This window comes from Methanohalophilus euhalobius, assembly GCF_900215215.1.
Taxonomy (GTDB): domain Archaea; phylum Halobacteriota; class Methanosarcinia; order Methanosarcinales; family Methanosarcinaceae; genus Methanohalophilus; species Methanohalophilus euhalobius.
Genome location: NZ_OBDR01000005.1, coordinates 1 through 56737, shown reverse-complemented (window position 1 = coordinate 56737; position 56737 = coordinate 1). Strand labels below are relative to the sequence as shown.

The 56737-nt window shown below is 44.5% G+C and carries 62 protein-coding genes and 1 tRNA gene (1 of these 63 cut by a window edge); 23 read left to right on the top strand and 40 right to left on the bottom strand.

Annotation, left to right across the window (positions count from 1 at the left end; translation table 11 throughout):
- The 3 genes from CP947_RS06080 to CP947_RS06070 form a co-directional block, all read left to right on the top strand.
- Positions 1-1172, top strand: the 3' portion of a protein-coding gene (locus tag CP947_RS06080; protein ID WP_096712343.1) for a cofactor-independent phosphoglycerate mutase. It extends 13 nt beyond the left edge of the window; only the last 1172 of its 1185 coding nucleotides appear in the window; its start codon lies off the left edge, out of view; the stop codon is at positions 1170-1172.
- Between the two features lie 80 nt (positions 1173-1252).
- Positions 1253-1717 carry an Hsp20/alpha crystallin family protein gene (locus CP947_RS06075; RefSeq protein ID WP_096712342.1) on the top strand — a complete coding sequence of 155 codons (465 nt, stop codon included), beginning with the start codon at positions 1253-1255 and terminating at the stop codon, positions 1715-1717.
- Positions 1718-2332: 615 nt separating this feature from the next.
- Positions 2333-3094 carry a coenzyme F420-0:L-glutamate ligase gene (locus CP947_RS06070; RefSeq protein ID WP_164909036.1) on the top strand — a complete coding sequence of 254 codons (762 nt, stop codon included), beginning with the start codon at positions 2333-2335 and terminating at the stop codon, positions 3092-3094.
- Here CP947_RS06070 and CP947_RS06065 read toward each other — a convergent pair.
- Complete coding sequence (locus tag CP947_RS06065; RefSeq protein WP_096712340.1) at positions 3071-3541, bottom strand: deoxycytidylate deaminase; 471 nt, start codon at positions 3539-3541, stop codon at positions 3071-3073. The two genes, CP947_RS06070 and CP947_RS06065, sit on opposite strands and share 24 nt — an antisense overlap.
- 175 nt (positions 3542-3716) lie before the next feature.
- On the opposite strand from CP947_RS06065, the gene CP947_RS06060 reads away from it, so the two are divergent.
- From CP947_RS06060 to CP947_RS06035, 6 genes are all read left to right on the top strand, one after another.
- Entirely contained in the window at positions 3717-4613 is an 897-nt protein-coding gene (locus CP947_RS06060; RefSeq protein WP_096712339.1) for a protein translocase subunit SecF, read from the top strand.
- The gene (locus tag CP947_RS06055; RefSeq protein ID WP_096712338.1) at positions 4610-6301 is read left to right on the top strand and encodes a preprotein translocase subunit SecD; all 1692 of its coding nucleotides are present in this window, start codon (positions 4610-4612) and stop codon (positions 6299-6301) included. Before CP947_RS06060 ends, CP947_RS06055 begins: the two co-directional genes overlap by 4 nt.
- Positions 6298-7329, top strand: coding sequence for an AAA family ATPase (locus CP947_RS06050; protein ID WP_096712337.1), 1032 nt, complete (start codon positions 6298-6300; stop codon positions 7327-7329). The genes CP947_RS06055 and CP947_RS06050 overlap by 4 nt, the downstream gene beginning before the upstream one ends.
- Positions 7322-8953: a tRNA uridine(34) 5-carboxymethylaminomethyl modification radical SAM/GNAT enzyme Elp3 gene (locus CP947_RS06045; RefSeq protein WP_096712336.1), complete on the top strand. Its 1632-nt coding sequence runs from the start codon at positions 7322-7324 to the stop codon at positions 8951-8953. Before CP947_RS06050 ends, CP947_RS06045 begins: the two co-directional genes overlap by 8 nt.
- Positions 8954-9061: 108 nt before the next feature.
- A complete protein-coding gene (locus tag CP947_RS06040) occupies positions 9062-9397 on the top strand; it encodes a transcriptional regulator (protein WP_096712335.1) in 336 nt (111 codons plus the stop codon).
- A 212-nt stretch (positions 9398-9609) separates the two neighbouring features.
- Positions 9610-10353 carry a ParA family protein gene (locus CP947_RS06035; RefSeq protein ID WP_096712334.1) on the top strand — a complete coding sequence of 248 codons (744 nt, stop codon included), beginning with the start codon at positions 9610-9612 and terminating at the stop codon, positions 10351-10353.
- A 1-nt stretch (position 10354) separates the two neighbouring features.
- Here the strand turns inward: CP947_RS06035 and CP947_RS06030 are convergent, their stop codons facing one another.
- Complete coding sequence (locus CP947_RS06030) at positions 10355-11038, bottom strand: hypothetical protein (RefSeq protein WP_132130910.1); 684 nt, start codon at positions 11036-11038, stop codon at positions 10355-10357.
- Positions 11039-11268: 230 nt separating this feature from the next.
- On the opposite strand from CP947_RS06030, the gene CP947_RS06025 reads away from it, so the two are divergent.
- Entirely contained in the window at positions 11269-12447 is a 1179-nt protein-coding gene (locus tag CP947_RS06025) for a bifunctional 5,6,7,8-tetrahydromethanopterin hydro-lyase/3-hexulose-6-phosphate synthase (RefSeq protein ID WP_096712332.1), read from the top strand.
- Between the two features lie 10 nt (positions 12448-12457).
- Positions 12458-13126 carry a triose-phosphate isomerase gene (tpiA, locus tag CP947_RS06020; protein WP_096712331.1) on the top strand — a complete coding sequence of 223 codons (669 nt, stop codon included), beginning with the start codon at positions 12458-12460 and terminating at the stop codon, positions 13124-13126.
- Here the strand turns inward: tpiA and CP947_RS06015 are convergent.
- From CP947_RS06015 to CP947_RS05990, 6 genes are read right to left on the bottom strand one after another with little or no spacing between them, the layout of a single operon-like run.
- Positions 13123-13446: a hypothetical protein gene (locus CP947_RS06015; protein ID WP_096712330.1), complete on the bottom strand. Its 324-nt coding sequence runs from the start codon at positions 13444-13446 to the stop codon at positions 13123-13125. The genes tpiA and CP947_RS06015 overlap by 4 nt on opposite strands.
- Positions 13447-13503: 57 nt before the next feature.
- Positions 13504-14811 (bottom strand): prephenate dehydrogenase, encoded by a 1308-nt coding sequence (locus CP947_RS06010; protein WP_096712329.1) that lies wholly within the window; start codon positions 14809-14811, stop codon positions 13504-13506.
- Entirely contained in the window at positions 14808-15614 is an 807-nt protein-coding gene (locus CP947_RS06005) for a shikimate dehydrogenase (protein WP_096712328.1), read from the bottom strand. Before CP947_RS06005 ends, CP947_RS06010 begins: the two co-directional genes overlap by 4 nt.
- The gene (aroD, locus tag CP947_RS06000; RefSeq protein WP_165868971.1) at positions 15611-16306 is read right to left on the bottom strand and encodes a type I 3-dehydroquinate dehydratase; all 696 of its coding nucleotides are present in this window, start codon (positions 16304-16306) and stop codon (positions 15611-15613) included. Before aroD ends, CP947_RS06005 begins: the two co-directional genes overlap by 4 nt.
- A gap of 2 nt (positions 16307-16308) precedes the next feature.
- Positions 16309-17451 carry a 3-dehydroquinate synthase II gene (locus CP947_RS05995; RefSeq protein WP_096712326.1) on the bottom strand — a complete coding sequence of 381 codons (1143 nt, stop codon included), beginning with the start codon at positions 17449-17451 and terminating at the stop codon, positions 16309-16311.
- A 9-nt stretch (positions 17452-17460) separates the two neighbouring features.
- The gene (locus tag CP947_RS05990; RefSeq protein WP_096712325.1) at positions 17461-18258 is read right to left on the bottom strand and encodes a 2-amino-3,7-dideoxy-D-threo-hept-6-ulosonate synthase; all 798 of its coding nucleotides are present in this window, start codon (positions 18256-18258) and stop codon (positions 17461-17463) included.
- Between the two features lie 157 nt (positions 18259-18415).
- Between CP947_RS05990 and CP947_RS05985 the strand changes: the two genes are divergently transcribed.
- The gene (locus tag CP947_RS05985) at positions 18416-18991 is read left to right on the top strand and encodes a GMP synthase subunit A (RefSeq protein WP_096712324.1); all 576 of its coding nucleotides are present in this window, start codon (positions 18416-18418) and stop codon (positions 18989-18991) included.
- Between the two features lie 16 nt (positions 18992-19007).
- On the opposite strand, the gene CP947_RS05980 is transcribed toward CP947_RS05985, so the two are convergent.
- Genes CP947_RS05980 through CP947_RS05970 form a run of 3 tightly spaced genes read right to left on the bottom strand, consistent with a single transcriptional unit; the run spans position 19008 to position 20658 of the window.
- Positions 19008-19835 carry a TIM barrel protein gene (locus CP947_RS05980; RefSeq protein ID WP_096712323.1) on the bottom strand — a complete coding sequence of 276 codons (828 nt, stop codon included), beginning with the start codon at positions 19833-19835 and terminating at the stop codon, positions 19008-19010.
- Between the two features lies 1 nt (position 19836).
- Positions 19837-20166, bottom strand: coding sequence for a hypothetical protein (locus CP947_RS05975; protein WP_096712322.1), 330 nt, complete (start codon positions 20164-20166; stop codon positions 19837-19839).
- A 24-nt stretch (positions 20167-20190) separates the two neighbouring features.
- Positions 20191-20658: a phosphopantetheine adenylyltransferase gene (locus CP947_RS05970; protein WP_096712321.1), complete on the bottom strand. Its 468-nt coding sequence runs from the start codon at positions 20656-20658 to the stop codon at positions 20191-20193.
- 92 nt (positions 20659-20750) lie between these two features.
- On the opposite strand from CP947_RS05970, the gene CP947_RS05965 reads away from it, so the two are divergent.
- From CP947_RS05965 to CP947_RS05950, 4 genes are all read left to right on the top strand, one after another.
- Positions 20751-21191 carry a MarR family winged helix-turn-helix transcriptional regulator gene (locus CP947_RS05965; protein WP_096712320.1) on the top strand — a complete coding sequence of 147 codons (441 nt, stop codon included), beginning with the start codon at positions 20751-20753 and terminating at the stop codon, positions 21189-21191.
- A complete protein-coding gene (locus CP947_RS05960; RefSeq protein WP_096712319.1) occupies positions 21188-22546 on the top strand; it encodes an MATE family efflux transporter in 1359 nt (452 codons plus the stop codon). The genes CP947_RS05965 and CP947_RS05960 overlap by 4 nt, the downstream gene beginning before the upstream one ends.
- 104 nt (positions 22547-22650) lie before the next feature.
- Entirely contained in the window at positions 22651-23628 is a 978-nt protein-coding gene (radA, locus tag CP947_RS05955) for a DNA repair and recombination protein RadA (RefSeq protein ID WP_096712318.1), read from the top strand.
- 36 nt (positions 23629-23664) lie between these two features.
- Entirely contained in the window at positions 23665-24345 is a 681-nt protein-coding gene (locus tag CP947_RS05950) for a phosphoglycolate phosphatase (RefSeq protein WP_096712317.1), read from the top strand.
- A 68-nt stretch (positions 24346-24413) separates the two neighbouring features.
- Here the strand turns inward: CP947_RS05950 and CP947_RS05945 are convergent, their stop codons facing one another.
- Complete coding sequence (locus tag CP947_RS05945) at positions 24414-24671, bottom strand: PRC-barrel domain-containing protein (protein ID WP_096712316.1); 258 nt, start codon at positions 24669-24671, stop codon at positions 24414-24416.
- A gap of 16 nt (positions 24672-24687) precedes the next feature.
- Positions 24688-26919, bottom strand: a complete 2232-nt coding sequence (locus CP947_RS05940) for a CDC48 family AAA ATPase (RefSeq protein WP_096712315.1) — start codon at positions 26917-26919, stop codon at positions 24688-24690.
- Between the two features lie 176 nt (positions 26920-27095).
- Between CP947_RS05940 and CP947_RS05935 the strand changes: the two genes are divergently transcribed.
- A complete protein-coding gene (locus tag CP947_RS05935) occupies positions 27096-27299 on the top strand; it encodes a TRAM domain-containing protein (protein ID WP_233564679.1) in 204 nt (67 codons plus the stop codon).
- Positions 27300-27455: 156 nt separating this feature from the next.
- Here CP947_RS05935 and CP947_RS05930 read toward each other — a convergent pair whose 3' ends face one another.
- Positions 27456-27635 carry an MM0924 family protein gene (locus CP947_RS05930; RefSeq protein WP_096712313.1) on the bottom strand — a complete coding sequence of 60 codons (180 nt, stop codon included), beginning with the start codon at positions 27633-27635 and terminating at the stop codon, positions 27456-27458.
- Between the two features lie 254 nt (positions 27636-27889).
- Between CP947_RS05930 and CP947_RS05925 the strand changes: the two genes are divergently transcribed.
- Positions 27890-28861, top strand: a complete 972-nt coding sequence (locus tag CP947_RS05925; RefSeq protein ID WP_172425457.1) for a phosphatase PAP2 family protein — start codon at positions 27890-27892, stop codon at positions 28859-28861.
- Between the two features lie 5 nt (positions 28862-28866).
- Here the strand turns inward: CP947_RS05925 and CP947_RS05920 are convergent, their stop codons facing one another.
- From CP947_RS05920 to nikR, 3 genes are all read right to left on the bottom strand, one after another.
- Positions 28867-29928, bottom strand: a complete 1062-nt coding sequence (locus CP947_RS05920; RefSeq protein ID WP_243641488.1) for a lysylphosphatidylglycerol synthase transmembrane domain-containing protein — start codon at positions 29926-29928, stop codon at positions 28867-28869.
- A gap of 61 nt (positions 29929-29989) precedes the next feature.
- Entirely contained in the window at positions 29990-31126 is a 1137-nt protein-coding gene (locus CP947_RS05915) for a UDP-N-acetylglucosamine--N-acetylmuramyl-(pentapeptide) pyrophosphoryl-undecaprenol N-acetylglucosamine transferase (RefSeq protein ID WP_096712310.1), read from the bottom strand.
- Between the two features lie 50 nt (positions 31127-31176).
- Positions 31177-31599: a nickel-responsive transcriptional regulator NikR gene (nikR, locus tag CP947_RS05910; RefSeq protein WP_096712309.1), complete on the bottom strand. Its 423-nt coding sequence runs from the start codon at positions 31597-31599 to the stop codon at positions 31177-31179.
- Positions 31600-31735: 136 nt separating this feature from the next.
- Between nikR and purC the strand changes: the two genes are divergently transcribed.
- A complete protein-coding gene (purC, locus tag CP947_RS05905; protein ID WP_096712308.1) occupies positions 31736-32467 on the top strand; it encodes a phosphoribosylaminoimidazolesuccinocarboxamide synthase in 732 nt (243 codons plus the stop codon).
- Positions 32468-32624: 157 nt separating this feature from the next.
- On the opposite strand, the gene CP947_RS05900 is transcribed toward purC, so the two are convergent.
- From CP947_RS05900 to yciH, 3 genes are all read right to left on the bottom strand, one after another.
- Positions 32625-33842, bottom strand: a complete 1218-nt coding sequence (locus CP947_RS05900) for an Nre family DNA repair protein (RefSeq protein WP_096712307.1) — start codon at positions 33840-33842, stop codon at positions 32625-32627.
- The gene (locus CP947_RS05895; RefSeq protein WP_072358759.1) at positions 33839-34198 is read right to left on the bottom strand and encodes a transcriptional regulator; all 360 of its coding nucleotides are present in this window, start codon (positions 34196-34198) and stop codon (positions 33839-33841) included. Before CP947_RS05895 ends, CP947_RS05900 begins: the two co-directional genes overlap by 4 nt.
- A 179-nt stretch (positions 34199-34377) precedes the next feature.
- Complete coding sequence (gene yciH / locus CP947_RS05890) at positions 34378-34686, bottom strand: stress response translation initiation inhibitor YciH (RefSeq protein WP_013036737.1); 309 nt, start codon at positions 34684-34686, stop codon at positions 34378-34380.
- Between the two features lie 77 nt (positions 34687-34763).
- Between yciH and CP947_RS05885 the strand changes: the two genes are divergently transcribed.
- Together CP947_RS05885 and purL are read left to right on the top strand one after the other, a co-directional pair.
- Positions 34764-35096: a DUF192 domain-containing protein gene (locus tag CP947_RS05885; protein ID WP_096712306.1), complete on the top strand. Its 333-nt coding sequence runs from the start codon at positions 34764-34766 to the stop codon at positions 35094-35096.
- Positions 35097-35183: 87 nt separating this feature from the next.
- Positions 35184-37328: a phosphoribosylformylglycinamidine synthase subunit PurL gene (gene purL / locus CP947_RS05880; protein ID WP_096712305.1), complete on the top strand. Its 2145-nt coding sequence runs from the start codon at positions 35184-35186 to the stop codon at positions 37326-37328.
- A gap of 2 nt (positions 37329-37330) precedes the next feature.
- On the opposite strand, the gene CP947_RS05875 is transcribed toward purL, so the two are convergent.
- Together CP947_RS05875 and CP947_RS10525 are read right to left on the bottom strand one after the other, a co-directional pair.
- The gene (locus CP947_RS05875) at positions 37331-38509 is read right to left on the bottom strand and encodes an aminotransferase class V-fold PLP-dependent enzyme (RefSeq protein ID WP_096712304.1); all 1179 of its coding nucleotides are present in this window, start codon (positions 38507-38509) and stop codon (positions 37331-37333) included.
- 41 nt (positions 38510-38550) lie between these two features.
- Complete coding sequence (locus tag CP947_RS10525; protein ID WP_164909048.1) at positions 38551-38703, bottom strand: hypothetical protein; 153 nt, start codon at positions 38701-38703, stop codon at positions 38551-38553.
- Positions 38704-38987: 284 nt separating this feature from the next.
- Here CP947_RS10525 and CP947_RS05870 point away from each other — a divergent pair, with 284 nt between their 5' ends.
- Together CP947_RS05870 and CP947_RS05865 are read left to right on the top strand one after the other, a co-directional pair.
- Positions 38988-40268, top strand: a complete 1281-nt coding sequence (locus CP947_RS05870) for a YcaO-related McrA-glycine thioamidation protein (protein WP_096712303.1) — start codon at positions 38988-38990, stop codon at positions 40266-40268.
- Positions 40265-40912, top strand: a complete 648-nt coding sequence (locus CP947_RS05865; RefSeq protein ID WP_096712302.1) for a TfuA-related McrA-glycine thioamidation protein — start codon at positions 40265-40267, stop codon at positions 40910-40912. Before CP947_RS05870 ends, CP947_RS05865 begins: the two co-directional genes overlap by 4 nt.
- A gap of 3 nt (positions 40913-40915) precedes the next feature.
- Here CP947_RS05865 and CP947_RS05860 read toward each other — a convergent pair whose 3' ends face one another.
- The 18 genes from CP947_RS05860 to CP947_RS05775 form a co-directional block, all read right to left on the bottom strand.
- Positions 40916-41335, bottom strand: coding sequence for a metal-dependent transcriptional regulator (locus tag CP947_RS05860; protein WP_096712301.1), 420 nt, complete (start codon positions 41333-41335; stop codon positions 40916-40918).
- Between the two features lie 46 nt (positions 41336-41381).
- Positions 41382-42677: an MgtC/SapB family protein gene (locus CP947_RS05855; protein WP_096712300.1), complete on the bottom strand. Its 1296-nt coding sequence runs from the start codon at positions 42675-42677 to the stop codon at positions 41382-41384.
- Between the two features lie 37 nt (positions 42678-42714).
- Positions 42715-42999: a ferritin family protein gene (locus tag CP947_RS05850; RefSeq protein WP_096712299.1), complete on the bottom strand. Its 285-nt coding sequence runs from the start codon at positions 42997-42999 to the stop codon at positions 42715-42717.
- A 56-nt stretch (positions 43000-43055) separates the two neighbouring features.
- A complete protein-coding gene (locus CP947_RS05845; RefSeq protein WP_341539139.1) occupies positions 43056-43718 on the bottom strand; it encodes an MBL fold metallo-hydrolase in 663 nt (220 codons plus the stop codon).
- Positions 43715-44287 (bottom strand): DUF1847 domain-containing protein, encoded by a 573-nt coding sequence (locus CP947_RS05840; protein ID WP_096712298.1) that lies wholly within the window; start codon positions 44285-44287, stop codon positions 43715-43717. The genes CP947_RS05845 and CP947_RS05840 overlap by 4 nt, the downstream gene beginning before the upstream one ends.
- Positions 44284-45147 (bottom strand): ATP-binding protein, encoded by an 864-nt coding sequence (locus CP947_RS05835; protein WP_096712297.1) that lies wholly within the window; start codon positions 45145-45147, stop codon positions 44284-44286. Before CP947_RS05835 ends, CP947_RS05840 begins: the two co-directional genes overlap by 4 nt.
- Entirely contained in the window at positions 45144-45968 is an 825-nt protein-coding gene (locus CP947_RS05830; protein WP_096712401.1) for an ATP-binding protein, read from the bottom strand. The genes CP947_RS05835 and CP947_RS05830 overlap by 4 nt, the downstream gene beginning before the upstream one ends.
- 10 nt (positions 45969-45978) lie before the next feature.
- A complete protein-coding gene (locus CP947_RS05825) occupies positions 45979-46341 on the bottom strand; it encodes a NifB/NifX family molybdenum-iron cluster-binding protein (RefSeq protein WP_096712296.1) in 363 nt (120 codons plus the stop codon).
- Complete coding sequence (locus CP947_RS05820; protein WP_096712295.1) at positions 46338-46730, bottom strand: NifB/NifX family molybdenum-iron cluster-binding protein; 393 nt, start codon at positions 46728-46730, stop codon at positions 46338-46340. Before CP947_RS05820 ends, CP947_RS05825 begins: the two co-directional genes overlap by 4 nt.
- Positions 46731-46941: 211 nt before the next feature.
- Positions 46942-47970, bottom strand: coding sequence for a methylcobamide:CoM methyltransferase MtbA (gene mtbA / locus CP947_RS05815; RefSeq protein ID WP_096712294.1), 1029 nt, complete (start codon positions 47968-47970; stop codon positions 46942-46944).
- 140 nt (positions 47971-48110) lie between these two features.
- Positions 48111-48890 (bottom strand): 3-methylornithyl-N6-L-lysine dehydrogenase PylD, encoded by a 780-nt coding sequence (gene pylD / locus CP947_RS05810; RefSeq protein ID WP_096712293.1) that lies wholly within the window; start codon positions 48888-48890, stop codon positions 48111-48113.
- Positions 48891-48903: 13 nt separating this feature from the next.
- Entirely contained in the window at positions 48904-49986 is a 1083-nt protein-coding gene (gene pylC / locus CP947_RS05805; RefSeq protein ID WP_096712292.1) for a 3-methylornithine--L-lysine ligase PylC, read from the bottom strand.
- Position 49987: 1 nt separating this feature from the next.
- Positions 49988-51040 (bottom strand): methylornithine synthase PylB, encoded by a 1053-nt coding sequence (gene pylB, locus CP947_RS05800; RefSeq protein WP_394328813.1) that lies wholly within the window; start codon positions 51038-51040, stop codon positions 49988-49990.
- A 5-nt stretch (positions 51041-51045) separates the two neighbouring features.
- On the bottom strand, positions 51046-52260 hold the full coding sequence (gene pylSc / locus CP947_RS05795; RefSeq protein WP_096712291.1) for a pyrrolysine--tRNA(Pyl) ligase large subunit: 1215 nt from the start codon (positions 52258-52260) through the stop codon (positions 51046-51048).
- A gap of 292 nt (positions 52261-52552) precedes the next feature.
- Positions 52553-53752 (bottom strand): ABC transporter permease, encoded by a 1200-nt coding sequence (locus CP947_RS05790; RefSeq protein ID WP_096712290.1) that lies wholly within the window; start codon positions 53750-53752, stop codon positions 52553-52555.
- Positions 53749-55086 carry a COG1361 S-layer family protein gene (locus tag CP947_RS05785; RefSeq protein ID WP_132130908.1) on the bottom strand — a complete coding sequence of 446 codons (1338 nt, stop codon included), beginning with the start codon at positions 55084-55086 and terminating at the stop codon, positions 53749-53751. The genes CP947_RS05790 and CP947_RS05785 overlap by 4 nt, the downstream gene beginning before the upstream one ends.
- A gap of 18 nt (positions 55087-55104) precedes the next feature.
- Entirely contained in the window at positions 55105-55845 is a 741-nt protein-coding gene (locus tag CP947_RS05780; RefSeq protein ID WP_172425456.1) for an ABC transporter ATP-binding protein, read from the bottom strand.
- Between the two features lie 814 nt (positions 55846-56659).
- A tRNA-Ala gene (locus CP947_RS05775) sits at positions 56660-56733 on the bottom strand.
- Between the last annotated feature and the right edge of the window lie 4 nt (positions 56734-56737).

The window sequence follows — 56737 nt, the reverse complement described above, 5'->3', positions numbered from 1 at the left end:
TATTAATCGGTGACGGAATGGCAGATTATCCTATTAGGGAACTGGGAGACAAAACTGTATTAGAAGCTGCGGATATTCCCAACATGGACCGTATGGCACTGGAGGGAATAAACGGGCTGGCTACCAATGTTCCGGATGGGATGCCCGCAGGTAGTGATGTGGCTAATATGTCCATTCTGGGTTATGATCCTGCCAAACATTATTCGGGACGTGCTCCCTTGGAAGCAGCAAGTATGGGAATTGAGCTGGATAAAAATGATGTTGCTTTTCGTTGTAACCTGATAACAATTGAAAATGGTAATATACTGGATCACAGTGGCGGTCATATTTCCACCGAAGAAGCAAGTCAACTCATGCAGGCAATTGAGGATGAACTGGGTGGAGATGTCCATTTTTATCCGGGGATCAGCTATCGCCATCTTATGGTTGCCCAATTTGGTGTGGAGGCTATCTGTACTCCTCCTCATGATGTGATTGAGAACCCGGCCTCAAATCACATGCCAATGAGGGATTCAGCAGAAAAACTGGAAGAATTGATAAGGGCATCCTGGGATATTCTTTCCGAGCATCCTGTTAATAAAAAACGCATTGAAGAGGGAAAGAGACCTGCCAATTCCATATGGTTCTGGGGTCAGGGCTATGCTCCTTCGATGCCTTCTTTTGAAGAAATGTACGGACTAAAAGCAGCTGTAATATCTGCAGTGGATCTTATCAAGGGTCTGGGTATCTGTGGAGGAATGGACGTGATTGAAGTTCCCGGAGCTACCGGATATCTTGATACAAATTATGTAGGTAAGGCAGAATATGCTCTTGAATCCCTGAAAGATCATGACATTGTTTTTGTCCATGTGGAAGCTCCGGATGAAGCGGGACATATGGGTAGTCTGGAGGCCAAGATACAGGCAGTCGAGGATTTTGATTCCAAAGTTGTGGGTACCATCCTTGAAGGAATAGATAAAATGTCTGAAGAGTGTAACGTACTTGTCCTTCCTGACCACCCTACACCAATTGTAGTTAGGACTCATACGCCCGATCCTGTACCCTTTGTGATTTATCCATCTTTCAATAAGGATGCTGATATTGTCAAAACCTACTCAGAAGATGCAGCAGCAGATGGTATTCTTTCAACTGTCAGGGGTTGTGACTTGATACATACCATGCTATCCCTTTGAGCAACCGCAATCTTCTTATAGAAGTACATGCACATATTATGTCTGTTATTTCAAAACAGGAATAACAGGAGTGGTATAATATGAAAAGAGGATTAATACGCAGGGAAAATTCACCTTCAGTAAGCAGATGGGATCCATTCGATGAGATAAAACAGACGCAGGATTACCTAAACGACCTTTTCAGGGAATTCTTACCTTCGGTACAGTGGAAAGGGGGCGAAACTCTGGCTCCCCTTGTGGATGTCCAGGAAAAGGATGATTCAGTAGTTGTCACCACAGATCTTCCTGGAGTCGATAAGAAGGATGTGGACATCAGTGTATCCGAGGGCATGATTGAGATCAGTGCAACGTGCAAGAAGGAAGAAGAGAAGGAGGAAGAAGGTTATTTCCAGAAAGAGCGCAGTTATTCAAGTTTCTCCAGGGCTGTCTCTTTGCCGGCTTCTGTGACTGAGGAAGGCGCCACGGCCAAACTTGAGGAAGGGGTGCTGACAGTCACATTACCAAAAACCAAAGAAGCTGAAAAGCCGAAGATCCCAATCGAATAAATTAGCTAAATGTGATATTACCTCTCTGCAGGTTGCAGGGAGGTTTCATTTTTTGCGGCATCAGCTAAGTTCTGTCCTCATACTTTGCTCAGTGGGGGTAACTCTCATCATCGCCGCAGGTCAATATATAGGGCTAGTATTATTTGTCAACTACCCACGACTAAAGTAGAGGGCTTGCAGGTAAATCATCATGTTAACAAGTAACATTCATTTCGCATATGACTGGTTGACACTGCCCGGACAACGGGTTAGACTTTCTTACGAAAGTGGCAGCCTACTCAATCGAGACGCTTCAAATGTCGTTTCCACGGGGTTGTTACCAACCACCTTGCCCGAAAGAGCAATGTGTTCAAACTGTTACCCTGAACTTCAACCGTTTACTTCCTGTCGGATTGTGCCTTTCCCACAAGGGGTATCAGGACAGTTTGTTCCTCAACATAATATAGGGGCTGATAGTATTTATTTCATTTCATATTTAAAAACAATAAAAAGTATAAGAGGTGAAAAGGGCGGCGAGGGTACGTTTCCTCCCACGACTAAAGTCATGGGTTTCCACGACCCTCTGCACTCCCGACGTTCATGAGCTGCTGTATTTTTCTGTGGAGTTGAAAAAAGGTGAGGATGGAAGCCTTTACTGTTGATGATATACCCCTTGTAAAACCCGGTGACGACATTGCGGCTATGATATGTGAGCGTGCCGCTCTGGAAGATGGCGATGTGCTGGTTATTGCTTCTACCATCATTGCAAAAGCCGAAAATGAACTGTTTTCCCTTGACGACATTACGCCCTCTGATCGGGCAATCGGGATTGGCAAAAAGGACGATAAAGACCCACGGCTTGTAGAGGCGGTACTGGACAGGTGCAGTGAGTGTTTTGTCGAATCTCCTGTAATGCTTGTGCAATCCGACAGGGCACATGTATGTATCAATGCGGGAGTGGATGATTCCAATGTCGAGAACGATTTACTTGCCGATCTCCCCCGGGATGCGGATGCCAGTGCCAGAAGTATAGGAGAGAGAGTTGAAGAGATTACAGGTTGCAGGGTTGCTGTTGTGGTAACTGACACCAATGGCAGGGCTTTCAGACTGGGTCAGACAGGTGTTGCAATAGGGCTGTATCATGCTACACCCATTTATTACTGGAGAGGTACAAAGGACCTTTTCGGTTATGAAATGCAGATCAGTGAGGAGGCGGTTGCCGATGAAGTGGCAGCTGCTGCAAACCTGCTGATGGGAGAAGGGAGTGGAGGTAATCCGGTAGTTGTTGTACGGGGCATACCCCTGTTTACCGAGGAAAAAACATCTGCCCGCCAGCTTTACCGGCCGGACAACATGGATATTATAAAGAAGGCCTTACGCATCTTCCAGGAGTCTTGATACTGGCAGGTTTATTATCTCCACTCCTGCATCATTAAAGAAATCCAGGGCATCAGTATCCGGATATGATGTCAGGTAAACCACCCGTTTTATCCGGGCATTGATTATCATTTTGGTACACAGGATGCAGGGTTGGTGTGTACAGTAGAGGGTTGCCCCTTCGATTCCAGCTCCGTGCAGTGCTGCCTGGATTATGGCATTCTGTTCGGCATGCACTGCCCGGCATTTCTCATGACGTGTTCCTGATTCGATATTGTTTTTTTGCCGGATACATCCGATATCCAGGCAGTGTTCCATATTACTTGGGGCTCCGTTGTAACCTGTGGAAAGGATTTGTTTATCCCGCACGATAACCGCTCCCACCCGGTTGCGAAGGCATGTGGATCTTTTGGCTATTACGGTAGCGATCTCAAGAAAGTATTCGTCAACAGATGGTCTGTATGGCATGCCTGTAAAATGGGTTGTCGGCAGTATATATTAGTTATGTATAGCTCTTTTCCAGAAATCTGGCCTTGAGAAAATTCACCAAAAAGCAATAACACAAGAAAATAGTATATATTACTTCATAGTATGGAAAAGTGTAATTTGACTTCTGAGTCTATGTTATCGGAGCATACAATTTATGGCGCTGTTTATTGATAAACTTGAAAACTTCATTAAAAACCATAATGAGAGGCAACTTGTAACTATACCTCTTGCGGTGTTTGCAATAGCCTTACTGATTATGGTATTTGTGTATTCCACATCCGGGTCCCCTGTGAACCTGGGTATGGAATTTAAGGGCGGAACAATGATTTCCTTCCAGACAGACGACCCGATAGAAAAACTGGAGGTCGATTATTCAGGATATTCTCTGGCCGATGTACGTAAAACCGGACAAAGGGCAGTACTCCAGTTTGGGCCTATGGACAATGACGAACAGCTGGAACTTGAAAAGAAAATAACATCTGCGTATTCATCCGTAGAGATCCGGCAGGTAGGAGCTGTCTACGGCAAGGATTTGCAGGTACAGGCTCTCCAGGCTGTAGTTCTGTCCTTTATAGGCATGGCAATAGTAGTTTTCCTTATCTTCCGCAGCACCATACCCTCCGTAGCAGTGGTCCTTTCTGCACTTTCCGATATCAGCATAGCCGCTGCATTCATGAATATCACAGGAATTGAACTATCCCTTGGTACAGTTGCAGCTTTATTGATGCTTATTGGTTACTCTGTTGACAGTGATATCTTACTCACAACCCGTGTACTCAAACGGCGCGGATCTGCAAATGAAAAAATATCCCTAGCAATGCATACAGGTATTACGATGACCACCACGACCCTTGCAGCGCTAGTGGTTATGTATATTGTTTCCACATATTCTTATGTCCTGACTTCAACTGTCTCACAGATAAACCTCTTATCTGACATTTCCATTGTACTGATATTCGGTCTACTTGCTGACCTGATGAATACCTGGCTGTTGAATACGGGCATCCTCAGGTGGTATGTGAATAAGAATCCCAAGGGGGTGAAGACATGAGCGAAGAAAAACCAAAGGGGCTGTTGAGTGACTGGCGTGTACGTATATTCATAATAGCCATTCTGCTTTCTCTTGTTGCAATCCAGCCCTGGTATTCGGCAGATGAAGGTTTTGATACCAACCTCGATTATGGACTTGATCTTGAAGGGGGTTCCTGGTTACAGGTAAGCCTGCAGGGTGCTGTAATACAGGCCAATGTAGACTCTGGAATGACTGCAAGTGCTCTTGTCGAAAATATTGTTGGCTCTCCGGTTGAAGTCGTGAATGTCATACCACCCTCTGAAGGGCAATCCACAATCACCATCTCCCTAAAAACACAAGCTTCAGTGACCCAATCCCAGCTAAATCAACTGGGTCTGAGTGATTCTTCAGTAAGTAGAGAAGGCAATCTTTCAGAGATCACTCTTTACACAACAGAACAACAACTGATAGCCACATATCTCTCCGAGGAACTCAATGCCGAGGTAATTCCCTATGCAGTTCCCGGCGGTGTGGAATATGAAATCAGGACCAAAGCAGAACAGGAAACTGTTGAAAATTTATTGGCTGATGTTGGCGGTTCTCTGCTGACCGATGAAAACGGTGACAAACTCTATCGGAAGGGTGTGCGCACAGAGACACGGGACCTTACTAAAGAGATCCTCAGTGAAAAACTCAATGCCCTTGGTCTGAAGGATATACCGGTACGTACGGTGGGTGATGAATACATACTGATGGACTTTGCAGGTATCGATCTTACAACTGCCAAGGAGATTGCCCAAAAACCTGGTAAATTTGAAATACGGATACAAACCGAAGGCAACAATACCAAACATGTGCTCTACGGTGACGATATTTCCAGTGTCGGTGTCCCCTCACGTCATGATGGACAGTGGTACACTCCATTTAAGCTGACCCTTGATGGGGCAAACGCTCTCCAAGAAGCTGCAATAGAGACAGGTGCAGTAAACGATCCCAATTCTCACTGGCTTTACATGTATCTTGATGATAAGGAAGTATATGGTGCTCCGCTAAGCCCTTCAGCTGCATCCCGTATAAGGACGAACCCAATTTATTCCTGGGAAGCTTCCACAGGTGCAGATAATGAAAGTAAGGCACAGGCCGAGCAACTCCAGATACACCTGCGTGCAGGAGCCCTGCCGGTCAATGTGGAGCTCGTAGGTTCCGGACAGGTCGATGCTTCACTGGGAGACCAGTTCAAGAAACAGGCAGTGCTTGCAGGATTGCTTTCAATGCTTGCAGTTGCCGGTGTGGTCTACAGACGTTATGGTAAAAAACAGATTCTTGTGCCGATGGTGGCAACTTCTGTTAGTGAAGTACTCATGATCCTCGGGTTTGCTGCAGCTGTAGGGTGGCAACTTGACCTTCCAAGCATTGCCGGTATAATAGCAGTGATAGGTACGGGTATCGATCACCTTGTGATAATTACCGACGAGGTACTCTATGAGGGCAAATTACCACCGACAAAGGTTTACCTTTCGAGAATTGCCCGGGCTTTCAGCATAATCTTTGCAGCCGCTGCAACCACGATCATTGCAATGTCGCCCCTGGTTGTCATGGGCTTTGGGGCCCTGAAAGGTTTCGCCATAACTACCATTGTCGGTGTATTGATTGGTGTACTTATTGCCCGTCCGGTATACGGTAAGGTGATAAAGGAAGTGCTTCAGGAAAAAGGAGAGAAGCAATGAAAGGTCTCTGGATATTGAAATACAGGCCACAGTACCTGGGTGATTTTGTAGGCAATGAGAAGGCAATATCGATAATGCAACATCTGGTATCTTCCGGGAAATTGCCACACCTTGTAGTCCACGGTCCTGCAGGAAGTGGAAAAGCATCTGCTGTATTTGCTCTTGCAAGAGGCATTTATGGTGATAACTTTGAGCACAACTTCACCTATTTCAATGCCTCAGATTTTTTCGATCAGGGGAAACGTTATCTTGTAAGGGACAAACGTTTTGTGCGTTTTCTGGGTACGGATGATCCCAAAAAGATCAGGTCAAGTGTAATTTCAATATTTAAGGACCTGGTAAATGAATATGCAAGTATGGGCTCAATTGATGCAGATTATAAGATAATCTTTGTCGATAGTGCGGAATCCCTCAATGAAAGCGCCCAGCATGCTTTGCGCCGGATTATGGAACGCTACAGTCGCACCTGCAGGTTCATCTTTTCCACAACCCAACCCTCAAGACTGATCTCCCCTCTGCGCTCCCGTGGTCTGCAATTATTTTTCACCTACGTGTCGGATGAAGAACTTGTAGGTTTCCTTGGTGATGTTGCTGATAGGGAGGGTCTTGCTTATGAACCAGAAGCTCTCGTAAGTCTTGCGCGTCATTGTAAGGGCAACGTGGACTGTGCTCTGCGGCTTCTCCAGTCTGCAGCTCTTCAACATGCCGGCGAAAAACTATCTGCAGACATAATCTTTGAGGTAGTAATGGAAGATGTACCTGCGGGTGTTTCTTCCCTTCAGGAAGCCATCTCAGCTGCGGATTTTCCCCTGGCACGTAAAGCGATTGATAAAATGCTTATTGAAGACGGTATGTCAGGGGTGGAAATTGTCAGGCATTTATATCGGATTGTGAATGATACCGGTGAATCTCCCGCAATCCTTGCCCGGGTCCTGTTGAAGATTGCCGATGCTGACCTGAATGTCAGGAGTGCCGCTAACGACAGGATACATCTTGAACGACTGGTCACGGAGATGGCCAATGTCTGATGAGAGTGATTTTGCTAAAGCCTGCAGGAAACTTGTTGAGCTGGTTCTTGAAGATTTAACATTGGATAAAGTGCAATTCAACAGGGAAAAATTGAACATAAGCAGGCAATATGGGCTGTCAACTCTTCCTCGTAATTCCGATGTCATAGCCGCTGCTTCTGATAGTGAAAAGGAATATGTGCGCAGCCGGCTGCGGCGTAAACCTGTAAGGACAATATCCGGTGTGGCGGTTATTGCGGTTATGACATCTCCTGCACCCTGTCCTCACGGTGTATGTGTGCCCTGCCCCGGCGGGCCTGCATCTGCTTTTGAGTCTCCTCAGAGTTATATGGGAAGGGAGCCCGCCGCCATGCGGGGTATACAGTATGAGTATGACCCCTACAGGATAGTGCACGCACGCCTGAAACAGTTGCAGGAAATCGGGCACGAAGTCGATAAGGCAGAACTTATAGTCATGGGAGGTACATTTACATCCCGTAATATGGATTACCAGGAATGGTTCACCAAACGTTGTCTTGAGGCGATGAATGATTTTAAGGGGCATCAATGGCGGGATAGTGTCCATAATGTTTACGGCTATATTCCTATCGAAGATGTACAGGAGACCAATGAAAGTTCTGCGGTTCGCAACATAGGTATAACCTATGAGACACGTCCCGACTGGACATCTCCTGTGGAGGTAGACCGGCTTCTGGATTTTGGTGCTACAAAAGTAGAAATCGGGGTGCAAAGTGTATACGATTTTGTACTTTCAAGGATGCGTCGGGGCCATACAGTTGCCGACACCGCTGAGGCAAATCGCGTATTACGCGATAGTGGCCTGAAAGTAGGTTTCCATATAATGCCCCGTCTTCCGGGTTCGGATAATGAGCGGGACCTGCGGGGATTTAAAAAACTGTTCAGTGATTCACGTTTCATGCCGGATTTCCTGAAGATCTATCCCACTCTTGTAACCGAAGGTACAGAGCTTGAAAAAATGTGGAGGGCAGGCAAGTACGATCCCCTCTATGATGAAGAAGCTGTGGAACTGCTTGCTGACATAAAAGCAATGCTCCCCAGGTGGGTGCGGCTGCAACGTATCCAGCGGGATATTCCTGCACAGCAGATATTGGCCGGTGTGAAAAAGAGTAATATTCGCCAGCTTGCAGGCCAGCGACTTCTGCAAAAAGGTGGCAAATGCAGTTGTATACGTTGCAGGGAAGTTGGTCATAATATCCTGAAAGAAAGGCCACCTTCAATAGAAGATATTGAATTTATGGTGCAATCCTACTCTTCCTGTGGAGGGGAGGAACATTTCCTATCGTTCGAGGATGTCAGTCAGGACATCTTGATTGGATTTTTGAGGTTGAGGTTTCCGAACAATCCACATCGGCCTGAACTTGATAATTCGGCTCTTGTACGGGAATTACATGTTTATGGTTCAATGGTTGTCGTGGGTGGATCTGCAAAGGATCACGACTGGCAACACAGGGGTTATGGTCTCAGGTTGATTTCTGAGGCTGAGAAAATGGCAAAAGATGCCGGTTTTGAAAAACTCAGTATTATCAGCGGTATTGGTGTACGTGAATATTACCGGAAACTGGGTTATGTTCTGGAAGGCCCTTATATGGTAAAATATCTTTAAGCGTAAGCGTGGAGTAGTTCAATTCTTTTCTGTGTATACTGTACTTTTTTATAGTTTTATTGGAATACAGTATTACTGTAATACCAGGATACAAATTATGGTGGTCACATGGTTTCAGAAGTTGAAATGAACAATATTCTTGTAGCTTTGAATGAAATCAATGATAAGCTCGACAGGCTGTTATTCCAGCAGGATTCTTCGTCTCATGTTTCACAGGAAGATGGTTTAAATGAGCTCGATGTAATGACCCTTCTTTCCCTGCCGGATCATTTGCGCACGACAGCGACCGTCTTATTTGAAATGGGAACTGCAACCGCTGCACAGATTTCGGAAAAAACATCTAAGGAAAGAGCAGTTGAAAGCAATTATCTCAATCAGCTTGTACGTATGGGTCATGTACACAAGTACAGAAATGGCAGAAAAGTCTTTTTTACAGTTCAATAAAGATAACATATTTCTGAGTGAAGAAAAATTCATATTAATCACTGTGATTAATCTTCAGCAGAATAATTAATGTATAATACATCTTCATTCTGAAGAATGGGTCTCTATATTTAAAAACAAAAGATATTTCCATCAAGAATTGGTGTCATTGTTACGAATTTATTATTGATGGTGGTTTATTTAATTAAGCAATTAATCTGTGGGCAAATCAAATGAAAGATACGTTTACAATTGCAGTCCACTCTCCACGTGGGGGTACGGGAAAAACAAGTGTTGCCATCAATCTTGCATGTGCTTATGCAAAAGAAGGTAAGGATGTATGTTTGCTTGACATGGACCTGAAATCTCCCAGCACATTTAATGGCATGTTCCCTCCCTCGAGTGAGTGGATAAATGATATTTTTGATTACAAAAAAAACATACGTCAAGTAATAGTGGATGGTTCAAAAAGCATTGCTTCAGAGGCTCGTTTCTATGTAGGTTACTCCAATCCTGAAATTTCTGCTATCAGGGAATTTTCTTCAAAGGACAGGAAATGGCAATCAGATGCCCTCAAAGCATTGATTCAATCTAAAAAAAATCTTCAAAAGGAAGGTTTTGACGTTGTGATTATGGATACAAGTCCCGGTGTGGATTTCACATCGGCCAATGTTGTGGCAAGCAGTGATTATGTCCTGATGGTAGTAAAACCCAATGAGTACTGTCTCACAAATATAAAGCAGGCAATTGATGGAATCTATACCCCTCTGGGCAAAAAATGTGGGATTGTGGAAAACATGTGTCTTGATGAACAATCATTGCAAATGGGTGAAAAATATGGAGTGCCTGTACTTACTTCGATTCCATGCATGTGTGAGGTGTCCGCGCATGGCCTATCCAAAATATTTACTGTCGAACAATCTTCCCATCCCTTTTCCAGTGCTATGGATAGGTTGAAGAATAGTATCGATTATTAATTCATTTTTCTTTTTCAATTATGTCTTTTACTTCGCGATTGATATAATCCATTACATCTTTGACATTGTGTTCTTCTTTTTCGTTCAGCATACTGGCATTTGCTTTCAGCAGGTTTATCCATACGATAAAAGCGTAGAATATGAGTGCTGATATAATCGCAATTAATATCCTTTCAAGAGGGTAAATAAATATTACATCTTTATACATACTGCTTCCAAAGTCGGAAATAAAGAGTGCTGACAGGCTTCCTGCAAGATGGTCTGTGGAGACGGCAAGTAGTGAACATGCAAAAAGGTATAGATATCCTTTGTTTTTGGAAAAAAAGGATATTTTGTTTTCTATTCTGGTAAAAGTAAGGAAAAATACAATAGATAATACATGTAACCAGGGATAATAAAAAACCTCTCTTCCCACTCCTGTTGCGAACCAGATGGCGATTAATAGGCATGGGAGAATGATTGCTCTCTTTTTCTTCCCTGTTATTGCCAATCCAGCTACAAGGGAGGCACTTGCAATAAATAGCGGGCTTATGAGATAAAATGGGTTATTGAGCAACATATCAACATGCACTATACGGTGGACTGAAATAGCTGCAAGGGATACAATGGCTCCATATACCGGGCCAAGAAGCAGTCCGTTCAGTGTGCCGAAAATCAGTGTGGAACTAATTTTCACATTCTCCATTCCTAAAACTCCCTGTATGTCAGGAAACCAGATGGCAAAATATGTTGCAACAAAAGCGACTAACAGATGCAATTTTCTTATTTTTTTGTCGCCCGATATCATGGAATAGGTTTTCTGCAGCACATATCACTATCAGTTGCACAAAAAATAAATAATTATGTATATACGGTTCGAGTTCATTTCATCAGAAATCATATATACGTTCATTCCAATCTAGCAGCTGATCGAGCATGATGTTAATTGGAGAAGCACTTATTGGCGAGGAACCCGAACTCGCACATATTGATCTTATGATCGGTGATAAGGAAGGACCTGTTGGGCAGGCCTTTGCTACCGGTATGACTCAGTTATCCGCAGGACATACTCCCCTGCTTTCTGTGATCAGGCCGAACCTACCCACAAAACCTTCCGCACTCATCGTTCCCAAGGTAACGGTAAAGAATATGGACCAGGCATCCCAGATATTTGGTCCTGCACAGGCAGCTGTTTCAAAAGCGGTTGCAGATGCCGTGGAAGAAGGAATTGTACCCAAAGAAAAAGCTGACGATCTTGTGATCGTGGCCAGCGTATTCATACACCCTCAGGCTCTGGATTACAACCGCATCTACAGGTATAATTACGGTGCGACCAAACTTGCACTGAAAAGAGCAATGGAGAATTTCCCTGCCATAGACACTGTACTGGATGAAAAAGACAAAGGTTCCCATGCAGTTATGGGATTCAAAGTTTCCAGACTATGGGACCCTCCATACCTGCAGGTAGCACTGGATAATCCAAACCTGGAAGCAGTGCTCAATGTTGTAAGACAGCTGCCCAAGAGTGACCACCTCATCCTTGAAGCAGGCACTCCTCTGATAAAACGTTACGGTGTGGATGTAATCACCAAACTGCGTGAAGTCAAACCTGATGCTTTCATCGTGGCTGACCTGAAAACACTGGATACCGGTAACCTTGAGGCACGTATGGTGGCAGATGCCACAGCTGATGCAATTGTGGTTTCCGCCCTTGCACCGGTGCCAACTCTTGAAAAGGCAATCTCAGAGGCCCACAAGACAGGTATTTATGCTGTAATGGACACACTCAATCATCCTGATCCTATGGATGTACTGGAAAAACTCGATGAGCTTCCTGATGTTGTGGAACTTCACCGCGCCATAGATGTAGAGGATACCGCTTATGCCTGGGGTAGTATTGAGGCTATCAAGGAACTGTCCCCGAAGATCCTTGTGGCAGTTGCCGGTGGTGTACGTGTGCATACGATACCTGATGCTCTCAAGGCAGGAGCCGATATCCTTGTTGTCGGACGTGCAATTACAAATTCCAGGGAAATACGCCAGTCTGCAGAACAGTTCGTCGAAGGCCTGAACAAACCCGAGATAGACCAGTTCAGAGTAATGACTGATTTCTGAGGAGATTCCCATGGACTCGCCCCTTATAGTTGTGAACTTCAAAACCTATTCACAGAGTACAGGTGAGGCAGCAGTAAAAATTGCTGCTGCCTGCAGGGATGTAGCCGCAGATGCGGGAGTGACCATTGGGGTTGCTCCCCAGCTTTGTGACATCTACAGGGTTTCTTCTCAGGTGGATATACCTGTCTATGCCCAGCATGTGGATGGTGTTTCCCCGGGTAGCAATACCGGCCATGTAATGGCCTCCTGTGTACAACAGGCAGGGGCGGTGGGTTGTCTTATCAATCATTCCGAACGCAGGCTCAAACTGGCGGATATTGAAGCATCGGTACGTGCAGCCCGGGCAGAAGGCATTACCACGATTGTGTGCACCAATAACATTCCCACAACAGCAGCAGCCGCAGCTTTGAATCCGGAATATGTTGCAGTGGAACCTCCCGAGCTCATTGGCACGGGTGTACCGGTCTCCCAGGCTGATCCGGAGGTAGTGAGGGGGTCGGTTGAGGCTGTAAAAAGAATAAATCCTGATGTTCAGATTTTGTGTGGGGCGGGTATTTCCCGGGGAGAAGACCTCACCGCCGCAATGGATCTTGGTTCTGTAGGCGTTTTGCTTGCATCAGGTATAGTAAAGGCAGAAGATCCCAGATCAGCCCTTGAAGATCTTGTCAGCCAGCTTTAAAAACCCAGTTGCCACCATGCAATAAACATAAGCAAGGTGGCGATTCCTAATTTTAATCCCATTGAAAGTTCTATGTTGAAATGCCTGATAATCATATTTGATATCCCGATAGGTGGCGGGGATATGAGCAGGGCTGCAATAAAGAGGGCAATGCCTGGAATATAGTTATTATCAACAATTATCAGGTATAATCCCAGGAGTCCCAGATATATGCCAAGTCCTGATATCAGGATCAGTCCCATTTTGTAAAACCTGAGATATTCGGTAATATCTTTGCCGAAAGCAGCTTTCACTCCGCTTTTTTGTGTTTGTTTTTTCAACCTATCACCCTGCTATATCTTCGATTGGATATGTGGCTGCTGGCATAAATAATTGCTTTAATTGCGCAGGCTACATCCCATACCTTCCAATAATTCTTCCATATCCCTTTGTATTTCGCAGGCATCCAGATCGCCGCGTATGTTCAAACGGAAGGTTGCACTAGGACCCATTTTGTGGAGATACGTATCGATTGTTTCGACTTTTACCCCATCTATGTGACAATCCAGGATTTGTTGTATCGTAAAAGGTCTGGCAGAACTGGGAATGAAAACAGAGATGTCGCGCAGAGTTGGTTTGAGTTTATTCTCTTTCCAGTGATTCAATTCATCTGCTGACAGGATCCTTATGTTACCTATTTTAAGTTGCAGTTCCCTTTTCCCTTCTTCAAGGGTTACATTATGCGAAGTAACCTTTTTAATAATTCCAACATGTATATTTCTGGAATATATGTGCAAAAGTCCCCTCTCTTGACCTGTGGAGTGTACGAGTTCCTCGAATTCGGCTACCTTGCTGTTGATGAGTTTGTCCGAGCGACGTAAAGCAGAGGCCGTGTCGCCAAAATGTAGGGCTGCAGCTTTCATTTCTTCACAGAATTGTCCTGTGTCATGGGAACGTACCATTGAAGAAAAATGTCTGCATTGATCTATAAACACGTCATGTACGTGGATAACTTCAGGATTCTCCATCTGGATGAGGGCATAAAGTTCGGGGTTTTGCCCCAGAATGCGTCCCACAAAATCCAGCATTATATCATATACCGGACTCATAAAACGCCGGGAACCTTTCACATCAAAATCCAGCGTCTGCATGGTTGCGCCAATGGTAATATAGGCAAAATGGGTGAGTCCCTGCACAATGGATACAAAATGGTCATGTTCATCGGGAGTTATGATTTCTATATTCGCCTCTTCTTCACTTAAGAGGTTGAATATATGGTCAAACCACTGATCACACCTGCCTTCTACGGGGGTGAGTATAAAGGTCTGGCCCTGCAGGGAGGGAATAGAAGGACCAAACATTGGATGGGTCCCCAGAAATTCTACATTTTCAGGAACGTATTTTTTCATGGCCTCAACAGGTTTTTTCTTCAATGATGTCAGGTCCATGAGCAAACTCCCCTTTTTCATTTTAGAGGCAGTCTGTGCTATAATGGTAGGTGTTATGTTGATTGGTACTGAAATTATCACAATGTCACATATCGGGATCACAATCTCAGGCTCAGCTGTAAAATGCACATCCAGTCTTTCGGCAACTTCCGCTTTTCCACTGCGGCCACTTATCCATACTTCATAACCACGTTTTTTGAAAAAGGTTGCAAACCACTGACCCATTTCCCCCGTACCACCGATAATGAGTATTTTCAATCCAGGCCCTCCAGTACGGCCTTGCGCATGACTTCCACCGGTGGTTTTTGGCCGGTCCATATCCTAAAAGCTTCGGCACCCTGGTGGACAAGCATTGCAACCCCGTTGATAGGTTTGGCGCCTGCAAGTTCTGCTTGATGCAGCAGTTTTGTTTGCAGGGGATTATAAACTATGTCAAAAACAGCCAGATCCGGATGCAGGATATCCCGATTGGCAATGGTTGCATCAATATGTGGATGCATTCCCACGGACGTGGCATTGATCAGTATGTCACTGTCTTGCAACAGTCCTTTTAGGTCCTCTATTCCTGCATGACTACAACCGACATCCTCTGCAAGGACTTCTGCCTTTTCAGGGGTACGGTTTGCAATTGTTACACAAGCTCCCTTTTCTGCGAAATGAAAGGCAATTGCACGGGCGGCACCCCCGGCACCGACAAGAACGACGTTAGAGGATTTTATTCCCACTCCTGCTTCCCGCAGAGCCAATTCAGCTCCCAGCCCATCTGTGTTGTGGCCACGTATCCCATCATTGAAGGATACAGTATTGACAGCCCCTATCCTGCGGGCCAGTGTATCAGGGTTTGTAAATTCTAATGCTTTTTCTTTATGGGGCACAGTGATATTGAGGCCGCCAAAACCCATTGCCTGTGCTCCCTGAATGGCGTCTTTGAGATTTTTTTTCATTACCCTGAATGCATGGTATTCACAATCCATTTTCAGTTTCCTGAACGCTGCATTGTGCATTGCCGGGGAGAGGGAATGTTCGATAGGGTCTCCCTGTACACCGAATACCTTTTTCATACGATAGTCTCCAGGGCCCTTTTAAGCTGGTCTATTCTGATCTGTCCCGGAGCGACCGGTTTTTCCACGCAGCCGTAGGTCAGTAATGAACCGTATCTGCAGGCAATAACCCTGCTGTGACGTCCCAAATCCCCCATAGCAATAACACAAACTTCTCCCCTTGCCTGCAATGCAGCATGGAAAAGTTCCAGTATATCTTCGGGTTTTTGAGGCATGACGGCGAGTTTGGCTATATCGGCTCCCTTATCCGTGCATTCGTTGAGAATAGCAACCATCTCTTTTAGAGGAGGTGTGGTCTCAAAGAAATGGGAGGACATAATTACCTTTGTTCCCTGTGATTTTGCCTCCTCTACCATACGGTTTCGAAGGCAATCGGTACTTTTGCGTTCGATATCGATCATATCCACGTAAGGAGTCAAATCTTCCAGCAGGGTCATTCTTTGCTCTTCTGGTCCCTGCCAGTTGCCGCCTTCTGAATGTGCACGATTGGTTGCAATACGAGGTAATTCACCCTGTGAATCCAGCAAGTCGAACAATTTCTTTGCCTGCACAGCCTCTTTTTGTTCAAGCAAATCCAGCCTGATTTCCAGAATATCCGCACCAAGCACTTTGGCGATGCGTGCCTGTAAAAGAGGGTCGCTGTCAATGGATGCGACAATTTTTACATCTTTGTCGGGGACAAAATCTGTCATGTTCATTTCTCTATGATTGTTTCCTGGACTTTCATCCCGAAATGCCTGCCAGTATCTTCCATATGCACCAGGACCTCGTCCCCTTCCTTCAGAGAGGCTATGGATACCGGTTTTCCATTGCTTGAAACCAGTTTTATTGTTTCTGCATTCTGGAGGATATTTTTCACTGTATTGCCGTCTTTGGATTGGGCTTCCACAAGCATCAGGGGGCGGCGTTCGATCTTAACCCTGCCCACAATTCCCTTACGTTGCTGGCCTTCTGAATTGACAATCGTTACTTCATCTCCTGCTTCCAGCTCGGACAGGTATCTTGTTTTATCCCCGATCTTAACATAAGCATGAACTGCTCCGGCATTTACCCTGAATGGCCTGGATGCTACATAGGGGCTTTCTTCGGATTCAGAATGTACAAGGAACATTCCGGAGGATTGGGAGCCCACAAGCATACCTTCCCCTCTTTCCATCAGGTTACAGGTATCCACGCAAACCCTGTCACCCATTCCGACAGGCTCTATTTTGGTGATGGTGGCAGGTACAAGATCAATTCCCTCTACTCCTGCTTCTTCTGCAAGTTTTACGGTTTCCTTCAGGGTATCGGGATTTGCGGTATCCAGCAGGACGCCATCTGACCCATGCTCCATGGTCTCCAGGGCAAGTTTAACCTCATCGGCGTCTCTGACACCGGATATTATACTCACTTCTTTTTCCTGGAGTTGTGCTATGAGGTTTTCCAGAGGGATGACTTTCCAGTCTGTACCGATAGCGATCAGGTAATCACATTCAGTTCCTATTGCAGCGGCAAATTTCTCATATTTCTTGTTCTGGATTACCACCAGGGCAGCGATACTCTTTTTCTGGCGTCTCAATGTTGCCAGCTGTTCAAAATCCCGGGAGTCGTTCATGTCCACAGGTAATGGAAGTGTCCCGTCGCCTTCTCCACCGCGACCGATAACTATTATGTCTGCGGCAGTATCCGCATTATCGGTAAATGCAGCAATTTTGATGTCTCCGAGTTCTTTTGCTTTATCTACATCCTCTGCCTCTACCAGAACACAGTCGGCACCTGATTCCAGGCCGCCTGTTATACGCTCCTTCTTCTCTTCCCAGTCGCCTTCGTCGGCACGTATCCATACCTGCTTTTTCATTTTGTATCCTCACTGAAGTTGCTTGAGGGCTTCATCCACGGTTTTATTCTTGTGTGCGATCTCTGTGATCGCCCGGGTCATCCGGGTGGGGCTTGGGTGCTGGAACACATTTCTGCCAATAGCAACACCGCGAGCACCTGCATCCATTGCTTCACGAATCATTTCCAGGAATTCCCTGTCAGTATTGGTCTTTGGTCCCCCTGCAATTACTACGGGTACAGGGCAGCCTTCTACGACCCTGGAGAAGCTTTCAATATCTCCGGTGTAGACGGTCTTAATCACGTCAGCTCCAAGTTCAGCTCCTACGCGAGCAGCGTGGGCTACCATCTGTGGATCCCTCGGGTTTGTGACTTTTCTGCCCCGGGGGTACATCATCGCAATCAGGGGTATGCCCCAATAGTCACACTGTCTACCTATGTGACCCAGTATCTTAAGTTGTTCGGATTCGGTTTCCGATCCCACGTTGATGTGTACGGATACGGCATCTGCTCCCATGCGGGATGCTTCCTCTACAGTACAGACCAGCACTTTGTCATTGGGATCGGGTCCCAGTGAAGTTGATGCACTCATATGGAGTATCAGTCCTACATCATGGCCATATCCTCTATGACCGTGCAGGATCATGCCTTTTTGCATAAGTACTGCATTGGCTCCTCCTTCAGCAACGCTATTTATGGAATCTGCTATGTTGATCAATCCCTCTATTGGTCCATCTGTAATTCCGTGGTCCATAGGTATGATAACCATATTTCTGCTGTCTCTGTCCATGATCCTTTCTATTCGAATTTGTTTTCCTATTTCTGGCATATTACCTCTCCGCAAGTATCGTGTTAGCATGTGACATGGTATCACCCAACTCTATTTATAATTTTCCCTTTTTCTTTTCTATAAGGGTTTGCGTATACAAAAAAAGTTAACATTTTGCCGGAATAAGCTTATATATGCAGTTCTCCTTCTGGCAGATATGGAAGAGTTGAGAATCCTTGTGATCAATAATCACGGACAATTCTGTCACCTTATTCACAGGACCGTAAGGGATCTTGATATGGATACAAGTATTGTTCCCAACACAACTCCGGTTGAGGAGGTCATTGCTGAAAAACCGGATGGATTGATCTTTAGTGGCGGTCCTTCTCTGGAAAGAGGAGGTCTATGTGAAGAATACGCAAAAGAACTGGATATTCCTATTCTTGGTATATGCCTGGGTCACCAGCTTATCGCACATGCCTACGGCGGGTCCACAGGAGCCGGCAGCCATGGAGGATATGCTGCCGTGGATGTAGAGGTTGTGGAGGAGGATGATATTCTAAAAAGGCTCGGTCCCCGTATTTCTACCTGGGCTTCACATGGGGATGAGGTTACAGAACTACCGCCGGGTTTTGTGAAACTTGCCCGCTCTGAGATATGCGCAATCGAAGCTATGAAACATCCAGACAAACCGCTATACGGTGTCCAGTGGCACCCTGAGGTTGCACATACGGACAAAGGCGAGGAATTATTCAGGAATTTCTTCGAGGTCTGTGCAAATTATAATAAGTAAAGGTCCCGCCAGGTCTTTACTTATTTTCATAAGTCTTCTGTAGCAGCAGGGCATCCTCTTCCAGATTTGGACTCTCACATATAACAAGCCCCTGTACCCCGAAGTCCTTCAATGTTTGCATGAGTTCTGAATAATTCAGGTCTGATTCCTCGAGCACAAGATGGTTTTTTTCTCCTTTGTCGGTATACTCGATTCCTGAAATATGCATGTGCATATTTTTCAGGCCTTCCTTGCCCAGGTATTCCTCGACCTTTTCCAGCACTGCACTGAATTCTGCATAACTGTTTTCCTCACCTTTTGAACGGGCGTGTAAATGGGCAAAATCGATGCATGGCATGACGCCTTCAATATCTGCTGAAAGAGCGAGGGTTTCTTCCAGATTGCCAAACTGGCTGGGTTTACCCGTGGTTTCCGGGCGCAGGGTCGCATTGATTCCCTCATCTTCAAGTTGGCCTGCAAGTTTTTCCAGCAGAGTCTCCACTTTTGAAAAAACGGTGTTCTCATTTTGTTTATGGTAGTAGGCCGGATGGAAAACTATTGAGTTGGCTCCACAGATATTGCCTATATAGGCAGAATCATAGATGCGTTTGATGCTGGCCTGGATTTTTTCCTCTTCTTTTGAATTCAGGTTTATGTAGTAGGGCGCATGTACACTCAGGGAAATCTCTGCTTTGTGGGCTGTATCTGCGATTTTTTCTGCAGTAGGCTCTTTCATCCGCACTCCTCGCACAAATTCCAGTTCCATGCAACCCAGGCCAAGTTTCTTTACCCGTCGGATGCCTCCTTGACTTCCCTTGCCTTTTGCACTAAGGGGTGTGCCGGCGGTTCCAATAAGAAGGGCCAATTCAGATCATCCCCAACTTATCCTTGAGTTCTTCCAGCTTTTCGGGTGAAATTCCTTCAAGGACGCTGAAAAAAGAATCCATGTCCTCATCTTCCAGTCCCCTGACATCCTCTTTTCCTTCAATTGCAAGGTCTGCCAGGTATTCCACATCTGTGCGGTCCAGTTTTTCCAGACGATTGCGGAAATCTTCTCCTGATTCGGCAAAACGATGGGAAATCGGCCTGAGAATAAATGGATAGGGATGTCCCATCTGTGAAATATTGTTTCCGCCGGCTTCGGGGGCAAGTTTGTTAAAAATGTTCATGTCTCTGTCTGTAAATTCTCGTCCCATGCAGGAAAATAAGAGATTTTTCCTTTAAAACTTTCCTCTCAGGTGGCCATGTATATCAATCTCGCCCTTTGATATCCTGGTTGATGATATGGGTTCTTCATCCTCTGCCATAACATAATCAATTTTGACAATTTCAAGTTCCTCTCTTCCATCCTGCCTGCGGAGTTTGTTTATTTTTTCAGCAACAGCGTACGTTTCCGGGGATACCACAATATACCGGTAGTCACCATTGACGGTAGTGCCAAAAGGATCTTCCAGTTTTTCGATCTGGTAATTTTTATCAGGAATATCAAGGCTGGCAATATAATCTTCAAGCTGGTTGCGACGGGTGGCATATGGGGGAATGTCCCTGTCCTTTTCACCTGCCATCGAGTCGGATGTGAGACCGATGTCAAGTAAATCTCCCGCAGCGATCTCAAAGGCCCTGCGAAGAAGTTTACGATGGCCGTCATGGAGGTATTCGAAAGTGCCTCCCACAGCAGTTTTTGGCATAGTTTGTGTGAGGTTTTCCCGGTTGATAAATATTTGTAAATATTAGTTGCATACGCAACAAATATATAATCCCTTTTCCCTCATAGCAGCCAATGAATCAAGATGATCATCTACATAGTCTGGGTGCAATGGTTGCTTGTCTCCATCAGCACAACCTGCGTTATCTATCAAGGGAACTGGAAAAATACGGAATTGGTGGAGGACAGTTTAGGTTTTTGCTTGCTCTGTATCATCTTGAAGGTATTCGTCCTGACGATTTGTCCCGGCTGCTGATGGTCAACAGGGCCACTACCACAAGGGCTTTGCAAAGATTGGAGGATGCAGGTTATGTCCTCCGAACCCCTGATCCTCTGGATAGGCGTGCACTGAAAGTGAACCTCACCGAAAAAGGGCATCGTATGCATCAATTTATACAACAACTTTCAAAGCAGAGAAGTGAGAGCATGCTTGCAGGCTTTTCCCCTGAGGAAAAGGCACAACTCAGGAAATTAATGGAAAAAGCTATTTCCAATTGCAGAGAGGAATGCAAATGAAGGCACAAAGTATTGCTCTTGGTTCGGAAAATATTGGCAAACTCCTTTTCAGGCTCTCTGCACCGGCCGCAGTTGGTATGGTTGTTATGGGGCTGTACAATATAGTGGATACGATTTTCGTCGGTCGTGCTCTTGGTTCTGAAAGTGTCCAGGGTATTGGTGGTATTGCTGTCAGTTTCCCTGTTATGATGATAGCAATGGCTATTTCCCTGGCAATCGGTCTGGGTGGCTCTTCCATAATTTCCCGTCGGCTGGGTAGCGATGATCTGGAAGGTGCGGAACATACCTTTGGTAATATTGTCGGTCTGTCTCTTTCGCTGGGGTTTCTGGTCCTTATCTTCGGTTCAATTTTTATTGTTCCCATTCTCAAAGCCTTCGGAGCAACACCGACGATATTGCCTTTTGCCAGGGATTATTTACAAATTATACTTTATGGTACTCCTTTAATCACGTTTGCCCAGGCTATCAATAATGTGGTGAGGTCTGAAGGCAATGCTAAAGTCGCTATGTATACAATGCTTATAGGAGCCGGCTTTAACATATTACTTGATCCCATCCTGATATTTGGTCTTGACATGGGTATCAAGGGGGCTGCGGCTGCAACTGTCATCTCCCAGTCTGTCACAACAATATTTCTGATACATTATTTCCTGTCGGGTAAAAGTAGCCTGCAATTCCATGCGGGTTTTATGAGACTGGATAAGGGCATAATCCGCGAAATGGTTGCAATCGGAGCATCCCCTTTTGCACGTAATTCTTCCACTAGTGCTATAGTGCTTGTTGTGAATAATATCCTGGCATTGTATGGTGGGGATGTCTCTATTGCAATTTATGGTATCTTTAACCGCATGCTTATGTTTTCCCTTATGCCGATGATAGGGCTGCTGCAGGGCATGCAACCGATAGTTGGATTTAATTATGGGGCACATAACTTCAAGAGGGTAAGAGAAACGTTGCGCATCTCTATAATGAGTTCATCTGTGATTGCAGTAGCAGCTTTTTTACTGCTGTTCTTTCTCGGAGCTAACCTTTTTTCGATATTCACAACAGATGCAACTCTTATAGAGGAAGGCACTGGTGCTACGAAGATCATGGTCCTTGCTGTCCCCCTGCTTGGTATCCAGTTTGTGAGTGGTGGTATGTATCAGGCACTGGGTAAGGCACGGCCATCTTTCATTCTTTCAACAGCCAGGCAGGTGTTCTTACTTCCCCTTGTACTCGTTTTGCCCTGGTTTTTTGATACTACCGGTGTGTGGATGGCATTCCCGATTTCGGATCTTCTGGCAGTTCTGCTTGCAGTGTATATGTTCATGAAAGAATACAGGTTACTTGAAAGGAGATCATCGGGTTTCTGAATACTTTCAATTCGCTTTGACTACATATAAATACGTTCAGCAGGATAGCATCATGAGTACAGTGTACAAGAGGGAAAACCAGTGCACCTAAAGGAGTATCAGATATGAGTGAAATTTTGCTTGAAGAACTTGATCATGTAGGGCCGGCAACAGCCCAGAAATTGAATGATGCGGGGTATAACAGTGTGGAAGCAGTTGCAGTCGCTTCCCCCTCAGAACTTGTGGCAACTGCCGAGATTGGTGAATCCACAGCTGCCAAGATCATAAGTGCTGCCCGCAGTGCAGCCGATATAGGTGGTTTTGAAACAGGGGATTTCGTGATGCAGAGGCGTATGGAAGTGGGCAAACTCCGCACGGGTTGTGAAGAATTCGATGAATTGATGGGTGGTGGGATAGAGACCCAATCAATCACCGAGATGTATGGGGAATTTGGTTCGGGTAAGACCCAGATAGCCCATCAACTGGCGGTTAATACGCAGTTGCCAAGGGATATGGGCGGACTTGACGGTTCAGTCATAATTATAGACACAGAGAATACTTTCCGTCCTGAACGTATTGAGCAGATGGTTGCGGGTCTTTCACAAAAATTAGAACAGGATTTTGATCCTGCCGAGTTCTTGAAGAATATACATGTTGCAAGGGCTTACAATTCCAATCATCAGATCCTTCTGGTCGATGCAGCAATGGAAATGGCCAATAATCTCAAAAATACGGATAAACCGGTCAGGTTGGTTATTGTGGATTCCTTAACAGCTCACTTCAGGGCCGAGTATGTGGGCAGGGGTACACTGGCTGACAGGCAGCAAAAACTGAACAAACATCTGCATGATCTGCAACGTTTCGGGGACCTGAACAACGCATCAGTGATAGTTACCAATCAGGTAATGTCAAAACCGGATGCATTCTTTGGGGATCCTACACGTCCGATTGGCGGCCACATTCTGGGCCATACTGCCACATTCAGGCTCTATATACGCAAATCCAAAGGTGATAAAAGGATCGTGAAACTCGTGGATTCGCCTTGCCTGCCTGATGGAGAAGCGGTTGCATGTATTACCACCGATGGCCTTTGTGATGCCTGAGAATAGTTATTTTATCAAACGTGCCTATTGTCCATAATGAAATTTAAAGCACTTGCAATAGATATTGACGGTACGATCACCTATAGTGATCGCCGTCTTCATTTTTTGGCAGCAGAACATCTGAGGGATCTGGGTATTCCAGTAGTTCTTGCCACGGGAAATGTACTCTGCTATGCTGCAGCAACTTCCAAGCTTATAGGACTTGGAGGTAAAGTTATTTCTGAAAACGGTGGGGTAATTTCCACAGGATTCGATACTAAACCTCACATTTCCGAGAGCATGGAGGAATGTGAAAAAGCGTTTTCCTATCTTTCCAGTCGTTTTGATCTGATTCGACTTGATGGTGACCTGAGAAAAACAGAAATTGCCCTGAGGCGCAATGTCAATGCAGGTGATTTACAAGCAAGTCTTGAAGGGGCAGGTTTTTCTATAGAAGTTATTGATACCCAGTTTGCCCTGCATATAAAAAGCAAAAAGGTCAATAAGGGTACGGGACTGGCAAAAATGGCATCCCTTATGGGACTGGATGTTTCTGATTTTATTGCAATAGGTGACTCTGTAAATGACCGGGAAATGCTTGAGCTAGCAGGTTACGGAATAGCGGTAGCCAATGCAGACTCCGGCCTTAAATTGATTGCAGACACTGTGACCTCCACATCCTTCGGGGGAGGTACAGTGGAGGCTCTTGAGATATTACGTCGAAAAAGTTTCTTTTAACTTATTGAGCGAGAAGTCTCCCTCCTCAAATTAATGTGACAAAGTCACATTAATTAGGAAGGGGTAGTTCACTCCAGACTGGTGGCTATCTGTTTATCCACAACAATATAATCCTTGATTGAGCGGACTGCTTTGAAGGGTATCTTCAAAAACTGGCCGTCGGTAACATATTTAGATGTGTCAAGCCCGATGTCAGGTTTGACCATCAGGTCTTCAAGTTTGCCAGTTTTGACTTCCATTACTATATTGTCGAGTATACCAATTTCTGCTCCGTCTGTTGTCATGACCTGCTTGTTGGATAGGTTTTTTGCAAATACCTTTGGCATTTTCATAACCTCCTTTTCAAATATATCCCGTAAATGACCCTGCGTCTGTCTTGCGGATTGATCCGCCCTTTAATTTTTCTTGAACCCGGTTGTAGAAGTCTATCATGTCTTCATTGACCGTTGGCTTTACTTTTTCCATAGCTGAAAGGAAATGTCTTTTGCTTACCTTTTCATTATCGAAATTTTCTCTCAGGGATAACATTGCTGCTTCCCTGCATATGGACTCTATATCTGATCCAACATAGCCTTCAGTTATTGTGGCAAGTTCCTTTATGTCAACATCGCTATCCAGGGGTATGCCCTTTGTATGTATCTGGAATATTTTTTCCCTGCCATCTGCGAGTGTGGCTCCTACCATTACAAGCCTGTCAAATCTTCCTGATCGCAGTAATGCCGGATCAATAAGGTCCGGTCTGTTGGTGGCTGCAATGACAACTACTTCATTCAGCGGTTCAAGTCCATCAATCTCTGTAAGCATCTGATTGACAACCTGTTCGGAAACCCTGCTGCCCACATCACTGCCACCCTGTCTTGTCGAAGATATAGCATCGATCTCGTCAAAGAAGATTATACAGGGTGCAACCTGTCGTGCTTTTTTGAAAGTATCACGAATTGCTTTTTCAGATTCCCCGACATATTTGGACAATATCTGGGGTCCCTTGACACTGATGAAATTGGCATTAGATTCGTTTGCCACAGCTTTGGCAAGCAGGGTTTTGCCTGTTCCGGGAGGGCCATATAATAGTATTCCTGTGGGAGGTTTAATGCCCATCTGGCTTATTTTATCAGGCCATTTAAGCGGCCATTCGACTGCTTCGCTGATATCTTTTCTGGCCATGTCCAGCCCGCCAACATCATCCCATCCCACAGACGGTACTTCGACCATAACTTCCCTCAATGCTGAGGGCTCAATTTCCTTCAGGGCTTCCTCGAAGTCATCGGGCGTGACTTCCAGTTTATCGAGTATTTCCTGTGGAATTTCCTCTTCATCGAGATTGATGTCGGGAAGCAATCTCCTCAGTGCCCTCATGGAGGCTTCCTGTACAAGAGCTAATAGATCGGCTCCCACAAAACCCTGGGTATATTCTGCCAGGTGTTCAAAATATTCTTCATCGATATTTTCGTTAAGTGGCATTCCACGAGTGTGGATTTGAAGTATTTCGAGCCTGTCTTCACTATCCGGAACACCTATTTCGATTTCCCTGTCAAATCTGCCAGGGCGGCGCAGGGCCGGGTCAATAGAATCAAGCCTGTTTGTGGCTGCAATTACAACTACCTGTTTACGTTCATCCATTCCGTCCATCAGGGTGAGAAGCTGGGCTACAACCCTTCTTTCTACTTCTCCGGTAACGTCTTCCCTTTTAGGGGCAATGGAATCTACTTCGTCAACAAATATTATTGAAGGGGCATTCTCCGCAGCCTCATCAAATATTTTTCGCAGTCTTTCCTCACTTTCCCCGTAATATTTTCCCATTATTTCCGGGCCGGCAATGTTGATGAAATAGGCATTAGATTCGCTGGCAACTGCCCTTGCTATCAGGGTTTTCCCTGTGCCGGGTGGTCCATAGAGAATAACACCTTTTGGTGGGTCTATATTAAGACGCAGGAAGAGCTCGTGATGTTTCAACGGAAGTTCTATCATTTCACGTACCCGTTGAATTTCAGTTCTAAGCCCGCCGATATCCTCGTAGTTGATACCTCTGGCAGCTCCCTCATAACCCACTACAGGTTTCTGCTGGAGCTGGATCTCAGTATTTTCACTGATGATAAGTATGCCATCGGATGGCTCGGTTTCAACAGCTATTAGGGGAATGGCCTGACTACCCGGGGTAGTTTGCCCCATGGAACTGATTATGGGAATAATGTCACCTTTTACAAGGGGACGTTTCAGGATATTATGTTTGATAACGGCACTTGTATTGTCACCAAACTCCATGACGATTCCCTCCGGAGGTGCAAGGAGTACTTTCTCCGCAGGTATTGGCTCTGCCTTACTGAGTGTTATCCTTTCACCAATCCCCACTTCTGCATTCTGTCGTGTATAACCATCTATACGGGCAATTCCCTGTCCCCAATCCTGCCTGTCAGCACGCCATACTTTTGCTGTAGTTTGGCGCTTTCCTTCGATGAGGACAATGTCTCCGGGGGAAAGCTGCAGGCTCAGGAGGGTACTCGGATCAAGTCGTATTATTCCCCTGCCAAAATCGATAGGATGCGCTTTTTCCACTTTTATTTGTAACTCTTCCATTTAGTTCATCCCGAAAATATGTTGTACTGATATATCTATCTTATTAAATTCCCAAATGATATATATTTATGGTACTGCCCCTGTTTTTCCTTCTTGCAAAGGTTTGATATAGGGGAAGTGTGTTTATTAATTTGTGCCTTCTAGAAAGGCCAATTTAAATAAGGATGTGTATTAGTTTGTTCGAACGTGTTGAATCAAGTGCTCCGGTAGAAGCTGGAGAAACCTACGATGTTGTGATTGAAGATATTGCCAAGAAAGGCGATGGAATTGCCCGTGTTGACGGTTTTGTCATTTTTGTACCCGAAACAGAAGTGGGAGATGAACTTTCAATAAAAGTAACCAAAGTCCTTTCGAAATTCGCTTTTGGAGAAGTAGTCTGAAATTTCTATTTCTCAAACCGACAGGTAAATCCCTGTCATCTATTTTTTACCCTGTCTTTATCAAAGTAATGTTTCAGTGTTTTGCCTTTTTTAGCAAACCAATAGAGTTGCATATTTTATTCCATAAAAAAGTACAGGCATGAGCCTGCTTGTAGTTCACTTTTCTTCCCAAATAGCTATGATTTTGTCGATGGCTATATGGGTGTATTTGTTGTCTTTACGTATTGTAAGCACACCGTCTGCACATGCCTCAACGGTTCCTTTAAAGGTATCCGGTTCGCCACAATAGATATCAAGTTCGGTTCCAAGGTAATGTTCCACTATGAAAGATTGCATGAATTGACCTCCTCTTTGACAATTTATCTATGTTTTGAAAGTTAATATTTTTTGCGGGTTAAAGGCTAGTTCTTCCCTATATTATTGTTTGTTCATCACCACTTGTAATAAGGACTTTATGATCAGCTACCTAAAATATATATATAAGTCTCAGCATATTGAAAACCGGTAGGTCGGATATGTATTCTTTCATCCAGCTTTTGCTCTCTGAGATTATATCCAGCTTCAGCGGGCAATGGTTATCCCAATATATAATGACAATCGTAATGATTCCATTATTATTTCTTATGGTTACTGTTGGGTATGTTTTTTTTGTGCCTGTCGAGAACAGGCGTCCTGAATTCAGCAGTATGAAAGGATTTTTCCATTTTGTGGTGGATGTTGCTATTTATGCCATCCCCATGCTAATTGTTTTTGCACTTGTGCATATGCAAACAACTGCTGCCACATTACTTGGAATCCCGGCAAACCAGAATTATGCTCGCTATATCATGATCCTGGAAGGTAATGTAGTAAGCCTGCTCCAGGAAATAGCGACTCCTCTGTTAACTTATGTAAGCGGTTTTTTTTATCTTTTAATGTTTCCTTTCTTAATGGTATTCACATTCCTGCTTTTGGTTTACCTGCAAAGGCACAAAGCCATCCAGGAATTTGTGGTGGCGTTCATCCTGATTTATATGCTGGCATTTCCGTTCTACGTACTGTTCCCTGTTCATGTGACCGGTTATACTCTTTCAGGTGTCAGTCCGCTTCTTTATAATTTGAGCCCTCTCATAGCCGAAGGTGTGCGTATTGTGGATCCTGAACTCAATAATTGTTTCCCGAGCCTCCACGCGGCTCTTTCGGTAATGGCTATGATAATGGTACTGCATAATGTAAAATCCCGCAGATATCAGGCCTTTGCCGTTATTACCACAGCAACAATTCTTTTTACAATTCTCTATCTGGGGATTCACTGGCTGAGCGATCTTATAGCAGGTACATTGCTTGCGATTGTATGCTGTATGATTGCTTTTCACTACAGTGAGCGATTTTTTGCCATTTATCGCTGGATTGTGGCCATGATAGCCTGGAAATTCAAAGGTCCGGCACTGCCCTGCGTGGGGTGTAACAGGCGTATCAATTTTGATTCGGTTATGCAATGTGATTATTGCGGTACTGAATATAACCTAAAAGGTCGTGTGGGATCATTGTTAAAACGTTTCAGAAAGCGTTTTTCTCCATAATAGAATTATTTTAAAAGTTCATCGACTTCAACGGTATCCTTGAGTATCTTGAAGCTCACAAAGCCGCCGACAAGTAGATTCAGATAGAATGTCAGTGCCCTCCATGCCACCACAATGATTCCCAGCATATAAGTGGGCACGAAAACTGAAAACAGTGTGGTTGCTCCTATCTCTGCCACACCGCTGGAACCTGGTGTAGTGGGTATGATTATCACAATCATCAGTAGAACCTGGGCTGCATAAACAATGATTGCTGAAGGGTACTGGTTTAGGCCCATGAGAAGTACGGGCAACATGGAAAATTCAATGAACCAGAATGCAAATGTGCAGAATATTCCTGTGATTAACCCCAGCCTGCCCTCTTTCAGGAAAAAGAAAATACTGTAATGAAACTCTTCAAGTTCGGTATCAACTTTTTCAGATATATTGCAGAATATGTGTTTTTTATCGTCTCCAAAGAGTCTGCTACACTTATTTATTATCCACTGGAGAAATCTGCGTGTGTAGTGGGGCTTCCAGATTGCATATAGAAGTATTGCAAGTATGAAAAATAAGAATAATTGACCAAACATAAGTAAACTGTCAAGTTTGCCGTCTCCAAGTACTTCTCCAAAGAGGGATAATGCAAAGGGTGCAGCTGTCAATATTATTATAGCATCCAGTACTCTTTCACCAAGCACGACTGCAGTAGCACTTCCTACAGGCATTCGGTCACTCTGAAGCAGATGTATCCTTAAAGGCTCTCCTCCTACAGATGAAGGGGTCATTGCTGCAAGGAACGAGCTGGATATAACAATTTCAAATGCCTTTTTGATTTCAAGGTGGTATCCCAGGGCTCCAGCCATTACTTTAGTCCGGATTCCCCACATAGCAAATCCCAGTAAATGAATGCCAGCAGCTGCAACAAGGTAAAGGGGGCGGATATTGTGCAGACTCTCCATTGTTTTAGGGTCGATTGTATAAACGAATACCCCAATTATTGTTACAATACTGATTATTGAAGAAACAGCAAGCCATTTTGTGAACTTATTCATCCTGTGCACCTGATCTTTTTTGCTGGATGCCATGCTGGTAACGATTTTGTGGAATCAGCATGCAGAGGCTATTCTCTAGATGTATATAAGACATTTATAATCTTTGGTATGCCAGATCTTCAAGTATTTTTCTTAAATTTTCAGGTCCATTTATTTCTCTGGCAAGTTTTTTCATTTGTTCGGTTTTATCCCTGTACTTGCCGTTTACGGCTTCTCTGACAGATTCGAGTATTTCAGAAGCTGAAGCCTTATAATCCATCTGCTTTCCACACCCTTTAGCTTCAAGTCCCTCTGCATTATTTTGCTGTTCACTATGCCCCCTGTCAGGGAATGACAATATTGGCACACCATAGGAAAGAGCCTCCATCATTGTTGTATGGCCGCCTGGGGCAATTGCCAGGTCGCAGCTTTTAAGATATGGGAACTGGTCGGGAATAAATGGTAGAAGTTCTGCATTATCAGGAAGGGGGGGTAGCTCTTCTTTATCAAGACCCGGGCCTGAGAGTAGTGTATAGTTGATAGTGCTGTCCATACTTGCAGCTTCGATTATTCTGCGGAAAATAGGTGCCCTGTAACCAAAACCACCTATAAGGGAAAGGACATGAGGTCTGGGCAGGTCCTGTGCTATTACATCTTCATAACTTCTGGCGGGCAGAGGGCCCGTGTATTCCACTTTAGAGGTAGATTCATCTTCAAAGTTGAGATTCAGGTCACAGATTGTATTTGGTTGTGGATAATCGGGTATGATCGTCCTATCCACGCGTTTGAAAATTCCGTTGTAGAATTCTTTCGCAATTACCCCCAGGCCCTGGAACAAATAATTCTCCTGAAAGAATATTTCCATATTGGATTGATTAACCATCAATGCAACAGGTATCTTTCTCCTCAGGGCTGCTATAGTTCCAAGGTAATAACTGTCTGAGAGAATTACATCCGGTTTTTCTTCATCAACAAGCCTTTGAACATTGAATAGGCCGGGTACCTGTCCCAACTTGATACTTTCCTTTATGGATTTTCCCAGGTTAAGAGAACCTTTCTCTCCCACAAGTCGAATTTCGGGAGGGATCTCTTTTACATTCATTCCATGCTCGGCCAGAAACTGTGCGGAATAGCCATAAGCACCACAGGTCACCTCATGTCCTGCTCTGGATAATTCCCTGCCGGCCGCAAGGCACCTGCCTGTATGACCAAGCCCCTCTCCACAAACGAATATAAGTATCTTGAGTGACATATTTATGGATTAATCTTTTTTACTGATATATGCTCAATTAATGTCATTCTTCACAATTTTTCCGCAGGTGGGGTTGTGTTGAGTTTGGCATACTTGACACCTTTCAGGGAAATGAGATTTTCATCAAGTTTCTTTATTTTCTCCCCGTCCCCGTCAAAGATTATGATTTCCATACAGTTCTCAGGGTCAAGATGTATATGGATTGAAGTTTTAATAAGGTCTGTGTAGCCATGTTGTGCGTCTGCAATGGCATTGGATAACCCTCTTTTTGTATGATCATAGATCAGGGTTATAGTACCAACTCTCCTGCCACTGATATCGCCCATCCATTCATGATAATTTATATAACTTCGAATAGCATCCCTTATTCCTTCAGACCGGGATGAGTAACCACGCTGCTCTATAATGGAATCAAACTTTTCCAGCAGGTTATTGGGCAGAGAAACTCCGATTCGCATAAGTTCTTGTTCCATGTTATCACCTTCTTTTCAATTGTCTTGCGTATTAATAATATTTTGTGTTACTTTAGATTACTATATATTATACCATGTGTAAACGGTGTGATAGATTTATATTGGATTTTGTGTATCTACTATGGAAGGAGATTGCATGATGTCTGATATCCAGATCAAGGAAGAGCTATACTCAGGAAAGGCCAAGACCATCTATACAACGAATGATCCGGAAGTACTTGTATCCCATTTCAGGGACAGTCTTACCGCTTTTGATGGCAAGAAGAAAAGTGAGGCTGAGAAGAAGGGCTATTACAATGCCCAGATATCTCGCAAGTTGTTCGAGATGCTTGAGGATGAGGGTATAAATACCCATTATCTTGGAATGTTTGACGATGAACGGATGCTTGTCGAAAAAGTGGAAATTATTCCTATTGAGGTGATTCCACGCAACATAGCTGCAGGTTCTATCACCCGGAAATATCCTTTCAATGAAGGGGACGAATTCAAAGTACCCGTGCTTGTAATGGATTATAAGAGCGATGAATATGGGGATCCCATGCTGAATGAGGACATAGCCCTTGCCCTTGGGATAGCCACAAGTGAGGATATTGCAAAAATCCGTGAACTTGCCCTGAATATCAATTCTATTCTCACAACTTACATGGAAAAACAGGGCCTTTTACTCGTTGATTTCAAACTTGAGTTCGGTTGGGCAAACGGTGAAATTGTGCTTGCCGATGAAATATCCTGTGACACCTGTCGCTTTTGGGATGCAGGTACCCGTGAATCCCTGGATAAGGATGTATTCAGGTTTAACAAGGGTGATGTTTCCGGAACCTATGAAAAATTGGCACGTCGCCTCGTTCCCGAAATATTTCAAAATTAAACTGTAAATATCATTGCTTGCAGGCTGTTGGATGCATTTTTCAGTCCTGTCTGGTATGTAAGCGGTTGGCTTCATCAATTCAGTCGGGTGTCAGGCAGCGCTGCATCCTCTTTCTTTTTCTAACCCCTTTTTATTGCTGCAAACCGGTTGTGGATGCTTATGACAAAAATCTTGAAAGCGTTGTTTGCTCTTTTACATAAGGCAGAAGCTCTGATTTTTCTCTCCATTGGTAGAAAGGCGTATTGATGCGTGTCTTCATATCCATCAGTGCTTCTTCCAGGGTTTCAAAGAAAGCCGGCTCTGTTGAAAGAGCATTGCGTGCTGCTTCTCTGACAACCCATACTCCCAGGGGCGCCCAGTAATCAGGAGTAATCTCCCTGATTGCAAATACTGCAGCCTGCTTTCTTATGCTCTCAAGTTTTTCCAGAACCGGCAGACGGGCTGCATAATAGCCACCTGCCAGGGTTGAGTATCCTTTCTTTCCTGAAGTTCCTTCCATGTCCTGTCCTATCCAGGCTTTGTCTGCAGACCACACCGTACGTGCCATCCACAACTCCAGCAATTCAAAAGAATAGCTCCTGGGTATCAACAGTATTTCAAAATGGTTTCCAAGGCTACCTCCACTGTATAGTTGTATATCTTCTATTTCTGGGTAATCCAGTAAACCCTTTGCCAGCTCTTTGCCCACCATATCATCTGTGGCGGTAATTGCCCAGCGTGTGGGAACAAGCTTTCTTTCCTGCCCGAGCAAACCGATGGAAAGAAGCCGGGTTATATGTTCACAGCCAATATCATGGTCATAAAGCTCCAGGGCAGCATCTGTGGCTTTTACATCGGTATCATAGGTCAGGTAGTCAACTTTATCAGGGACCTTCGGGTTTTCTGCGATATCAAAACGTTCCATTTTCCCGGCCGGTCCCATCGGTGTGAGTACACCATCGAATTTTTGGGCAGGCTTTAAAGGTTTGCTGAGCAACACTTCTGTGTCCACGGGTTTGCGGGAAAGTGCCATTTCCTGGGCTTTTTCTATCAGGCGGCTTTTTTCAAATTGTTTTACTTTGACAGTGGTGTTAGCCCGTACCAGCTGGCACCTTTTTTGTATGATATCATCTATTCCCATGCCAAGTAGTGCATGTGGGTCCTCCAGCTGTGCAGCGTCCTCACTTTCCATTAAAGGAGGTATCATGGGTCCGGCACTTACTTCGGGATAGCCATACCTACCAACAAATACAGCAGGAGGAGATGCTCCAAAAATAGTTTTTTCCCCTTGCTTTTGAGGGGAATGTTTAGTGGTGGCCCTGAACTTTTCAAGTATGGGACACCGCGCTCTTCCACAAAGTCCTTTCCCTTTACATTCAATACACCGGTTTTTCAATCATCTTCACCGCACAGGATACAGTATCCTACTTCTGGTGCATTCTTGTAAAGCCAGCCGGACTTCTGGACATGTTTGCATACTTCACACATACGTTTTACTTTTTGCTTGGGGGTTAGGCCATCCGTTGCAAGACAGAAGGCAAATTTACGGATTTCCTCATTTGTATTTTCAGAAAATCCTACTTCTGCACCTCTTTTCTCACTGACGTACTGAGATACGGCGGCTCTTGACAGGCCCAATAGGTTGGCCACCTGTTGCTGTGTGCACTTATGTTCATTCATAAGCTCACGTGCAAGTACGGCTCTGATGGCTGGCAATACCCTTTGCACCATTATTTCACAGGTAGGTTTCATTTAATGGTATCCTCTATGTTAGTTTTATTCAGATGACACTAATCCCTCTCTTTACTGCAGGATAAGATGCGCTATATGTAACTGAAAAGACCGGCTCAAAAAAGATTTTGTGTTTCTTCCTTTTGCCGGGACAGATGTTTTTCGGATTTCTGCCATTTAATTAGTCATTGAAAAAAGTTTTAATTCTTGATCTGATCGGGAGAAAACCCTTTCTGGACCAGAACGTCTTTCATCCTTCCAAGATGATTGCCCTGCAACTCTACGGCATTGCCACGTACTGTACCACCGCAGGCGAATTTTGATTTGAGGTATGTTGAAAGTTCATGGAGATCAATTTCATTGGCATCAAAACCTTCTACCACTGTAACTTCTTTTCCATACCTTCGCCTGTTTACCTTTACGGTTATTCTCTGTTGCTCTTTGGCCACTTCTTCGCAGATACACAATTCTTTTGGCAATCCGCAAACAGAGCACATTTCTGAACTCATCTTCTGGTTTTTCCTCCGAAAATTTAGTATTATGTTGTCTGTATAATTTATATACAGACAAATAGAAGTTAAATGCGATGCTATTAAAAGCTAATGGTAAAATGGTTGCAAGAGACGTTGAAATGGCTGATACGTTACTGAAAAGAACGATGGGTCTGATGTTCAGGCTGAATATCCCACAGGATTATGCTATGTTTTTTTCTATAAACAAACCCTGCAAGTTTTCCATACATATGCTTTTTGTTCCTTTCTCCCTGGATGTTTTTTTCCTCGATTCGAATTATCGTATAACACAAATTGAATCCCTGCATCCGTGGCTGGGTTTTGCCCGCGCAGAAAATGCAACCCGCTATATGGTAGAAATGGCTGCAGGTTCCGTGGAGAAGTATGGACTTGAGGTAGGGCAGTAGATGTCCCTGGAAAATACCCATACATAAGAAATGTTTATTTACATGCCTATTTATGGGTACATCATTCCAATTTAATGAGGTTCTCACATGCTACCTGAAGATGACCTGAAGATCATTGTAGAAAAAATGGGACGGCAGCCGAATAATGTGGAGCAGGGTTGTTTTCTCAATCTCTGGAGTGAACATTGCTCCTATCGCTCCAGTGCCCCACTGCTTAAGAGTTTTACAACTACCGGTGACCGTGTAATCATAGGTCCTGGTGATGATGCTGCAATTGTGCGGTTTGGTGACGGCTGGGTACTTGCCCTGGGTATGGAAAGCCATAATCATCCGTCCTATGTCGATCCCTACAATGGTTCGGCTACAGGCGTGGGAGGCATTGTCCGTGATATTATCTCCATGGGTGCCCGTCCAATTGCCCTTATGGACCCGCTCTATTTCGGCCCCCTGAACACTCCTAAGAATCTGTATCTGTTCGAGCATATTATCGAAGGTATCGGAGGGTATGGTAACTGTATAGGTGTGCCGGTTGTCAGGGGTGAGGCATTTTTTGATGAACGCTACAGTGGCAATCCTCTGGTGAATGTTGTATGTGTGGGGCTTGCCCGTCAAGATCAGCTTGTAACTGCCACGGCACAAAAGGCAGGTAATAAGATCGTACTTATTGGCTCGACTACCGGACGCGATGGTCTGGGGGGTGCCTCTTTTGCTTCCAGGGATCTGTCCGAAAGTGCCGAGGCAGAGGATCGGCCCAGTATCCAGATAGGCGACCCTTTTACTGAAAAACTTCTTATTGAACTCTCTCTTGAAGCGGTTGCAGAAGGTGTCGTGAAATCTTGCCGTGACTTAGGAGCTGCCGGACTTGCAGGCGCATCCTCTGAAATGGCTTCCAAGGGTGATCTGGGTATTCATATAATTGCAGACAGTGTACCCCAGAGAGAGACAGGGATGAATGCCTTTGAGATTATGATAGCAGAATCCCAGGAGCGTATCCTTTTCGAGGTGGAACCTGAAAATGTGGGCTATATGCTCCAGCTTGCAGAAAAATATGATTTAAATGGGGCTGTCATCGGTGAATTGACCGAGAGGCCTTATTTTACAGTTGAGTTTGAGGGTAATACTGAAACGGATATCCCCATTCATCTATTAACAGAAGGTGCACCCACCTTTGAGCGTCCTTCCACGCCATTCACAGTCAAAAAAGATCCTGTGCCGGATGCAACAGGGGATTTGAAACAGGCAATTCTGGATGTACTTGCATCTCACAATATGGCTTCAAAAGACTGGATATACCGTCAGTATGACCATGAGGTCCAGATACGGACCGTAGCCAAACCAGGAAGTGATTCTGCTATCCAGCGAATTGTTGGTGACAGGGGGATAGCTCTTTCATGTGGTTGTAATCCCAGGCATACCTATCTTGACCCTTATGAAGGAGGAAAGGGAACCCTTGCTGAAAATGCAATGAACCTTGCTGTAAAGGGGGGGCGTGGCCTGGCCCTGTTGGATTGTCTGAATTTCGGCAATCCTGAAAAACCTGACATCTACTGGCAATTCAAGTACGCAATAAATGGACTGGCTGATGCGGCACACAATCTTTCCATTCCGGTGGTAGGGGGTAATGTTTCCCTGTACAACGAGAGCGAGGAGCACCATACATCAATTCTGCCAACTCCTGCAATTGGTTTGGTGGGGGAAGTGGAGAATATTTCTGCGGTCCCATCCTCGGAATTTACAGGGATAGGCCAGTCTGTCATCCTTGTGGGAACCACAAAAGCAGAACTGGGTGGTTCGCAATACTATAATCTAAGGGGTAGTCCAAATGCAGGCAATGTCCCGCAAGTGCCGGCTGATATGACGGCAATAGTTGAATCCCTGATCACAACAATCCGGGCCGGTAAAGTCGCTGCTTCTCACGATGTGTCACAGGGTGGGCTTGCAGCTGCTCTCTGTGAGATGTGTGGGAATGTGGGTGTTGAAGTGAACCTTTCTGAGATTGCAGGGGACATGTCAGCAGAAGAACTCCTCTTTTCCGAATCCCACGGCAGGGCTCTGCTTGCAACAGATGACCCGGATGCAGTCTCTGCACAGCTTGGCAATATCCCGCACGTTGTAATCGGTACTACCGGTGGTAACAGTGTAAGGATTACAGTAAACAATGATTACATTGAAGTAGATCTGGATGAGATAAGGGATTCCCGTGCTTCGCTAACCCGATTGATGATGAAATAAAATCAGGCCAGGGTGGTTATCTGTTCAACGGTTTCCACCAGGGCATCGACTTCTTCTTCGGTGTTATACAGGGCAAAAGATGCCCGCACCGTTCCTTTCAGTTTCATGAAATCAATCCCCGGCATGGCACAGTGGTAACCGCTGCGCAGACATATCTGCCGGGTTTCATCCAGTATCATTGCCACATCATGGGGATTAAGTCCCCGGACATTGAAAGGCACCACAGCACCCCTGTTATCCGGGCCGTATACTTCCACTCCTTCTATTTGTGCAAGTCTGTATGCGGCATTTTTTGCAAGTTGTCTTTCATGTTTCTCGATGTCGCTGACACCTATTTCCTGGACATATTTCACAGCCCTTCCCAGTCCGATTCCTCCCGGGATGTTGGGTGTCCCGGCTTCAAACCTGGCAGGTGTTTCTTCCAGTTCGTAGCCTGTGGTGGTAACTGATCTTACTGCTCCTCCTCCTACATTGAGGGGCTTGATTGAATCCGGTTCTTTAATGTATGCCACACCGGTTCCCTGGGGGCCCAGCAAGCCTTTATGTCCGGGGGCAACGAAAAAATCGCAATCCATCTGTTTGAGGTTCACCGGCATGTGCCCTGCGGATTGAGAACCATCTATCAAACAGAGATTATCGTGGTCCCGGGCAAGTTTGCACATGTTATCCGCATCCTGTATGGAGCCGAAGGAATTGGATATGTGGGTAACTGCCAAAAGACGTGTGGAAGGGCGAATGTGCTGCTCCAGGGCTTCCACGGCCACATGGCCTTCATTGTCCGGTTCCACAATGGTAAGTTCAACTCCCCTTTCCCTGAGTTCCATCCAGGGAAGCAGGTCTGAGTGGTGTTCCACCAGGGTGGTTACTATGTGGTCACCTTCCTGCCAGTCTATGCCCCGGGCTATCAGATTAAGGCCTTCGGTTGCATTCTTGGTAAAAATGGTATTTTCTGCCGGGCAGTTCAGCAAATCAGCTATTGTTTCTCTGGCATCTTCAAAATGATCAGTTGTCTGGCGGGCCAGGTGATGGGCTCCCCTGCCGTGGTTTGCCGCATACTTGAAGAAATAATCTTCCATGGCCCTTACCGCCTGCACCGGGGTCTGGGTGGTGGCAGCATTGTCCAGATATATGTTATCCTTTAATACGGGAAAATCTGCACGTATATTCTCGACGTCATACATGCAGGCAAGTTATGGATAAAGAGTAAAATAGGTTTTGCAGCTTATTTGGCCTGCATCCCGCCTACCATAAAGTGGTAGAGTTCTTCATCATCTTCATTGAGTTTGCCTTCTGTATGTCCTCTGACTACTGAATGGCATTTTCCCTTCTTGTCTTCACATCTCAGAATATCATGTTTTTTCATTATAGTTGTCATATGGTATAACCTCCTGTCTTCTTCAATTTCAATACTCTGCTGCCATACATGACCCCTCAGGCATCAACAGCATAATTAGAATATTAAACAGTTACATAAGTGTTCTTTCTATATATATTTGTTTGTTGATTATTTTTTGTCGGGTTATGGAAATGCATTACATTGGTGATACAATTCTCACTTTTCCTTACATTTACCAATAACTTAGCTTAATTGCAACGTAATCGGTCCTTACGATACCTGTTATCGTAAGGATTATTAGCGATGCAGGAGACTTCCCTTCCATGCCTACCATAAACATTGATCCTTCTGTAAAGTATGAGGGAGATAGCCAGAGGGTGCTGGATGGTGAAGCCACCCTGAAAAAAGCCAGTGCCGGCCTGGATACAATTGGTGTGACCCGTATTGCCAATATTACTGATCTTGATCGGCTGGGTATCCCGGTGTTTTCAGGCATCCGCCCCACAGCTGCTGATGGTGCCATCTCCGTTTATTCAGGTAAAGGAGTGAACCCGCAGCAGGCCCGCATCTCCACGATTATGGAATGCTACGAACGCTGTCTTGCAGAGCGCAACGGGGTGAATGCAGACATTGACGAAAACGTAGCTGCTGATGAATTCATGGCCACAATGGAAGAAGCTGCCGGCCAGCATGACCTGATCCGTCCTGAAGAATTCCTGCTGCCGCAACCCCTTGATTCTTCTTCATTGATAGAATGGACAGAAGGGTTTGATCTGCTTTCAGGAAAAGAGGTCTATGTGCCCTCCAATTCTGTTTATCATCCCTATGATGCTCCGGGCATGTCTGCCCATCTTTTCCGCAGCAATACCAATGGACTTGCATCGGGTAATGTGATGGAAGAAGCCATACTGCATGGTTTGCTGGAAGTAATTGAAAGGGATGCTTTGAGTATGGCCGAGTTCAACCGCAATCCGGGAATGGAACTTGTGCTAACGGAAGAAGACGGGCAGGCCTACGAGATGCTCAAAGCCTTCAGGGACAGTGGTGTGGATATTCGCCTCTGGGTTTTGCTACATGACACTCCTGTCACAACAGTGGTCGCTGCTACGGATGACGTACAGCTGAAAGATCCGGCCCTGCTGGTTATGGGGGCAGGATCTCATTTAAGACCAGAGATTGCTGTTATGCGTGCTATTACCGAGGCTGCACAGTCTCGTGTTGTCCAGATACACGGGGCACGTGAGGATACAATCCGGGAGGACCTGGTGCGCAAGATTGGTTATGAACGTATGAGAAGGATGAACGATTACTGGTATGAGGAAGGTGTGGATAAGATATCCCTGGCAGATATGCAGGACATCTCCTCCCCTACACCTGCAGGAAATATCAATACTGTTCTGTCCCATCTGGAAAAGATTGCCCGCAATGCTATTGTTGTGGATTTGAGCCGCAGTTCGATCAATATACCTGTAGTCAGGGTAATAATTCCCGGATTTGAACAATACACTCTTGATCGTGAAAGGGTTGGTAAAAGGATTCGTCTGGTAGGCAAAAGAAAAGGTCCTGAAAAAGAAAAACCCTGGAAACGCAGGCCGAAAGTATGAAAACAATCGTTTTTGCCGGCACCAGTATAGGCCTGGAAGAAGCAGGAAAACTCAGTAGTGCCACCGTCCACGGCCCTGTTAAACGCGGAGATGTTACACAGGCTGTAAAACAGGGTTATGAGTTGATTGGCATCATTGATGGTATTTTTTTTCACAGGGCTGCGGTTGGGCACAGGGAAATACTGGAGGCTCTGCGCAAGAATGTAACAATCGTTGGTGGGTGTAGCATGGGAGCTTTGCGTGCATCCGAAATGGATCGCCACGGCATGATAGGTGTAGGTAAAATCTATGAATGGTATCGTGATGGTGTTATTGAAGATGATGATGAAGTGGCGGTTGCAACAAACCCTGATACCTATGAGTCCATTTCTGCTCCGCTTGTGAATATCCGATGTACCTTCCTCTCTGCTATGAATGAGGGCATTATTTCCTCTGTTCAGGAAGCTTTCCTGCTGGATATTGCAAAAGCTACCCATTATTCTCTAAGGAGTTACTACGGCATAATAAAAAGTGCCCGGGATAAAGAAGTGCTGGATGAACAGACAGCCTCATGTCTACTTGGTTTTTGTCGTGACACTGAAGTGGATATCAAAAGAAAAGATGCTCTGGCGGTCCTTTACAGAATAAAGGAGTTTTATCTCTAAATTTTATACGTCACAGTGGGGGTGCTCTATTTTGCCACACACTCCCATTGTCGGATGGCCCATGGTACTGCATATAGTATCGATAGCATGCAGGGAGACAAAGCTTTCAAAACGGTTTACCTCGCTGCAGGCTTCTTCGGGTGAGAGGCCATAGTTTTTGAGCATAAGGCTTAATATCCTGTGTCTGCGAATCAGAAAAGCAGCATAATCTTTCCCTTTTTCTGTAAGTTTCACGCCACGATAAGGTACATGGTTGACATATCCCTCCTCTGCAAGTTCGTTGATTGTTTTGGTTGTTGTAGAGGGGTCTACCTTAAGGTGGGCTGAAAGTTCATTGGTGCGTACGTTTTCTTTTCTCTGATGAATATATTTGAGATATTCTATTTTACGCGGGGAAAGCTCCAGCCCTGTTATCTTTTCCATGGTGGGAGTTTAATTAAAAATATATTTAAGTCTTATGAGGTTTTGCTCAGAAGATAGGTTTAATATCTGCATAAATCCATACAACAAGCCCGACAATTCCCACAATGGATAAAAGTATCAATGTTATACGGGCTCTTTTTTCAAGTTCCAAAGCACCTGCAATCCGGATGTAGGTGATTTTGTTGAGAGTGCTCACGATACCGGCAATAACTGCGGTTTGGCCGGCCAGCATGTATGAAATTTCACCCTTCACTGCAAGGGATGCCATGGAAGCTGTTACTGCCGAACTGCTGGCCACACCTCCCAGCGCAGTTACATATGTGCCATACGTTCCCGCGTATTCGTTGGCAAAGGTTGCAAAAAGCTGTAATACCAGAAAGATCGCTCCAAAACGCAGTGCAGGCTTTAAGGCAAAGGGTGAGCCAATGTCAAGCGCTCCTTCCATTTTCTTTGATATATTCTTGTTTTTCCAAAAAATCCCTATTACTACCAGTATCATCAATAATTGCGGAGGTAGCATATACAGTGTAGTTTTACCTGAATTATCTACAATCAGGGCAATTACCAGATTACTAATGAACATGGAAAGGTTGGACAAAAGGATCCCGATGTAAAAAGCATTTACAAGCCCGGATTTTTCCTTTGCTATCGATGCCAGGGCAGCAGTGGTGGCTTCACTGCTCACAAATCCTCCCAACAATCCAGAATAGGGTACGCCTCCACCTGCTCCGAAGCGTTTGAGAGAAATGTAACTGATAAATCCGATAAACATCACAAGTACAACAATAAGAATTGTGGCTTTAAGGTCCACAATGCCCCATAGTTCTTCATCAGGTACCAGGGGATACAGGATGAAGGCCACAGCAAGGAACTGCAGGCTGTTCAGGATATCTTCATTGGAAAGATTTTGGGCAAAAGAATGGAGCGGGCGTTTTTCAATAGTCAGAAAAGTTATTGCAACTCCACCGGCAATAGCAAACAGATAGTTATCGGTCGCGACCAGTATTCCCAGTAGGAAGGTGCAGAATAAAGACAGGGCACTTGTCATGCCCAGTTTGCCCCGCATTGTGTAGGTACGGTATATCAGGGCAATACTACATGCTATTATCAAAAAGGCTGCAGCAATTATAATATCATTACCGATTGCTTTCCCTGCAATTGTTGCCAGCATGCCTGTGACAGCAGCCAGAGAATATGTACGCACACCTGCAAAAACCGGATGTTCTGCTCTTCGATGTTCTCTTTCTATTCCGATGATAATACCTATCATCAGGGAGAGGATGAGTTTTTCCAGATAATCAAATAAAAAAGGATCAAGCCCGATGGTGGGTATAATTTCCATCACTCCACCTCCGGATTGGTAAAGTCTTTAAGTTCCTTTATTTAAGGACTTCTTCTTCAACTTCTTTTCTGCCTGCTTCCAGTTCATCTTCTTGTTCATTATCGTATTCAAGCAGCATGGTCTGGAATTCTCCCACATGGGTCTTTTCTTCCTTTGCAATGTCTAGCAGCACTGCCCGGATCTCCTCGCTGGAAGTAAGTTCGGCCATCTGTTCATAGAGGTTGATAGCATCAAGTTCGGCTATAATGCCAGCCCTTAAGATTTCTTTATCTATGTTCTCATCCTCTACAGCATCAAGGTCAATTGGTATCTTTGATAACATACGTATCCTCCTATCAATCATTATAGGAATCTTAGAATATAGTTCTTACCATATTGTCATATGTCTACGGAGTATCCTGCATAAATGTATGCAAATTTTTCCGGATATTTGCGTTTAATTTCATCATTGTGGGATGTGCAGTGTCCGGCTGCTATGTATGAAAGTTGTCCCAATGTGCCCATGTCATTGAAATCATGTAGTCCTCCAAGTACACCTGTGACATGACCCATTTTTGCAGCATTGTCAATTATTTCCCCCAGTCCTGGGTGGGCACATCCGGTTATAATATACAATCCATCTTCAGATTGGAGGACAAGCGATTGTTCTTTTATGTGGTTTCCCAGTTGACCGGTGGTAAAAACTCCCTTGCAGACCTGCCGGGATTTTGTGATTTCTATAAGTTGGGCATGCCTGGCTATTTCCTTTTTGAGATTTGGGGAGAATGCCCGGGGCACATACACTTCCAGGGCATCTGAATTATGTAATATTGCAGACAGCCCTCCTATATGATCCCAGTGCTGGTGGGAGAGGATAAGTATGTCTATGTCTGAGGGTTTAATTCCCACTTTTTTTAGGTTTTCCAGCAGGGCGGGTCCGTTCCAACCCGTATCAAAAAGAAGTGTAGTGTCCTCCTGTTGAATCAGACAGGCAAACCCCCATCCTGCATGAAAATCTTCAGCTGCATTATTATCATAAACAACGGTAAGTTCCAGATTCAATCCTCCAGATTGAACTTTTTGCGCAGGTAATATCCGGAATAGATTGCACCTGCAGGATTATGTGCAAGCACCCTGTCCTTGACAATCAGGGTGGTTACCGGGGCTTCGCTGTGGCGGGTAAATATAATGTCATGGCCCATGCAGAGACCAACGATGATATTCAACTCGGTTTGTTTTTTGGCAAGTAAGAAGGCCTGTCCCTTCGGGTTACAGGTAACCTCAAATTTTTCGGGATGGATCTTTTCAAGCTCATACTTTTCCTTTGGGATACCACAGACCTTGCAGCAGACAGAATAAACCTCGAAATCCTTTTTCAGGATCCGGGTGATGGTTGCGGCTTCATTGGCCAGTCCGATACAAAAAGCAATTCCCAGTTTCTGGTAACCCATTTGTTTGGCAAACAGGATAAGCTCTTCCAGCCGGGTTTTTTGCATATAATGTTGCCCTTCGATAGCAGCTGCAACCTGCATACAATCGAGGTCTTCACCGGTATATTCGATATCCTCTGCAACACCGCTGCAATCTTTCCCGTTGCGACATTTCTTCTCCTGACAGGTTGCACATTTCATGATTGCATCTCTTCTTTTACTTCTTCCCATACTTCTATGACGCATTTTGCAAAAGAATTGTCGGTATATTCCACAATTGTTTTTCCCTCCACCATTGCCTCGGTAGGGGTTGTATCATAGGGGATTTCGCCTGCAATTTTAATCCCTTTCTGAGTGCAGAATTTTTCTATTTCTCTTCTTTTGTTATCGTTTATATCGGATTTGTTTATACAAACCAGAGATGGTATCTCGAAGTGTTCTGTCACTTCCATCACTCTTTTAAGATCATGTATCCCGGCGACGGTGGGTTCGGTGACTACAAGGGCAATATCCACACCTGTAAGGGCTGCAATTACTGAACAACCGGTACCCGGTGGTCCATCTATAATTATTGTGTCACAATTATTCTTTGGGCCTACCTCTTCTGCAATTTCCCGAACGAGTGTGACAAGTTTCCCTCCGGCTTCTTCCCCTATTCCAAGTTTAGCATGCACAAGAGGCCCAAACCGGGTTTTAGATTCGTAGGCTTCCCCGCACTTATTGTATTCCATTGTCACTGCATCGGCAGGGCAGACATACTCACAGACTCCGCAACCTTCACATATGTACGGATCGATTTCGAAACCTTCCTTTATTGCCCCGAACCTGCAATTATCAACACATATCCCGCACCCTGTACACTGTTCAAGATGTATATTTGCGGTAGGTAATGCAGTAAAATCATAGGTTTTTATTATTTCAGGTTGCAGCAGCAGGTGCATGTTGGCAGCATCGACATCACAGTCTGCAATGGTGGCATTTTCCGCAAGAGCTGCAAAGGCAGAGGTGAGGGTGGTTTTGCCGGTGCCTCCTTTGCCACTGATTACTGTGAGTTGTTTCATCTAACTGCCTCCTTTATGGTTTCAAACATCTGCAGGAATTTTTCTTTCCACTGCGGCATTGTTTCAACAAAAGGTATGCCTTCTGAATAAACTTCAGCTATTCTGCGGTCATAGGGAATTTCCATTATTATTGGTAGACCAGTTTGATGGCAATATTCTTCAACACCACCATCTCCTACTCCTGCACGGTTGATTACCACTCCCGCAGGAATTTTCATTTCCCGGACAACTTCCGCTGCCAGTTTCAGGTCATTGAGTCCAAAAGGTGTGGGTTCGGTAACAAGGATGCAATAGTCAGTATCTTCAACGGTTGTGATCATAGGACAGGCGGTTCCCGGCGGAGCGTCCATTATTACTGTATTTTCGCCTGCATAGGTCTTGAGTTCTTTTATCAGGGGTGATGCCATTGCTTCTCCTATATTCAGAAGTCCTGTATGGAACTGTCCTGAAAGGGACCGCTCTATGTTCCCTATGCTGCGTCCTGTTTCACTGATAGCATCATTGGGACAGACGAGGCTACATCCTCCACAACCATGACAGAGATCGGAAAAGACCATCACTTTTTGTGGTAGTGCTGCAAGCGCATTGTAATTGCAAAAATCAGCACATTTGCCACAATGTTCGCATTTTTGCTCATCGATTACGGGAACTGGTATCGTAACCTCTTTTACTTTTTTAAGGTCATTGTGTAAAAACAGATTGGAATTTGGCTCCTCCACATCACAGTCAAGGAGGCTGGTTTTTGGAACAGAAAGGAAGAAATTAACAGCAACTGTTGTTTTCCCGGTTCCTCCCTTTCCGCTTGCCACAGTTATTTTCATGTTTGGTGTTTCAGTGGTGATCATGTCCACTGCAGGAGTTGTTTGCACCAGCTTGCTCGAGCCTCTCATTTTTCCAGTCTTCTATGGCATCCCTGACTTTCCCCTGTGCTCCCACGAAAACTTTGATGCCGAACTGGTCGAACATCTGGACGGCTTTCCACCCCAGGCCTCCACAGAGCATGGTTTCAACGCCTTCATTTGTGAGTAATTCGGGAGGCAATCCAACACCGCCCATATGCTCACTGGTATTCTCCAGAACATCTACTTTGCCGGTCTCACTGTCGTATATTGTGTAATAAGGGACTTTACCAAAGTGCTGGCCTACGGGTGAATCTATTCCACTGTTCTCGGTTGCCGGTATGCATACTTTCATTTTCTTCCCCCTCTGCCCTGTCCGCGACCCATGCCAGCATGTGCCCTGGCAGTTGGACCGGATACTTTTTCCAGAGTTCCTTTATTATACTGTTCAATTCCTTCTTTTACCGATACACCGGAAGTGGTTACGACTTCGATCCCTGCTGTGGAAAGGACTTCATAGGCATTAGGTCCCACATTACCGGTGATCAAAACATCTGCCTGCATTTTTGCGACTTCCTGGGCAGCCTGTATTCCGGCACCCCCGGTAGCACCTGCTGCAGGGTTCTCTATTGCTTCTAATTTTCCGTTCTCGGTGTCGGCAATTATGAAATAAGGAGCTCTGCCAAAACGGGGCTCAATATCTGAATCAGGTTCATTGCTTTTTGATGTTATGCAGATTTTCATTGTTATTCCTCTTTTTACGGTATTTAGCACATAATGGAGGAAGTATATATAACTTTCTCAAAACCATATTATAGAAAATCTCTTATGCTATATTTATTAAGCCAATGATAGCCTGTGGAATACTGCAAATATAAATACTGCAGTAAGCATTCCAGGCCTGTAAAAATCAAATTAATTTAGAAATTATAAAAAAAGAGATAAAGAACTGGACTTAGTATGTCCAGTTCTTTGCTGCTTCTATCATTGCCTGAAGGTTCTGGGTAGGAGTCTTGCTCACAATACCGCAACCCGGTGCGAGAAGCTGTACTCCTGCATCGAGAACTTTCTTGGATTCTTCCTTTACACCTTCGACATTGTCTTCGCCCTGGTTCCAGAGAACACTTACTGGGTCTAGGTTACCTACTATGAGGGCCTTGTCCACATTCTCAACTGCTGCTGCAGGGTCGACATTCTGGTCTACACTGAGTGCATCTACGCCGCAGGTTTCCATGATCGCAAGTCCGTTTGTTGTGTCTCCGCAGATGTGGAGGATGGATGGTATACCTTTCTCGTGGAGTGCTTCAACAATCTTCTGGTGGAATGGAACTACGAAAGTCTTGTAGAAGTCAGCACCAATAAGCTGGTAACTGGCTGTTGGATCAATGATTGCAAAGGTGTTGGCACCGTTCTCGACCTGCTTGAGGGCGTACTGTGTGCAGAACTCAGTGGTGAATTCCATGAGTTTGAGGCCAAATTCCTGGTCGGTCATGATGTTCATGAACCAGGAGTCACCATTAAGGTGCTGTGCGAGGGAGAATGGTCCGATCATACTGCCGATGATTGGAAGTTCGTCGCCGTATTTGTCTGCGAGGATCTTGACTGCCTTACATACGTTGCCGATCCTGCCGTCTTCGATGTTGTAACCTTCGAATTGTTCGAGGTCTTCGGCCTTGCTGACAACGTGGCTGATAACGGATGGCTGCTGTTCCTTGGTACTTGGCTTGATTCCGCATCCGAAAAATTCTGCTTCTGCTGTGATGTCGAAAGGAACACGTACTGCTTCAAATCCTATGACTGTGTGGCCTGCTTCTGCCAGTGCTGCCATTTTTACAGGATCTTCGTGAGCTTCTGGCCAGTAAGCATCTACTGCATCCATCTGTTCTACTGTTCCTGTCTGGGTGGCACAGATAGCAGGCATTCTGTCTACTTCTTCACCTGCAAATACGCGTGCTAATCTCTCTTTGGGTGTATATTCAACCATAACCTTTACTCCTTAAAACTTATTTTTATTCTAAAAGGTAATCTGGCTACGCATTTAGCATATATATATCTTTTCATGTTCAAATGTTCATGAAAAAAGCGCTATCAATATACTTGTTTTGCTCTTGAGGGCTCTCTACTTTACATTACCGCGTAAAGCATCGAAGCCACGCCAATCGTCAGAGGTTCCATTACCAAGTCGATTTCGTTCCTTTCCCCAATGTCTTCAGGTAATCCACAGGGAATTCCCGGTGTGGATATGAGGCATCTTTCTGCTACCATGCCTTCAGAGATTGTATTGGGGTTTGGTGTAGCTTCCAGGACCATGGAGAACTTGTGTTCTTCTTCGGGATCATAGGGTATGATGCCTAGTTCCTTGCGAGCCTTTTCCATAGTTTCCCGGTCGGGGTCATAGGCATACACATCGAAATTCCTTTTTACAAGATGTTGTGCTCCGGCATAACCCACTCTTCCCAGGCCGATTACAAGTATATCTTTTGAGTCAGCATATTTGTAACGGGAGGCGATTTCAGCGTAAACCACTCCGGTGCATACATGATTGGTTGCAATTTTGCCGTTTCTCATATTATGTGCAATAAAAATATGGTCATCTGCCATAAGTATTATATCGGCATCACTGGAAACAGCTTCATAGTAGCCGGTAACGTCAGGATGCTCGGTTATGGCACCATCAAGGCCGAAATATTCGGTTATCGTAAGCAGGGATGACGAAAAATTGGTAATGATACCGTTGCCGGAAGTTATGGGCACAATACCTACCTTTTCTCCGTCAAGAGTGGTGCCGTATATTTGTTTGCATATGTCAGCAATGTCCATTCCGGTTGCTTTTTTGATAGTATTGTTATTGCATTCAAGCTGTTTTGTAAGTCCTTCCAGATCTTGTGGTGTAAGTAATGCCATATTAATCCTCCTTTTACTGCTTCATATCGGATTTGATGAGTTGAATTGCTTTTTTTCTTTTATCACACATCTCATGCTGGGTCGTGCCGCTGCATATCAGGGTATAGGTTGGTCTTTTCCCCCAACATTTGAATATTTCCAACCCGTTTGATTCATGGAATAGCCGGTAGTCATCACCGCCTGAAAGCACATGTTCTCCAACAGGGATAAGTTTTCCATCAGATGCCATCAGGTGCTCATAGTTACATTGTTTGCCAACAGGTAGAGGTTTGTTTTCCCTTATATTTCCTGCAATAGTTTCCATTAGCCATTCAAGCAGGTTTACACCACTACTGTGATATACTACGGTAGGTGTCTGGCTGGGAAACCGTGCATCAATCTCAATAACCCGGATTCCTTCTGGGGAGAGTATTGCTTCCACATCCATGATTCCTTTGAGGCACAGATTGCTGGCCAGCAGGTGTGTTATTTCCCTGAAATTTACATCCGTCTCCATCGGGGTGACCCGGTGGCAATCATGTTCCTGGTCAATATGGACCTGTGTCTGCTGACCGATCATGAAATTGTTCCCGTCACCCACCACTTCCAGTGAAACTACCGGTCCGGGTACATATTCTTCAATGACCATCGAATCATCAATGTCTGCCAGTTCACTTTCGTTGTCAATTATGCGCGCGCCCCTACTGCTGCTCATGCATGGGGGTTTCACAAAATAAGGAGGGGATTGGGGTTTATCTGAAGGGATGGGTATGTCGATCGATTTGAAATATTCCCTTGAACGCTTTTTGTGCATGCTGGTATCATAAGCGGCAAAATCGAAAAGAAGAGGGCAATGTAGTTCTGGTTCTATTTTTTTCAAAAAGAGAAGGGTGCCAGGGTTTTCATTTGTCGGAATTATAGCATTTGAGTGGCGGGATAATTCGATGAGCCTTTCCGGCTTTTCTGTAATATCAAAGCAAAAATGCTTGTCCACACTATTACGTATCAGAGGCTTGTTTTTCCTGTCGATCAGATGTACCTGTATCCCGGATTTCCTGGCAAGATAAGCCACCTCGAAGCCCTGCAACTTGCCCCCAATCAGACATATCGTTTTCATTCTACCTTCCCAGTATCTGATTGAAATCTTCCTGTTTTCCCGGTTCCATTCCCATGCTCTGAAGCTTTTCCACCACACTCCATGCATCACGGTTGCGTTCTGTCAGTTCCCTGTCATAGTTAACCACGCCTTCCAGTGCCGATCCGGAAGGAATGATGGATGTCACAACGTTTGCTCCGGCATCCAGGCGGTAAACCATACCTTCCATGCCTTCAAGGTCAAGGGAAGCAGGTATCAGCCTGTCCGGGAACATGAGTCTTAGGATCGATATGATTTTCAGTTCTGATTTGCTGCTTCCGGGTTCTCGGCTTGCCAGAGGTGTGCCTTCCTGGGGTACAAATGTCATTACACGTACCATATTGGGATTTGACTTACGCAGGCCTTTGAGGGATATCAGGGTTGATTCGGCTTCTGGTTCGATTTCGGTAAGGATCCCATCCTCTACACAGTAACCAATTTCTTTTGCATCCTGGCGGCAGTTTATTCTCTGGTCGTATTCCTGGCCTACCCTGAGCTTGTTGTATAATTCCTGGTCATAGGTTTCCTGGTAAAGTGCCAGGAAATCGGCTCCGTTATCATACATCTGTTTGAGGGTCTCTTTCCCCACAACTCCCGGGGAGATCATTATCGGAAGGCCCAGTTTGTCCTTAACTTTCCGCACAGCACTGACCAGTCTTTCAGGGTGGTCATGATAATAAGGGTCCTCTCCCATTGTCAGGTCTATCATGTGGACAGGATCATTTTCAAGCGCCTCGCAGACCTTTTCGATCTCGTCGGGAGTAAGCCTGTAGCGGTGGATATTGTTCTTACAGTTATAGTAGCAAAACGAACACTGATTCTTGCAATATGTTGAAAAATACACAAAACTGTACAGGAACACCTTATTTCCAAAAAAGTTATCACGGACCATGCGTGCCACATGGAACAACTTCTGCATCTCTTCTTCATCCTCTATGACCAGCAGGTCTCTTATCTCCTGGTCCCTGAGCTGGTATCCTTCATTTATTGAGGATGCAAATTTATCCAGCTGTTCATTGTCCATGTTTTCAAACAAATTATTCACCTGAGATTAGTTGTAATTCCGTTATAGTATGATATAGACCTGCTTGAACGCTTGATGTTTGTGTATTTGTGCTTGACCTTGAGTAATCTTTCAAGTCCCATTCCTGCGCCCATCCAGGGTTTGGTCACTCCCCAATCCAGATCCTGTGGAATGGGTCCCACCACGGCTGAAGATATTTCCATGTCTCCATGCATTATGTCAATTGTATTTCCATACACCATGCAATTATCCGCGATTACCTCATAATCGATTTTCAGATATTTTAGCAATTCATCAATAATTTTCAGCAGATTTTCTCTTGTGCATCCCGAGCCCATCTGGCAAAAATTAATCATTGTAAACTCTTCAAGATGCTCCTTGCCGTCGGATTCCTTCCTGTAGCAGGTGCCTATCTCGAATATCTTGAGGGGGTCGGGCATTATGTTATCAAAATTGTGCAGGTAATTGTATAATCCCGGGGCAAGCATGGGCCGCAGACATGTGTTATTATCCACCCGGAATATCTGTTTGTAGAGGGGATCCTCTTCTGTGATTCCCATTCTTTCAATGAATTTAGCCGGGATCATGATTGAAGTGCGTACTTCCATGAACCCCTTTTCTATTAAAAAGAGGGAAATATCCCTTTCAAGCTGGGCCAGCTGATGTCTGCGGTCCTTCTCATACATATGACGCAGATCTTGCTTTCTCTTTTTGACAAGTTCTGTCTCCAGCTCCTTGAAGGGCGGGAGTTCTTTTACTGAACTAAAGTCATCTGCAGGGCTAAGCAGTGTTGTAATTCTTTTTTTCTGGGCAGGCGTGTAATCCGGTTTTACAGGCTTTTCTTTTTTTGTCTCTGCAACAGGCGGCATTTCATTTGCCTTGCTGGAAACAGCTTTAACCACTGCTGCCTCTGGAGGTTTGTTCTTTTTTGTTTTTGAAGCTGTGACAACGCGTGCCTGGCTTCCCCTGCCGAAATCTTTTGTGACAAAACGAGTAATACGCTCATCGGAAAGTTTGCAGTTTTTGCATGCTTTGCGATATTTATTGTTGCGTAGCGCCCTTGCAGAGCGACTTCTTCTGGAATTACGTACTGTAAAGCGGCTTCCGCAGTCAGTAGTGATATGAATATGGTTCCTCGACACCTCAAAGTTCTTTACACCATGAAGTAACCCATTCCTTGAGAGCCACACTCCGTTGGTGTCTATAAGTAAATCTAGTGGTTTCCTTTCCATAGGGGATTGCTCCGGCTATAGGGGCGACTTCTGATATCTACATTTGCTGAGGCGTCTAATTTTGCAACATATCCAGACCGTCACTTTCTATTTTACTGGCGGAAACCCCGGGAATCTAACCCGGCTGAATGGATCTAGAGTCCATTTGATCTACCTGATCAGGTTTCCACATGATAATCTGCTTTATTTCTTAGAATTTGTATTTAAATTTATGGGTGTGTGATGGGAATAACAGTGCCTAACAATGCCTAATAAATATATGAAGCTCTGCGCCTCATATATACCAAAGACTTCATTCATACCTGAGGGCATCTACTGGTTTCATTCTCGATGCATTATAAGCAGGAACCACTCCCGATATGATACCTACAAACACTGCAATGCCGATTCCCATTCCTATAAGATCGGGAGCTACTGCCATACCCATGGAAGATCTCATCATAGATATTCCAAGCATCGGCATGAGTGCTGTAAGTACAAAGCTCAGCAGGATACCAAGCACCCCACCAACAAAGCCTACCAGTGCGGAATTAATCAAAAATATCATCATAATATCCCTGTTCTTAGCGCCTATGGCTTTCATGGTACCTATATCCTTAGTTCTCTCCATCACAGACGTAAACATGGTGTTTGCAATTCCCACAGAACCTACCAAAAGGGAAACTCCCGCTATGGCTCCCAGAAACATAGTAATTGAATCCATTATCTCAGTTGCAGTATCTGCCATTGAAAGGGAATAAGAAACACTGAAATCTCTATCATCCTCATTTGCGATATGACGGGATATCATAAGCTTTTCTTCGATAGTATTGACTATTGTTTCTACATGTTTGGTATCAGAGGCTTTGACTATAATTGTATCATAGACATCTTCTTCAGCATCATCTATTATATCCACGGCTGAATCTATTGGCATTATGATCGAATTGTCACTTTCACCTTCATCCAGCACACCCACGACCCTGAAGTTTTTGCCTTCAATTGTAAGTGCACGGTTAAGACCTATCTCCTGATCAAATATTTGGTGAGCTACACCGTAGCCTATAACTACAACATTATTATCCGCAGCTTCAAGTAGCCTGCCGGATTCCATGTCATAGGTTACAGTATATTGCCAGACCTGCGAATCAACACCTGTTACGGAAAGTTCCGCCGTCTCCCCCATAAAATAAACATCCATATCTCTTCCATAGACCTGACCATAGATGTAGTCGATGTTTTCAATTAACTTCATCGCGCGTATATCCCTATCAGTAAGCTCTGCATCAGAAGAACCCGAAGAAGCTTTCGTATATCCCGGAGTTACCTGGATTGTTGTGAGATCCATATCTGCAAATTGTCCTTCCATCTCTGCAGACATGCTGTCACTTAGTGCCATAATCGTAACAACAGAACCCACACCGATAACAATACCTATTATAGTAAGCCAGCTTCTGAGCTTGCTGTGTATTAAAATATTCAAAGCAAGTTTGAAACAGGTACTTAGTCTCATTCTTTATCCTTTCCCAAGATCTTGCCTTTTAGCATTCTCAGCTGTACCCCGATGGGTTCACAATTACCTTCTTTCTCCATTTTTTTCTTTCTGTAAAATACAAGACCACCAGCAATAAGAATCAGGGCAACAGCATACAGATAAGTATTACTTCCTGTTTGACCCGGTCCCTTAGACCCTGCTGTGCCCATAGTACCTGAAGTAAGGTCTTCAATTTGAACTGCCTTTTCAACAGAAAGCCTCTGACCGGTGGTATCAGTATATTCTATGAGAACCAGAAGTTCATTGGCAGAGTCTCCTTGCTGCTGCATAGCTTCACCGTCTTCTGCTGTCACTTCGGCATCTGAAGCCATTGCACCTGTCCTGGATATGGAGAAGGAAGTAACAGTATAGTCACCCTTTTCAAGGTTACCAACAATCGATGAACTGCTTCCTGTAGTTACAAAGTTATCCTGTTTAGGTATCGAGAGTTTTACAGAATAGGCTTCATTATTACCGATATTTGCAAGAGAAAGGGAAACCTCCCCTCCGTCACTCTCGGAATAACTCAGATCAAAATCTGTTTTTCCGCCTACGAAGATACCCGCTTTGGTCTGTATGGTGGAATTATCACCATCATAATCTTGGAATTGCAGTGTAATATCAAGCTGATATAATCCGGGATCGGCATTTACATCAGCCATCACAGAATATGACACATTGGCAGATTCACCCACGCCTAAATATTTAATATACTTGCTTGTTGATGAGTATACAGGTAATACAACTCCTGTCGGTTCTTTCCAGGAAAATTCCATGTTTTTAATCGGTGCATCACCTGTATTTGTAATAACAAATTCAAGAGGTTCCACAGTTGCAAGATCTATATTTGACTCACTTATCGTCACAACCTGGGCATATTCCTTACCTTGAATGTCGATATTTATAGGTGTTCTTTTTCTTGCATCGCTTCCGCTATCCTTTACTACCACATCAATATCATAGGTGTCTTCTGCAACATCAGGGTCAACTTTTAGGATGAACTTGAGAATGGTTCCGTCTTCCTCATCCTGCCGGGCTTCCAGAAAAGAGATTCTTTTTGTCAGGGATTGTCCCGATATACTTGTAAAAGGATACTCCGGGTCCAATGAAACTACTATATCTGAAAGGTCTTCATCTCCTACATTCTGGATACTCAGGGAGAGTTCTACTGTCTCACCTGGTCTTGCAGGAGCCGGGCTCTGGGTTACTTTACCTACCTCAATACCACTAATGCTTGCAGAAATATCTGCTGAAGCAGTTACCGGTAAGATTAACAGTATCAATAAAAACGAAAAGTATGCCAACTTATTCATTAAAAACCACATCGTCTTTTACTTATTATTTCTTATCTCTATTCTTTCAATTGTTCCATCCAGAATATGGACAACACGATCTGCATATTCCGCAAGCTCCGGGTCATGTGTGATCATAATTATTGTCTTGGACTCTTTTTTATGCAATTCACTCAAAAAATCAAGGATATAAGTACCGGTTGTACTGTCCAGATTGCCGGTGGGCTCATCTGCAAGAATTACCATCGGATCCACCGCCAGAGACCTTGCTATTGCAACCCTCTGCCTTTGCCCACCTGATAACTGAGAAGGCAAATTGTATTTTTTATCAGAGAGATTTACAATTTCAAGCAGTTCTTCTGCTTTTTTCCATGAATAATCAGCATTCTCTTCCTGAAACTCAAGAGGAAGCATAACATTTTCAATAACATTCAATATAGGAATGAGATTGAATTGTTGAAAAATAAAACCGATCAATTGCCCCCTGATCTGTGCAAGCTCCGATTCCTGCATTTTAGATATGTCCTTACCGTTTAACTGTACGATTCCTTTATTTGGCATATCCAGACATCCCAACAGATTCATTATTGTACTTTTACCACTGCCGCTTGGACCCAGAATTACAACAAATTCTCCTGTTTGAATCTCCAAATCAATATTTTTCAATGCTGCAAATTCGGTATCTCCCATCTGGTAGATTTTCCATACTCCACTTAGATGCATGAGAGAAGCGGATTGAACCGGGTGTGTTACTGGATAAGTTCCTTTGCTTTCTTCCATAATTCACCTCACAAAAAATACAACAATCACTTCCAGATGAAACAAAAGAGGTGCAAACTTTCATCTGGAGTGATTGTTGGGTGGTGGTATTTGCCTGTCTTCTCTAAAACAGGGCAATCTCACATGAACAGTCATAAATATAAACATACTTATTTTAAAAGATCAGAAAAGGGTATTTATGAAATAATGAAGCTTTATTAAGCAATTAAAGACAAAATAGAAGATTTTAAATCACTTTAAAACTTATCTGAGACATGATAATGATTTAATAAGGCAAAGGCACTATAATGCATATAACTTATATCTGGAATTACCGGGAATATTTGATACGAAAAGAGCATCATTAATTTCATTCCAAAATAAAAATGATAATGTATTAGTGGAAGTTAGAGGAAAGGTTTTCTACAGAACCGTTTTTTAATTCCTTTTTGAATTTGTTTCTTCTCATTTTTTTAATGATTCGTTTAAGTGGAAGTTCATCTTTTACCAATAAGGCAGCAAAAATCAAATAAGTTTGATTGTGAACCCAAATCTCCACTTTCGTCAACAAACATATGCAACAGGTGAAGAAGGAAATAAATAACAAAATATTTAGTCTTTGTCGGCCTGTGTCAATGTGTGGGGCGGGACGTAAAAGACCATTTCAGTCTACAGAAAGGGCATACATAGGGCCACTATGGTCTTTAAATCCTTACAGATAAAATTTACTCGTTAACTGAAAGAACTTTTTGTATGGGTTTCTATGTGGGCCTACTTCTAATAAAGATTATAGTAAAAAAACATTGAACATTTAAAATTTTCTAAAATATTTAAGTGGACCGGTCGGGATTCGAACCCGAGGCCTCTACCATGCCAAGGTAGCGATCTTCCGAGCTGATCTACCGGCCCACAT

Bases quoted from the DNA above. Each gene is read 5' to 3' on its own strand.
- CP947_RS05990 (WP_096712325.1), bottom strand. From the start codon at position 18,258: ATGCCAGAAATAGGAAAACAAATTCGAATAGAAAGGATCATGGACAGA.
- CP947_RS05790 (WP_096712290.1), bottom strand. From the start codon at position 53,752: ATGAGACTAAGTACCTGTTTCAAACTTGCTTTGAATATTTTAATACAC.
- CP947_RS05825 (WP_096712296.1), bottom strand. From the start codon at position 46,341: ATGAAAGTATGCATACCGGCAACCGAGAACAGTGGAATAGATTCACCC.
- CP947_RS06050 (WP_096712337.1), top strand. From the start codon at position 6,298: ATGAAAGGTCTCTGGATATTGAAATACAGGCCACAGTACCTGGGTGAT.
- CP947_RS05885 (WP_096712306.1), top strand. From the start codon at position 34,764: ATGCTATTAAAAGCTAATGGTAAAATGGTTGCAAGAGACGTTGAAATG.
- CP947_RS06005 (WP_096712328.1), bottom strand. From the start codon at position 15,614: ATGAAAAAGGTATTCGGTGTACAGGGAGACCCTATCGAACATTCCCTC.
- mtbA (WP_096712294.1), bottom strand. From the start codon at position 47,970: ATGGTTGAATATACACCCAAAGAGAGATTAGCACGCGTATTTGCAGGT.
- radA (WP_096712318.1), top strand. From the start codon at position 22,651: ATGAGTGAAATTTTGCTTGAAGAACTTGATCATGTAGGGCCGGCAACA.
- CP947_RS06060 (WP_096712339.1), top strand. From the start codon at position 3,717: ATGGCGCTGTTTATTGATAAACTTGAAAACTTCATTAAAAACCATAAT.
- aroD (WP_165868971.1), bottom strand. From the start codon at position 16,306: ATGACAGATTTTGTCCCCGACAAAGATGTAAAAATTGTCGCATCCATT.
- CP947_RS05960 (WP_096712319.1), top strand. From the start codon at position 21,188: ATGAAGGCACAAAGTATTGCTCTTGGTTCGGAAAATATTGGCAAACTC.
- CP947_RS05965 (WP_096712320.1), top strand. From the start codon at position 20,751: ATGAATCAAGATGATCATCTACATAGTCTGGGTGCAATGGTTGCTTGT.
- purC (WP_096712308.1), top strand. From the start codon at position 31,736: ATGATGTCTGATATCCAGATCAAGGAAGAGCTATACTCAGGAAAGGCC.
- CP947_RS06035 (WP_096712334.1), top strand. From the start codon at position 9,610: ATGAAAGATACGTTTACAATTGCAGTCCACTCTCCACGTGGGGGTACG.
- CP947_RS05970 (WP_096712321.1), bottom strand. From the start codon at position 20,658: ATGCCAAAAACTGCTGTGGGAGGCACTTTCGAATACCTCCATGACGGC.
- CP947_RS05780 (WP_172425456.1), bottom strand. From the start codon at position 55,845: ATGGAAGAAAGCAAAGGAACTTATCCAGTAACACACCCGGTTCAATCC.
- pylSc (WP_096712291.1), bottom strand. From the start codon at position 52,260: ATGGAAAGGAAACCACTAGATTTACTTATAGACACCAACGGAGTGTGG.
- CP947_RS05840 (WP_096712298.1), bottom strand. From the start codon at position 44,287: ATGAAATGTGCAACCTGTCAGGAGAAGAAATGTCGCAACGGGAAAGAT.
- CP947_RS05950 (WP_096712317.1), top strand. From the start codon at position 23,665: ATGAAATTTAAAGCACTTGCAATAGATATTGACGGTACGATCACCTAT.
- CP947_RS06055 (WP_096712338.1), top strand. From the start codon at position 4,610: ATGAGCGAAGAAAAACCAAAGGGGCTGTTGAGTGACTGGCGTGTACGT.
- CP947_RS05865 (WP_096712302.1), top strand. From the start codon at position 40,265: ATGAAAACAATCGTTTTTGCCGGCACCAGTATAGGCCTGGAAGAAGCA.
- CP947_RS06075 (WP_096712342.1), top strand. From the start codon at position 1,253: ATGAAAAGAGGATTAATACGCAGGGAAAATTCACCTTCAGTAAGCAGA.
- CP947_RS10525 (WP_164909048.1), bottom strand. From the start codon at position 38,703: ATGACAACTATAATGAAAAAACATGATATTCTGAGATGTGAAGACAAG.
- pylD (WP_096712293.1), bottom strand. From the start codon at position 48,890: ATGGCATTACTTACACCACAAGATCTGGAAGGACTTACAAAACAGCTT.
- CP947_RS05785 (WP_132130908.1), bottom strand. From the start codon at position 55,086: ATGAATAAGTTGGCATACTTTTCGTTTTTATTGATACTGTTAATCTTA.
- CP947_RS05850 (WP_096712299.1), bottom strand. From the start codon at position 42,999: ATGTTATCAAAGATACCAATTGACCTTGATGCTGTAGAGGATGAGAAC.
- CP947_RS05895 (WP_072358759.1), bottom strand. From the start codon at position 34,198: ATGAAACCTACCTGTGAAATAATGGTGCAAAGGGTATTGCCAGCCATC.
- CP947_RS06025 (WP_096712332.1), top strand. From the start codon at position 11,269: ATGATGTTAATTGGAGAAGCACTTATTGGCGAGGAACCCGAACTCGCA.
- CP947_RS05820 (WP_096712295.1), bottom strand. From the start codon at position 46,730: ATGAAAATCTGCATAACATCAAAAAGCAATGAACCTGATTCAGATATT.
- yciH (WP_013036737.1), bottom strand. From the start codon at position 34,686: ATGAGTTCAGAAATGTGCTCTGTTTGCGGATTGCCAAAAGAATTGTGT.
- CP947_RS05835 (WP_096712297.1), bottom strand. From the start codon at position 45,147: ATGAAACAACTCACAGTAATCAGTGGCAAAGGAGGCACCGGCAAAACC.
- CP947_RS05995 (WP_096712326.1), bottom strand. From the start codon at position 17,451: ATGAAAAAGCAGGTATGGATACGTGCCGACGAAGGCGACTGGGAAGAG.
- CP947_RS05860 (WP_096712301.1), bottom strand. From the start codon at position 41,335: ATGGAAAAGATAACAGGGCTGGAGCTTTCCCCGCGTAAAATAGAATAT.
- CP947_RS06040 (WP_096712335.1), top strand. From the start codon at position 9,062: ATGGTTTCAGAAGTTGAAATGAACAATATTCTTGTAGCTTTGAATGAA.
- CP947_RS05940 (WP_096712315.1), bottom strand. From the start codon at position 26,919: ATGGAAGAGTTACAAATAAAAGTGGAAAAAGCGCATCCTATCGATTTT.
- CP947_RS05925 (WP_172425457.1), top strand. From the start codon at position 27,890: ATGACAATCGTAATGATTCCATTATTATTTCTTATGGTTACTGTTGGG.
- CP947_RS05915 (WP_096712310.1), bottom strand. From the start codon at position 31,126: ATGTCACTCAAGATACTTATATTCGTTTGTGGAGAGGGGCTTGGTCAT.
- CP947_RS06045 (WP_096712336.1), top strand. From the start codon at position 7,322: ATGTCTGATGAGAGTGATTTTGCTAAAGCCTGCAGGAAACTTGTTGAG.
- nikR (WP_096712309.1), bottom strand. From the start codon at position 31,599: ATGGAACAAGAACTTATGCGAATCGGAGTTTCTCTGCCCAATAACCTG.
- CP947_RS05945 (WP_096712316.1), bottom strand. From the start codon at position 24,671: ATGCCAAAGGTATTTGCAAAAAACCTATCCAACAAGCAGGTCATGACA.
- CP947_RS06030 (WP_132130910.1), bottom strand. From the start codon at position 11,038: ATGGAGAATGTGAAAATTAGTTCCACACTGATTTTCGGCACACTGAAC.
- CP947_RS05830 (WP_096712401.1), bottom strand. From the start codon at position 45,968: ATGAAAATAACTGTGGCAAGCGGAAAGGGAGGAACCGGGAAAACAACA.
- tpiA (WP_096712331.1), top strand. From the start codon at position 12,458: ATGGACTCGCCCCTTATAGTTGTGAACTTCAAAACCTATTCACAGAGT.
- purL (WP_096712305.1), top strand. From the start codon at position 35,184: ATGCTACCTGAAGATGACCTGAAGATCATTGTAGAAAAAATGGGACGG.
- CP947_RS05875 (WP_096712304.1), bottom strand. From the start codon at position 38,509: ATGTATGACGTCGAGAATATACGTGCAGATTTTCCCGTATTAAAGGAT.
- CP947_RS05975 (WP_096712322.1), bottom strand. From the start codon at position 20,166: ATGGGACGAGAATTTACAGACAGAGACATGAACATTTTTAACAAACTT.
- CP947_RS05930 (WP_096712313.1), bottom strand. From the start codon at position 27,635: ATGCAATCTTTCATAGTGGAACATTACCTTGGAACCGAACTTGATATC.
- CP947_RS06065 (WP_096712340.1), bottom strand. From the start codon at position 3,541: ATGCCATACAGACCATCTGTTGACGAATACTTTCTTGAGATCGCTACC.
- CP947_RS05855 (WP_096712300.1), bottom strand. From the start codon at position 42,677: ATGGAAATTATACCCACCATCGGGCTTGATCCTTTTTTATTTGATTAT.
- CP947_RS05870 (WP_096712303.1), top strand. From the start codon at position 38,988: ATGCCTACCATAAACATTGATCCTTCTGTAAAGTATGAGGGAGATAGC.
- CP947_RS05920 (WP_243641488.1), bottom strand. From the start codon at position 29,928: ATGGCATCCAGCAAAAAAGATCAGGTGCACAGGATGAATAAGTTCACA.
- CP947_RS05985 (WP_096712324.1), top strand. From the start codon at position 18,416: ATGGAAGAGTTGAGAATCCTTGTGATCAATAATCACGGACAATTCTGT.
- pylC (WP_096712292.1), bottom strand. From the start codon at position 49,986: ATGAAAACGATATGTCTGATTGGGGGCAAGTTGCAGGGCTTCGAGGTG.